Source organism: Oceanobacillus piezotolerans, from assembly GCF_003665065.1.
GTDB classification, from domain to species: domain Bacteria; phylum Bacillota; class Bacilli; order Bacillales; family Amphibacillaceae; genus Oceanobacillus; species Oceanobacillus piezotolerans.
Map to the genome: position 1 here is coordinate 173,014 of NZ_RCHR01000001.1, position 57,671 is coordinate 230,684.

The 57,671-nt window shown below is 37.0% G+C and carries 56 protein-coding genes and 2 other annotated features (2 of these 58 only partly in view); of the genes, 44 read left to right on the forward strand and 12 right to left on the reverse strand.

All coding sequences use genetic code 11. The features are described from left to right. From D8M04_RS00870 to D8M04_RS00920, 11 genes are all read left to right on the forward strand, one after another. Nucleotides 1–363, forward strand: the end of a protein-coding gene (locus D8M04_RS00870) for a type IV pilus twitching motility protein PilT (protein ID WP_121520466.1). The gene continues 681 nt to the left of window position 1, outside the view; 363 of the gene's 1,044 nt are visible here — the last part of the coding sequence; its start codon lies off the left edge, out of view; it ends in the stop codon at nucleotides 361–363. Continuing rightward, a complete protein-coding gene (locus D8M04_RS00875) occupies nucleotides 363–1,574 on the forward strand; it encodes a type II secretion system F family protein (protein ID WP_121520468.1) in 1,212 nt (403 codons plus the stop codon). Before D8M04_RS00870 ends, D8M04_RS00875 begins: the two co-directional genes overlap by 1 nt. 94 nt (nucleotides 1,575–1,668) lie before the next feature. Then, complete coding sequence (locus tag D8M04_RS00880; RefSeq protein WP_121520470.1) at nucleotides 1,669–2,124, forward strand: type II secretion system protein; 456 nt, start codon at nucleotides 1,669–1,671, stop codon at nucleotides 2,122–2,124. 128 nt (nucleotides 2,125–2,252) lie between these two features. Continuing rightward, complete coding sequence (gene pilM / locus D8M04_RS00885) at nucleotides 2,253–3,275, forward strand: type IV pilus biogenesis protein PilM (RefSeq protein ID WP_158595070.1); 1,023 nt, start codon at nucleotides 2,253–2,255, stop codon at nucleotides 3,273–3,275. Next, nucleotides 3,265–3,873, forward strand: coding sequence for a PilN domain-containing protein (locus D8M04_RS00890; RefSeq protein ID WP_121520475.1), 609 nt, complete (start codon nucleotides 3,265–3,267; stop codon nucleotides 3,871–3,873). Before pilM ends, D8M04_RS00890 begins: the two co-directional genes overlap by 11 nt. Beyond that, nucleotides 3,866–4,558, forward strand: coding sequence for a hypothetical protein (locus tag D8M04_RS00895; RefSeq protein ID WP_121520477.1), 693 nt, complete (start codon nucleotides 3,866–3,868; stop codon nucleotides 4,556–4,558). The genes D8M04_RS00890 and D8M04_RS00895 overlap by 8 nt, the downstream gene beginning before the upstream one ends. A gap of 35 nt (nucleotides 4,559–4,593) precedes the next feature. Then, complete coding sequence (locus D8M04_RS00900) at nucleotides 4,594–5,043, forward strand: type IV pilus modification PilV family protein (protein WP_121520479.1); 450 nt, start codon at nucleotides 4,594–4,596, stop codon at nucleotides 5,041–5,043. Beyond that, a complete protein-coding gene (locus D8M04_RS00905; protein ID WP_158595071.1) occupies nucleotides 5,033–5,554 on the forward strand; it encodes a PulJ/GspJ family protein in 522 nt (173 codons plus the stop codon). The genes D8M04_RS00900 and D8M04_RS00905 overlap by 11 nt, the downstream gene beginning before the upstream one ends. After that, nucleotides 5,535–7,373, forward strand: coding sequence for a hypothetical protein (locus tag D8M04_RS00910; protein WP_121520483.1), 1,839 nt, complete (start codon nucleotides 5,535–5,537; stop codon nucleotides 7,371–7,373). Before D8M04_RS00905 ends, D8M04_RS00910 begins: the two co-directional genes overlap by 20 nt. Before the next feature lie 170 nt (nucleotides 7,374–7,543). After that, the gene (locus D8M04_RS00915; protein ID WP_121520485.1) at nucleotides 7,544–7,771 is read left to right on the forward strand and encodes a hypothetical protein; all 228 of its coding nucleotides are present in this window, start codon (nucleotides 7,544–7,546) and stop codon (nucleotides 7,769–7,771) included. A gap of 70 nt (nucleotides 7,772–7,841) precedes the next feature. Beyond that, the gene (locus D8M04_RS00920; RefSeq protein ID WP_121520487.1) at nucleotides 7,842–9,146 is read left to right on the forward strand and encodes a DRTGG domain-containing protein; all 1,305 of its coding nucleotides are present in this window, start codon (nucleotides 7,842–7,844) and stop codon (nucleotides 9,144–9,146) included. A 36-nt stretch (nucleotides 9,147–9,182) separates the two neighbouring features. On the opposite strand, the gene D8M04_RS00925 is transcribed toward D8M04_RS00920, so the two are convergent. Beyond that, on the reverse strand, nucleotides 9,183–9,479 hold the full coding sequence (locus D8M04_RS00925) for a YtpI family protein (RefSeq protein ID WP_121520489.1): 297 nt from the start codon (nucleotides 9,477–9,479) through the stop codon (nucleotides 9,183–9,185). Nucleotides 9,480–9,637: 158 nt separating this feature from the next. Between D8M04_RS00925 and D8M04_RS00930 the strand changes: the two genes are divergently transcribed. Further along, the gene (locus D8M04_RS00930; RefSeq protein WP_121520491.1) at nucleotides 9,638–10,579 is read left to right on the forward strand and encodes a DHH family phosphoesterase; all 942 of its coding nucleotides are present in this window, start codon (nucleotides 9,638–9,640) and stop codon (nucleotides 10,577–10,579) included. A gap of 73 nt (nucleotides 10,580–10,652) precedes the next feature. Here D8M04_RS00930 and ytrI read toward each other — a convergent pair whose 3' ends face one another. Together ytrI and ytrH are read right to left on the reverse strand one after the other, a co-directional pair. Further along, nucleotides 10,653–11,162 (reverse strand): sporulation membrane protein YtrI, encoded by a 510-nt coding sequence (gene ytrI, locus D8M04_RS00935; protein ID WP_121520493.1) that lies wholly within the window; start codon nucleotides 11,160–11,162, stop codon nucleotides 10,653–10,655. Then, nucleotides 11,162–11,494 carry a sporulation membrane protein YtrH gene (gene ytrH / locus D8M04_RS00940; protein WP_121520495.1) on the reverse strand — a complete coding sequence of 111 codons (333 nt, stop codon included), beginning with the start codon at nucleotides 11,492–11,494 and terminating at the stop codon, nucleotides 11,162–11,164. The genes ytrI and ytrH overlap by 1 nt, the downstream gene beginning before the upstream one ends. A gap of 224 nt (nucleotides 11,495–11,718) precedes the next feature. On the opposite strand from ytrH, the gene dnaE reads away from it, so the two are divergent. The 8 genes from dnaE (at nucleotide 11,719) to D8M04_RS00980 (ending at nucleotide 22,609) form a co-directional block, all read left to right on the forward strand. After that, entirely contained in the window at nucleotides 11,719–15,066 is a 3,348-nt protein-coding gene (gene dnaE, locus D8M04_RS00945; RefSeq protein WP_121520497.1) for a DNA polymerase III subunit alpha, read from the forward strand. Nucleotides 15,067–15,243: 177 nt separating this feature from the next. After that, nucleotides 15,244–16,482, forward strand: coding sequence for an NADP-dependent malic enzyme (gene ystJ, locus D8M04_RS00950; RefSeq protein WP_121520499.1), 1,239 nt, complete (start codon nucleotides 15,244–15,246; stop codon nucleotides 16,480–16,482). Nucleotides 16,483–16,511: 29 nt separating this feature from the next. Further along, nucleotides 16,512–17,135, forward strand: a complete 624-nt coding sequence (locus tag D8M04_RS00955) for a FadR/GntR family transcriptional regulator (RefSeq protein WP_121520501.1) — start codon at nucleotides 16,512–16,514, stop codon at nucleotides 17,133–17,135. 92 nt (nucleotides 17,136–17,227) lie between these two features. Then, entirely contained in the window at nucleotides 17,228–18,091 is an 864-nt protein-coding gene (gene accD, locus D8M04_RS00960) for an acetyl-CoA carboxylase, carboxyltransferase subunit beta (RefSeq protein ID WP_121520503.1), read from the forward strand. After that, a complete protein-coding gene (gene accA, locus D8M04_RS00965) occupies nucleotides 18,088–19,044 on the forward strand; it encodes an acetyl-CoA carboxylase carboxyl transferase subunit alpha (protein WP_121520505.1) in 957 nt (318 codons plus the stop codon). Before accD ends, accA begins: the two co-directional genes overlap by 4 nt. Before the next feature lie 320 nt (nucleotides 19,045–19,364). Next, nucleotides 19,365–20,324: a 6-phosphofructokinase gene (pfkA, locus tag D8M04_RS00970; protein WP_121521673.1), complete on the forward strand. Its 960-nt coding sequence runs from the start codon at nucleotides 19,365–19,367 to the stop codon at nucleotides 20,322–20,324. 27 nt (nucleotides 20,325–20,351) lie between these two features. Further along, the gene (pyk, locus tag D8M04_RS00975; protein WP_121521674.1) at nucleotides 20,352–22,112 is read left to right on the forward strand and encodes a pyruvate kinase; all 1,761 of its coding nucleotides are present in this window, start codon (nucleotides 20,352–20,354) and stop codon (nucleotides 22,110–22,112) included. Between the two features lie 107 nt (nucleotides 22,113–22,219). Then, nucleotides 22,220–22,609 (forward strand): FxsA family protein, encoded by a 390-nt coding sequence (locus D8M04_RS00980; RefSeq protein ID WP_121520507.1) that lies wholly within the window; start codon nucleotides 22,220–22,222, stop codon nucleotides 22,607–22,609. Between the two features lie 4 nt (nucleotides 22,610–22,613). Here the strand turns inward: D8M04_RS00980 and ytvI are convergent, their stop codons facing one another. Next, nucleotides 22,614–23,717 (reverse strand): sporulation integral membrane protein YtvI, encoded by a 1,104-nt coding sequence (ytvI, locus tag D8M04_RS00985; protein WP_158595072.1) that lies wholly within the window; start codon nucleotides 23,715–23,717, stop codon nucleotides 22,614–22,616. A 570-nt stretch (nucleotides 23,718–24,287) separates the two neighbouring features. Between ytvI and citZ the strand changes: the two genes are divergently transcribed. The 15 genes from citZ to D8M04_RS01060 all read left to right on the forward strand — a co-directional run bounded on the left by citZ (nucleotide 24,288) and on the right by D8M04_RS01060 (nucleotide 42,302). Beyond that, nucleotides 24,288–25,409, forward strand: a complete 1,122-nt coding sequence (citZ, locus tag D8M04_RS00990; protein ID WP_121520511.1) for a citrate synthase — start codon at nucleotides 24,288–24,290, stop codon at nucleotides 25,407–25,409. A gap of 106 nt (nucleotides 25,410–25,515) precedes the next feature. Then, nucleotides 25,516–26,787 carry an NADP-dependent isocitrate dehydrogenase gene (icd, locus tag D8M04_RS00995; RefSeq protein ID WP_121520513.1) on the forward strand — a complete coding sequence of 424 codons (1,272 nt, stop codon included), beginning with the start codon at nucleotides 25,516–25,518 and terminating at the stop codon, nucleotides 26,785–26,787. Between the two features lie 35 nt (nucleotides 26,788–26,822). Further along, complete coding sequence (gene mdh / locus D8M04_RS01000) at nucleotides 26,823–27,761, forward strand: malate dehydrogenase (RefSeq protein WP_121520515.1); 939 nt, start codon at nucleotides 26,823–26,825, stop codon at nucleotides 27,759–27,761. A 257-nt stretch (nucleotides 27,762–28,018) separates the two neighbouring features. Continuing rightward, on the forward strand, nucleotides 28,019–28,711 hold the full coding sequence (locus D8M04_RS01005; RefSeq protein ID WP_121520517.1) for a response regulator transcription factor: 693 nt from the start codon (nucleotides 28,019–28,021) through the stop codon (nucleotides 28,709–28,711). Then, entirely contained in the window at nucleotides 28,711–30,075 is a 1,365-nt protein-coding gene (gene pnpS / locus D8M04_RS01010; RefSeq protein ID WP_121520519.1) for a two-component system histidine kinase PnpS, read from the forward strand. Before D8M04_RS01005 ends, pnpS begins: the two co-directional genes overlap by 1 nt. Before the next feature lie 627 nt (nucleotides 30,076–30,702). Next, on the forward strand, nucleotides 30,703–33,339 hold the full coding sequence (gene polA / locus D8M04_RS01015) for a DNA polymerase I (RefSeq protein ID WP_121520521.1): 2,637 nt from the start codon (nucleotides 30,703–30,705) through the stop codon (nucleotides 33,337–33,339). A 14-nt stretch (nucleotides 33,340–33,353) separates the two neighbouring features. Then, nucleotides 33,354–34,184, forward strand: coding sequence for a DNA-formamidopyrimidine glycosylase (mutM, locus tag D8M04_RS01020; RefSeq protein WP_121520523.1), 831 nt, complete (start codon nucleotides 33,354–33,356; stop codon nucleotides 34,182–34,184). 4 nt (nucleotides 34,185–34,188) lie between these two features. Further along, complete coding sequence (gene coaE / locus D8M04_RS01025; protein WP_121520525.1) at nucleotides 34,189–34,788, forward strand: dephospho-CoA kinase; 600 nt, start codon at nucleotides 34,189–34,191, stop codon at nucleotides 34,786–34,788. A 292-nt stretch (nucleotides 34,789–35,080) separates the two neighbouring features. Then, on the forward strand, nucleotides 35,081–36,106 hold the full coding sequence (locus tag D8M04_RS01030) for a glyceraldehyde-3-phosphate dehydrogenase (RefSeq protein WP_121520527.1): 1,026 nt from the start codon (nucleotides 35,081–35,083) through the stop codon (nucleotides 36,104–36,106). A 631-nt stretch (nucleotides 36,107–36,737) separates the two neighbouring features. Next, the gene (gene speD, locus D8M04_RS01035) at nucleotides 36,738–37,115 is read left to right on the forward strand and encodes an adenosylmethionine decarboxylase (RefSeq protein ID WP_121520529.1); all 378 of its coding nucleotides are present in this window, start codon (nucleotides 36,738–36,740) and stop codon (nucleotides 37,113–37,115) included. A 132-nt stretch (nucleotides 37,116–37,247) separates the two neighbouring features. Then, nucleotides 37,248–37,637: a cytosolic protein gene (locus D8M04_RS01040; RefSeq protein WP_121520531.1), complete on the forward strand. Its 390-nt coding sequence runs from the start codon at nucleotides 37,248–37,250 to the stop codon at nucleotides 37,635–37,637. A 33-nt stretch (nucleotides 37,638–37,670) separates the two neighbouring features. Then, complete coding sequence (gene nrdR / locus D8M04_RS01045; RefSeq protein ID WP_121520533.1) at nucleotides 37,671–38,141, forward strand: transcriptional regulator NrdR; 471 nt, start codon at nucleotides 37,671–37,673, stop codon at nucleotides 38,139–38,141. Between the two features lie 34 nt (nucleotides 38,142–38,175). Beyond that, on the forward strand, nucleotides 38,176–39,543 hold the full coding sequence (locus D8M04_RS01050; protein ID WP_121520535.1) for a replication initiation and membrane attachment family protein: 1,368 nt from the start codon (nucleotides 38,176–38,178) through the stop codon (nucleotides 39,541–39,543). Nucleotides 39,544–39,554: 11 nt separating this feature from the next. Continuing rightward, the gene (gene dnaI, locus D8M04_RS01055; RefSeq protein WP_121520538.1) at nucleotides 39,555–40,484 is read left to right on the forward strand and encodes a primosomal protein DnaI; all 930 of its coding nucleotides are present in this window, start codon (nucleotides 39,555–39,557) and stop codon (nucleotides 40,482–40,484) included. 165 nt (nucleotides 40,485–40,649) lie between these two features. Beyond that, entirely contained in the window at nucleotides 40,650–42,302 is a 1,653-nt protein-coding gene (locus D8M04_RS01060) for a glutathione ABC transporter substrate-binding protein (RefSeq protein WP_121520540.1), read from the forward strand. A 640-nt stretch (nucleotides 42,303–42,942) separates the two neighbouring features. On the opposite strand, the gene D8M04_RS01065 is transcribed toward D8M04_RS01060, so the two are convergent. Genes D8M04_RS01065 through nikC form a run of 4 tightly spaced genes read right to left on the reverse strand, consistent with a single transcriptional unit; the run spans nucleotide 42,943 to nucleotide 46,896 of the window. Next, the gene (locus tag D8M04_RS01065; protein WP_121520542.1) at nucleotides 42,943–43,971 is read right to left on the reverse strand and encodes an ABC transporter ATP-binding protein; all 1,029 of its coding nucleotides are present in this window, start codon (nucleotides 43,969–43,971) and stop codon (nucleotides 42,943–42,945) included. Further along, on the reverse strand, nucleotides 43,946–44,983 hold the full coding sequence (locus D8M04_RS01070; RefSeq protein ID WP_121520544.1) for an ABC transporter ATP-binding protein: 1,038 nt from the start codon (nucleotides 44,981–44,983) through the stop codon (nucleotides 43,946–43,948). Before D8M04_RS01070 ends, D8M04_RS01065 begins: the two co-directional genes overlap by 26 nt. Nucleotides 44,984–45,015: 32 nt before the next feature. Then, nucleotides 45,016–45,972 carry an ABC transporter permease gene (locus D8M04_RS01075; RefSeq protein WP_121520547.1) on the reverse strand — a complete coding sequence of 319 codons (957 nt, stop codon included), beginning with the start codon at nucleotides 45,970–45,972 and terminating at the stop codon, nucleotides 45,016–45,018. A 15-nt stretch (nucleotides 45,973–45,987) separates the two neighbouring features. Beyond that, nucleotides 45,988–46,896, reverse strand: a complete 909-nt coding sequence (gene nikC, locus D8M04_RS01080; RefSeq protein ID WP_121520549.1) for a nickel transporter permease — start codon at nucleotides 46,894–46,896, stop codon at nucleotides 45,988–45,990. Nucleotides 46,897–47,090: 194 nt separating this feature from the next. On the opposite strand from nikC, the gene ytxC reads away from it, so the two are divergent. From ytxC to D8M04_RS01115, 7 genes are all read left to right on the forward strand, one after another. Next, a complete protein-coding gene (ytxC, locus tag D8M04_RS01085; RefSeq protein WP_121520551.1) occupies nucleotides 47,091–47,951 on the forward strand; it encodes a sporulation protein YtxC in 861 nt (286 codons plus the stop codon). A gap of 63 nt (nucleotides 47,952–48,014) precedes the next feature. Next, nucleotides 48,015–48,235, forward strand: a binding site (T-box leader). Nucleotides 48,236–48,325: 90 nt separating this feature from the next. Further along, nucleotides 48,326–50,269 (forward strand): threonine--tRNA ligase, encoded by a 1,944-nt coding sequence (thrS, locus tag D8M04_RS01090; RefSeq protein ID WP_121520553.1) that lies wholly within the window; start codon nucleotides 48,326–48,328, stop codon nucleotides 50,267–50,269. A gap of 658 nt (nucleotides 50,270–50,927) precedes the next feature. Then, nucleotides 50,928–51,054, forward strand: a sequence feature (ribosomal protein L20 leader region). Between the two features lie 65 nt (nucleotides 51,055–51,119). Next, nucleotides 51,120–51,626 carry a translation initiation factor IF-3 gene (gene infC, locus D8M04_RS01095; RefSeq protein WP_121521675.1) on the forward strand — a complete coding sequence of 169 codons (507 nt, stop codon included), beginning with the start codon at nucleotides 51,120–51,122 and terminating at the stop codon, nucleotides 51,624–51,626. A gap of 34 nt (nucleotides 51,627–51,660) precedes the next feature. Then, nucleotides 51,661–51,855: a 50S ribosomal protein L35 gene (gene rpmI / locus D8M04_RS01100; protein WP_121520556.1), complete on the forward strand. Its 195-nt coding sequence runs from the start codon at nucleotides 51,661–51,663 to the stop codon at nucleotides 51,853–51,855. A gap of 50 nt (nucleotides 51,856–51,905) precedes the next feature. Next, nucleotides 51,906–52,262, forward strand: coding sequence for a 50S ribosomal protein L20 (gene rplT, locus D8M04_RS01105; protein WP_121520558.1), 357 nt, complete (start codon nucleotides 51,906–51,908; stop codon nucleotides 52,260–52,262). A 68-nt stretch (nucleotides 52,263–52,330) separates the two neighbouring features. Continuing rightward, nucleotides 52,331–52,609 carry a DUF1294 domain-containing protein gene (locus D8M04_RS01110; protein ID WP_121520560.1) on the forward strand — a complete coding sequence of 93 codons (279 nt, stop codon included), beginning with the start codon at nucleotides 52,331–52,333 and terminating at the stop codon, nucleotides 52,607–52,609. A gap of 71 nt (nucleotides 52,610–52,680) precedes the next feature. After that, nucleotides 52,681–53,253, forward strand: a complete 573-nt coding sequence (locus D8M04_RS01115; RefSeq protein ID WP_121520562.1) for a TVP38/TMEM64 family protein — start codon at nucleotides 52,681–52,683, stop codon at nucleotides 53,251–53,253. Nucleotides 53,254–53,415: 162 nt separating this feature from the next. Here D8M04_RS01115 and D8M04_RS01120 read toward each other — a convergent pair whose 3' ends face one another. Next, a complete protein-coding gene (locus tag D8M04_RS01120) occupies nucleotides 53,416–53,808 on the reverse strand; it encodes a sigma-w pathway protein ysdB (protein ID WP_121520564.1) in 393 nt (130 codons plus the stop codon). A 211-nt stretch (nucleotides 53,809–54,019) separates the two neighbouring features. Between D8M04_RS01120 and D8M04_RS01125 the strand changes: the two genes are divergently transcribed. Continuing rightward, nucleotides 54,020–54,505 carry a dUTP diphosphatase gene (locus D8M04_RS01125; protein WP_121521676.1) on the forward strand — a complete coding sequence of 162 codons (486 nt, stop codon included), beginning with the start codon at nucleotides 54,020–54,022 and terminating at the stop codon, nucleotides 54,503–54,505. A 49-nt stretch (nucleotides 54,506–54,554) separates the two neighbouring features. Then, entirely contained in the window at nucleotides 54,555–55,640 is a 1,086-nt protein-coding gene (locus D8M04_RS01130; protein ID WP_121520566.1) for a M42 family metallopeptidase, read from the forward strand. Nucleotides 55,641–55,682: 42 nt separating this feature from the next. On the opposite strand, the gene D8M04_RS01135 is transcribed toward D8M04_RS01130, so the two are convergent. The 3 genes in view from D8M04_RS01135 to D8M04_RS01145 are tightly spaced (at most 58 nt apart) and all read right to left on the reverse strand, a layout consistent with a single transcriptional unit that may run on beyond the window. Further along, the gene (locus D8M04_RS01135; protein WP_246001084.1) at nucleotides 55,683–56,297 is read right to left on the reverse strand and encodes a lytic transglycosylase domain-containing protein; all 615 of its coding nucleotides are present in this window, start codon (nucleotides 56,295–56,297) and stop codon (nucleotides 55,683–55,685) included. A 58-nt stretch (nucleotides 56,298–56,355) separates the two neighbouring features. Then, nucleotides 56,356–57,027: an ABC transporter ATP-binding protein gene (locus D8M04_RS01140; RefSeq protein ID WP_121520568.1), complete on the reverse strand. Its 672-nt coding sequence runs from the start codon at nucleotides 57,025–57,027 to the stop codon at nucleotides 56,356–56,358. Next, nucleotides 57,020–57,671, reverse strand: the 3' portion of a protein-coding gene (locus D8M04_RS01145) for an ABC transporter permease (RefSeq protein ID WP_121520570.1). Its footprint extends 449 nt past the window's final position; the window shows 652 of its 1,101 coding nt (coding positions 450–1,101); the start codon falls outside the window, past its right edge — the gene reads right to left on this strand; its stop codon occupies nucleotides 57,020–57,022. The genes D8M04_RS01140 and D8M04_RS01145 overlap by 8 nt, the downstream gene beginning before the upstream one ends.

Sequence of the window (57,671 nt, forward strand, 5' to 3'; positions counted from 1 at the left end):
GCGACATTACATACCAATAGTGCTGCCCAAACAATAAATCGGATAATTGATGTGTTTCCGCCACACCAGCAGGCGCAAATTCGGATTCAGTTGGCTTCGGTGTTAGAAGGAATTATTTCACAACGTCTTATACCAACAGCCGACCGAACAGGAAGAGTCGCAGCAACAGAAATACTGATTAATCTTCCTTCCGTTGCAAATTTGATTCGAAATGAGAAGGTGGATCAGATTAATAATATTTTACAGACGAGCCGTGCCTCTGGTATGCATACGCTGGAAATGTCTGTTCGGGAGCTATTAACAAGAGGAGTCTTAGATGGTGAAGCTGCCAGTCATTTTCTTTCTAGCGCAGGTGATTATTAATGCCAGTTTATAAGTATGCAGGGAGAACGAGAAAAGGAACGATGAAGAAGGGAACAATTGAGAGTGTTTCCAGATCACAGGCGATTATGACGCTTCGGGAAAAAGGAATTAGCCCTCGAGAAGTAACAGAAACAAAGGCAACGATCTTTAATAAGGACCTTGCAATTGGAACGAATTCGGTTAAATCAGAGGATTTTGTAATTTATTGCAGACAATTTGCCACACTTGTCCGTGCGGGGATTTCCATAGTAGAAGCAACCAATATTTTAGCAGCACAAACAGAAAGTAAAGGATTAAAAAAAGCTCTATTTCAGGTTGAATCGGATATTAAAGAAGGACATTCATTCTCTGATTCTGCCGAGAAGCACCCAAAGGTCTTCCCGCCTTTATTTATTAATATGATTCGTGCCGGGGAGTTGACAGGGAATATTGATAGTACACTGGACAGAATAGCTAGTTATCTGGAAAAACAAAACAATATGAAGAAGAAAGTACAATCTACAATGGCTTACCCTCTAGTTTTGTCTGTTGTCATTATTGCTGTAGTTATCTTTCTGATGGTTACGATTGTTCCACAGCTCACTTCGACATTTGAAGGGATGGGCAGTGAACTACCAGCGGTTACTCAACTCGTTGTTTCTATGAGTGACTTTATTCAAGAACTCTGGTGGGTAGGGCTTATTGGCTTGGCAATTATACTTGTTATTTTTCTATTTTTCTATAAAAATAACAATCAGTTTAACTACTATACACACATTGTTTTATTTAAAACCCCAGTCTTTGGGAAGTTATTGCAAAAGTCAGCAATCGCAAGAATGACGAGAACACTCGCTTCATTATTTGCCAGCTCTGTACCCATTCTGCAAGCATTAGCGATTGTAGAAAAAGTCGTTGGAAACCCAGTAGTTGGGAAAGTCATCCTAGAAGCAAGGGATAGCTTAGAACAAGGACGCCCATTATCAGAGCCACTTGAAAAAAGCTGGATTTTTCCACCTCTTGTTTCATCGATGACAGCAATCGGAGAGCAAACAGGGCAACTCGATTTCATGCTTTCCAAGATTGCTGATTTCTACGAGGAAGACGTGGATCGTACGGTCGATACATTAAAATCATTGATTGAACCTATTATGATACTTCTTTTAGCGGGAGTAGTCGGTTTTGTAGTTATTGCCATTATGGTACCAATGTTCTCGGTTTACACCCAAATGTAATCATTAGAGACAATTTAAGGAGGTGAATGGAAGGAAATTTACATATTTGGATTTATTAATAATTTATTTTATTACATTAGTGGAGGGTTAAGAAATGAAAAAATGGTTGGACAGATTAAAAAAAGATGAACGTGGCTTGACACTAGTTGAATTGCTTGCTGTTATTGTTATTTTGGCTATTGTTGGGGCGATTGCTTTTGTGGCTGTAGGTAATGTAATTGAAAATTCTAAGAAGGATGCTCATGTCGCAAATGCTCAACAATTAATTTCAGCTGCTAAGTTATACGAAGCTAGTAATGGAGAAATTCCTGTAGGTGGAATTTCTACTGATGATGTTTCTTTTGATACAGTTGGGGAATTAACAAATCCGTGGAAAGCTGATGATAGTACTTATAAAGGTACAGTGAAAAAAGAAGATGGTGTATATTATGTAACTATTACTGGTGTTGATATAAAACTAACTATAACTGACGTATCTGAAGATAAAATTCTTCAAGGTAGAGAAGCAATAGAGAATAACACTGAGACTACTTCTCCCGCTGATGAATGATAAATAACAAAATCATTCTTCTCAGTATTAAGCTGAGAAGAATGTCCTTTTACGATTCCGCCATAAATCATGGCGAAATGGTTAAAGGAATTACTACTAATCCTATTAAAAACAGGTTGGTGAAAACAATGTTACGAAAGTCAAAAAAAATAATAAACATTGTCATAGAAGATTACATCATTCGAATTACTGAAAACACAGGTAAAGGATTAACTTCTCTAAGATTACTAAGAGAAAAACCTCTCCCTCTTGGATTTTTAGAAAACGGAAAAATAATCGATGAAATCGGATTTTTTGACTTTATGAAAGAGCTAGTAAAGGAATTTGGAATAAAAAATCGTCAAGTTCGGTTTTATGTTCCTAATTCACTAGTAATTATGCGAGAAGTCGATTTTCCTGCTGGGTTAAAAGAAAAGGAAATTACTGAATATTTTCGTGATGAAATAGGGAAGAGTATCCATCTTCCCTTTAAAGATTCTGTTTTTGATATTTCTTATTTGCCAGCTGAAAACAGCAACTCTAGTGAAGAGTTTGGAATCCAATCAGAAATAAGAAAAGGAACCCTTTTTGCTGCTCCTGAAGATGAAATGAAAAAGTATACGGAAATTTTAGCAGACGTTTCCCTTAAGCCTGTCGCGGCAGATGTGGAGGCTTTGGGAGTTTATCGATACTATCATCATATTTATAAGATGAATAAAGAACACGTTTATCTTTTTGTTCAGTTGAATGTTACTTCTATAAATATAAGTATTTTTCATAATCATAACTTAGAGTTTTTAAGATATCAGAATCTGGATGTACAACTAAAAGGCTGGCATATCGATAATGAAATTAACGAAATTAATTGGGAATATGTCGAGGATGAGAATCAATTATTGGGAATTGTGGAAGATCAGCTTATTGAATTGGAACGAATTATGAATTTTTATCGTTTTTCATTGAAAAAAGGAGAATCCATGGTAAATGAAATGGTGATCTTAGGTGATCATCCTTTAGTGAATATATTCAATCAGAAAGTAAAGAACCAAGTTGAAATACCAGTAAATTATTTAAAAGGATATGTAACAAAGCATATGGACAGGGAAGTGGGCAGTCAATTTATCCCAGCTTTAGGGTTGGCTTTAAAAGGGGGAGCAAAAGATGCTTCCTGATATTAATTTATTGCCAAAATATGAGCGGCAGAATTCTCTTGCCTTTACTCTATTTATTACTGGATTAGTTACTTGCTTGTTATTATTTGCTGTTCTTATCTATTTTTTTATTACATTAAAAGATAATTTAGCAGAAACAGAAGAATCTATTAGCCAATTAACGGAAGAAAAAAGCTTATTAGAAGCAAGAATGAATGCTTTAATGACGGAGGATGAAAGTGGCGGCTCCTTTGAGAGTGCTGTAACTTACGCAGAAAGTTATATTATTCCAACCTCTGATTTTATACATGAATTAATTACACTTCTTCCAGAGAATAGCTATCTTAATAACTATAATTATGACTATCAATCTGTAACAGTAGAGACACAGTTTGAAACAATGAATGATGCAGCAGGATATATAGCGGTACTTCAAAATTCAAATTACATAGATGATGTAGTAATAAACGACATTACTACACTGGACCCGGTTGCGGAACAAACTGCAGAAGAGGGAATGGGTAGTAAATTTTTTGATGTGATACCTCGATATATAGTGAATTATTCGATTGATGTAAACCAAGCGTTTTTGACAAGGGAGGAAGGAACAGATGAATAATCTATTTCAAGAGAATAAAAAACCTTTCCTGTTGCTTTTAGGTTTGTTGTTTCTTCTAATAATCGTATTTTATTTTTTATTTTTCCAACCACTCATGAAAGATTTAAAGTCAAAAGAGAATTCATTAACACAGTTGGACAATGAAGTCGCTGTACTAGGGATAGCAGTCAAAAAGGCAGAAGCTAAAGTTTCTCAGGATGAAAGTAATATAGAACAATTAAGATTAGCAGATAAGATGCCCGCAAATCCAGAGTTGGAAAAATTAATCCTAACCCTGGAAGAAATAGCAATGGTTAGTGGAAGCAGATTTGATAGTATTAGTTTTTCATATGATGGTACTGTACCAGAACGTGCATCCGAAGAAGAAACAGACGAGACTTCCAATCAAGAAAGTATCGAGGAAACAGCTGAACCTAGTGAATCAGAGGAAATCGAAGAACAAACAGAAGTCATTAATATGGAAGAAAAACCTGAGGGCCTTCAAGTGGTTAATATTAGCATGAGTGTGATATCGCCGGATTATGAACAATTTCTAACTTTTATGAAGGAAATTGAGAATCAGGAGCGGATGATGACGGTAAGCAGTATGGACTTCCAGCAACCATCAGAAAGTGAATTACTAGCAGATGAAGCGATAGAGTCAGTTGTTTCGAATGTTAATATTACAACTTTTTATTATGAGTAAGGCATTATTCCGTGGAGCTTACCGAGGTGATTGTGATGAAATCGATGAAAAATGAACAGGGTTTTACGCTTGTTGAAGTGCTAGCATCACTCACCATACTTTCTATTATTCTAGTTGGTTCCTATAATCTAATTATCTTTACGAATGAAGTAGCTGTTTCCAATAACGACCGGCTGGTTGCTGTGAATTTAGGAAAAGCTACGCTAGAAAGAGTAAAGCTGGATCCCTTTTCATTTTTTGCCAGACCTTCTGATAATGAAAATCTCAGTACAGAAGACTTTAATTACACTAGTGATAACTGTGAACCAGAAGGCTGTGCTGACCTATATAAGGTAATGGTAAATGATAAAGTATACTTGATCACTCTAACTGTCAATCAAAATAATGATGAAGAAAGAATGAATTTAATAGAAGTAATCGTAAACGTTGAACTTCCAGGAAAAGCGAATCACCAAGTAGAAGGGTATGTCAATTATGCATTTTAAGAATGAGCGTGGTTTGACATTAGTTGAACTATTGGCAGCAATCGTGCTAACTTCCATTATTGGTGTAATAGGTTATTCAGTTTTATTTAACGGAATCGCAACTTATGACCGTGTAAAAGCAGAGACTGAACTACGAGATGAAGCAGATTTAATAATGGCTTCCATGATTAATGAGCTTTATACATTAAAACTAAGTGAAATAAAAGTAAAAAATCTCCCTGAAGCAGGGACAGATAATCATTATTTAGTCATAAAAGCTGATGAAGAAGAAAATAAAGAGATTGGCTTTATTGATGGAATGGTTATTATCAATGATAATGAAGTCTCGCTACATAATGAAATTCAAATTGCTAATGGTACAAAAATAGAGGAAATAGAGGAAGGTCATTATCGAATTACCCTTGTTCTAGAAAAGAAAGACAGTAATCAAAAAATAGAAACGATAAGTGAAATTGGGATAATTAATGATAAAAAACCTGGGGGTGAAGGCAATGAACTTCCAGAAGAATAACGAAAAAGGCTACACATTATTTTTGGCTGTACTTATTGGTGTTTTGTTTAGTGTGATGGCCACCGTACTCATTACATTTACTACGTCAGGTATATTAAAAAATGATACAGCAGAAGATTTACAGCAGGCAACAGAGTTATCGGAAAAAGGTTTAACACACATTATGAGTGATATCCATTCAAAGCTACAAGCTAAAATTAATGAAGGTGAGGATGGAATTATTCAAGATGATTTTGTTGCAGCCTTGGAGACTATCCTTGAGAATTTGAGTTGTAAAAATGGAGCTTACCTGAAAAATTTAGATGAGCCAGTCACAGGGGGATATAAAGTCTGTATCGAAAACTATGCACCGGATGAAGATGCAAATGGTCAGAAAATACAGACCCGCCAAGTCGTCACCTTTAAAAGTACCGGTAAGGATAAAGATGGAAAGCAGAAAGTGAATTATTCTACAGCAGTAGTGGGTGCAGATGCTGTACCAGATGCTTTGAACTATGCCATTGGATCACATAAGGTTTGTGATGGAACAGAGACAGGTAAAGAAAAGAAAAACTGTGTAGATGGGGAAGGAAATTTATTTCTTCATGGCGGTATTCAGATTGAAGGGGATTTAAAGGTAGACGGAAATATTATTACTACGGATCAAGGCTATGCATATCTTGGTAAAGATCAGTGGATAGATTCATTGTATCCTTCTATTTTGCCGAGAAAAGATAGTGAAGAAGAAGCGGCAAAATTAGTATTAGGTGAGAAAGTTTATATATTCAGGACAAACCCATCTTATAACAGTCATATTAAGCGAAATAAATTTAATTCAGCAAACTATACTGAGGTTACCAATTTAAATTCTGCATTTACTGCTGCACCAAAAATTATTGATAGTGAGCCAATTCGGGATATTATTATCGTTTCAGATTACAAAGAAGAGTATGAATTTAATGAAAGGGAAGCGGACCTTAGAGTTGACGCAAATATAGCTGATGTTTCGGATCTCTGGTGGTGGTTCGGTCGGGGAAGAACAGCAACACTGTCAAATATAGATTTGGGCACCAAAAATGTATTTGGACCAAATCAAATTAGGGCATGCGACAATCTTTGGGGTTGTCGTGATAGTATTGATTATTATGCACTTGAAAACATAAATATATTTAATAAGTTTTCCACAAATAAGAGTGTAAAAATACAAGAAGGTTCAACAACCATTAATAGTGGTATGTATGTTGGTGGTAACTTATCTATTGGAAATGGCAGTGAAAGTTATAATCCAAATCTCTATGATAAAGTAGAATTAAATGGGACCATCTATGTTGAAGGAGATTTAACTATAAAGGGGGCCGCGGCAGATTTAAACGCATTGATCTACGTTGATGGTTCTGTCACTATCGAAAATACCGTCATAAATGGACTTGAACTGGATAACGGTGAAGAGGGATCATTAATTGTATTTGCTGAAGAAGAGATTCACATTGCTAATAATAGCGTGAATCAAGATGATCCTAGTAATATTCGTGGTTTCTTTTATTCCAATGATACTTTCGAAATGTTTGGAGTAGGATCAAATATCAGAATTGAAGGGGGGATATCTGCTCGACGTATCGTTTTGAATGCCATTAGAGGTCGTGCTGAAAGTTATTATTTTGATGGAGCGCAGAAAATCACTAATAATGATTATTTTGAGGGAGTAAATGGGCAAAAAGTTCGCGATTCTCGTTTACAGGTAATATACAACCCTGGCATTATTGGAACATTCTCCGATTTAAAACTAGAGGAACCAATTATTCATAGTATTAATCCACCATATTTAATAGACCGACAATAATGTCGGTAAATTGAAAATAAACGAACAGTACTTTTGGACTGTTCGTTATATTGCTTGATGAATGGAAGAAGTGCTAATTAACTTTTCTTACTTTGAATTTACTCCACTATCTGCCCCTGTTCTAATCACTCAGCTTAAACATAAAATAAATAAAAAAGGGGGAATTATTTATGCGCCACTACACCATCCTACGCATCCTGCTCGCAGGCTTTTTCCTATACTTCGCTTGGCCTTACATCCCAGAGGCATCATCCAATCTAGAATTAACCTTCTGGGGAGCCTGGCTAACTTTCTTCCTGGTCGTGATGGGAGCAAACTTTGCAACACTCTTGCAAATATCAAGGCCGCCAGTAATGGAACAGGAAGAATTAAAGGCCAGAAATACTGATAATTATTGAGTTTCACTTCATTCAACTGTATAATAACTATTAATTATAGATATAGTACAGTTGAAGGCTGGTGAACAGAATGGTAACTAAGCACGAACAAATTATTCAACACATCATCTCACTAGAGGTAGGACATAAAATCTCTGTTAGACAGATTGCCAAAGATTTAAATGTTAGTGATGGGACAGCATATAGAGCGATAAAAGAAGCTGAAAACCAAGGTTTAGTCAGCACAATAGAGCGTGTGGGCACCATTCGAATAGAAAAAAAGAAAAAAGAGAACATTGAACGGCTAACCTTTGCTGAAATAGTTAATATTATTGATGGACAAGTACTTGGCGGTAAAGCTGGTTTATACAAAACGCTAAGTAAATTTGTAATTGGAGCAATGCAGCTTGATGCCATGATGCGATATACGGAAGCGGGCTCCTTATTAATTGTAGGAAATCGTTTAAAGGCCCATGAATTGGCATTAAAAGAAGGTGCAGCCGTATTAATAACTGGTGGTTTTGACACTGAAGAGCAAATAAAGCAATTAGCTGATGAAAAAGAGCTGCCGATTATTTCAACAAGCTACGATACATTTACGGTAGCTGCGATGATTAACCGAGCTATTTATGACCAATTAATTAAAAAGGAGATTGTCTTTGTCGGTGATATTGCTACACCAATAGAAGAAACCTCTTACTTAAGGTCAAAAGAAACCATCAGTAAATGGTATGAATTGAATGAGAATTCTACGCATACGAGGTTCCCTGTAGTCGATGAAAAAATGCGTGTTATTGGAATGGTTTCTTCTAAGGATATCGTAGGAAAAGACAAGAATGTCTTGATTGATAAAGTGATGAGCAAGAAACCACAGGTAGTTCAATCGAAAACATCGCTTGCATCCGTGTCTCATACGATGGTATGGCAGGGGATAGAGGTGATTCCAGTTGTCAATGGTTCCCATCAGCTTCAAGGTGTGGTTTCCCGTCAGGATGTATTAAAGGCATTGCAGCAAATCCAACGACAACCTCAAGTAGGGGAGACTATTGAGGATATTGTTTCGAGAAACCTAGTGACTTCGGAAGAGGAAGGTATATTTGAATCGGAAGTTACCCCACAGATGACGAATCAGTTAGGTACATTATCCAATGGTGTCTTCACAACCCTTATCACTGAAGCCAGCTCAAGATTAATGCAGCAAATGAAGCGGGCAGACATAACTATTGAAAACCTTACAGTCTATTTTAATAAACCAGTACAAATCGAGAGTAAGCTGTTTATCAAACCGGAGCTGTTAGATGTAGGTCGGCTGTATGCAAAGATCGATGTGGAAGTATACAATGAAAATACAATTGTGGGTAAAGGTCTAATTATGGCCCAATTAATTAATCGATAGAAAAAAGCTGACAAAAGTTGTCAGCTTTTTATGTTTTTATTCGCTTGGATTTAGACGTTTCCATTCATTTCGATAGTGTTTGGATTCTTTTAGACCATAATACATTTGATAGCCACCAAGAAGTATAAAAATGATACCAATTATCAAGGAAACCCTTGTTAGATAAAATAAATATTGATTAATCGCAAAGAAGAAAACGAAACTGCCAAGACAGATGCGCGATTTTGCGTTAAAATAGTGTTGAGTTAAACCATCATCACTTTTCACAATGGCTACCTTATAGTATACATACAGTACAATAGAAATAACAATGAGAATAGGGAAGATAATCATACAACCGCTCCTGTTAAAAAATCTGGTGCTGCCTTTATGTACAGTTACTGATGAACTGATAAAATGTAAGCAAATATCTACTGAGTAAAGTCTCCCTTTATTGTACCTTTTATTTTGAATTTTTGCTAGACATACTGAATAAGAAATGGAGAATAAACATGGTAAAAGACATCATACAAGCAATCAAAGAATATGAAACGATTATTATCCATCGGCATGTAAGACCAGATCCTGATGCATTAGGGTCTCAGGGAGGTTTAATGGAAATAATTAAAGCGTCCTTCCCATCTAAAAAGGTTTATGCAGTTGGTGAAGAAACACCAGATCTTACTTTCCTCTTACGGATGGATAAGATTGAAGACAGTATATATAATGGCGCATTAGTCATTGTTTGTGATACAGCCAACTCCCCGCGAATTGACGACGATAGATATACATTAGGTGCTAAATTAATTAAGATTGATCATCACCCGGTAGTAGACAAATATGGAGATATCCGCTGGGAGAATACAGAAGCCAGCTCTGTTAGTGAGATGATATTTGAATTGTACCTTGAAGGAAAAGAAGATGGTTTACAAATGAACGAAAAGGCGGCGCGCTTATTGTATGCGGGAATAGTTGGGGACACTGGGCGCTTTCTATTTCCTAGCTCCACAAAGAAAACCTTCCAATATGCAGCAGAATTGGTTACATATTCATTTGACCGTACGCAATTATATCAGCAACTGTATAGCGAAAAAGATAACATTGCCAGATTGAAAGGTTATATCCTGCAGCAATTCTCGCTATTCCCTTCTGGAGTATGCATTATTAAGCTAACAAAGGAAATCCTTAACAAATACGGAGTTTCAGCACAAGAAACAGGTCAGCTCGTCCATGTGATTAGTGAAATTGAAGGAATTAAAGCTTGGGCATTCTTTATTGAAGAAGAAGATCAAATTCGCGTTCGGATTCGCTCAAAGGGACCGATTATTAATGGAATAGCAGAGAAGTATAATGGTGGCGGACATCCACTTGCTTCCGGTGCTACTATTTACGATTGGAATGAAGTGGAAAAGGTACAAGCTGACCTTGAGGAAGTTTGTCGTAATAATGGTTAGATATATAAAGGATGATTTCATTATGAAATCATCCTTTTATTATTTACAGCATTTTTCGAAAAAAGGTAGTTCTTCATATTTTATTTGATAATTTTGCACGCAGCTTAATTTTTAAAGATTTTGAGATAGTGAGTTCGGTGATATCAAAGTAATAGGTTATATCCTCTATTGTAAACCCTTTATTCTCTATCGTGCGATAAAGGAGAAGGTCGCTCTCGCTTATGGAATCGACACGTCTTCCAATCAGATAATTAATCTCATCTTTAATCAAATCTTCTAATTCATGCATAATTAGCCGATCTAATTTTACCTCCTCTGGATTTATGATTTGCACCTCAATCAATTCAATGATAGGCTCCTGATTCGACTTTTCATTTAAATCTTCATTGGCTGCTAATAGTGCCTCATTCTGCCTTTTTAATTCGTTATATTGTGATTGCAGTTCTAGATTTTCCTCGATCAATTCTTCATACATGGAACCATACATGTAAATAAGGACAAAGTAAGAAACAATAGCTCCAAGTGTGCAACCTACTATTAATAACTGCCAGGCTGGTTTTTTATGATATGGAGGGATATGCATTAATTAATTTCCTCCTGAACCAACCAATGAATTAATAACATCGCAAGTTTGACACCGCCCATTGCAGACAAAATAAGAAGAGCCTGCTTCACTAAGTCAATGGTTGCACCATCATTTAAGCCTCTTTGAATATTCTCGATCGCATCAAAGGTACCGCCAATAGCGGCAACAATGGCCCAGATTTGCAAACTTCTTGCTATCCGAACAATAGAGGTTAGTGGCGGGTCGCCAACAGCAAAAGCGCCCATACTTCCGATTAAGGAACCACCTATCACAATTCCGAATGCAATAAAGAAGCACTGGATAAACGATTCAAAAAATCTTTCTTCCATTGTCTCTCCTCCTTAAGGAAGGGTCCATAAAGTTTATGAAGGAACCGGACAAGTTATGATTGACAAGCTTGCATTTCACAAACTTGGCTGTTTCTTGATGGATCTGAATCCATCTATTAATAAGGACAAACCGTATACACGTTCGGATGGATACTGTTATAATAGAAACATAAATAGCGGAATGCCCAGATTAGTCTGGAGAGTTTGAAAAGGCGGGATGATAAATGAGTTTTACTCATTTAAGAGTTCGAAGTGGCTATAGCTTAATGAATAGCACGATAACAATTGAGAAATTAATAGAACATGCAAAAGAATTACAATTCGATGCACTTGCACTTACAGATGAAAAGGTACTATATGGAGCGATTCCTTTTTATAAGGCTTGTATGAAAGCCGGAATGAAACCGATTATCGGATTGACGGTAAAGGTAGAAAATGACGACGAGGCGGTAGAACTGGTTCTTTTAGCAAAAAATAAGATTGGATATCATAATCTCATTAGACTAACAACACACCTACAGGTTGAACGTCTGGAAACGATCTCTCTTTCTTCGCTTCAAACGTATACAGAGAGTCTAGTCGGGATTTTCCCCTTACAAGAATCAAAGCTGGCTTCGATCCTTCTGCATGCACCACACGATAAAGCTATCGAATATCTTACAGATTGGCAGAAGGTATTTAACCTAAAGGATTTTTATCTTGGTCTTGAAAATAATGGCAATCAAGAAGAATTAAATCGTTCGGTAAAAGCTTTTTATGAAAAATATGGAATACCAGTTGTCCCAATTGGTGACGTTCGTTACTTAGAGGAAAAAGACGATATTGCCTTTGATGTCTTGCAGGCGATTAAAACTGGTCGACCGTGGGAAATGAAACGATCTACTCTTACGGTTAAAGGGAAGCATTTAAAATCCAAACAAGAATTAGAAAAGTCTTTTGCCTTCTGGACCGAATTAGAATTCTGGACAAGAGAGGTTGTAGATAAGTGTAATGTCAACATTGATTTCTCTCAACGCTTGCTTCCATCTTTTCCGGTTCCAGAAGCCATGTCAGCACATGAATATCTCGAGAAGCAATGTTTGAGCCTTGTAAAGAAAAGATATAATGATATAACAGAGGATATCACGAAGCGGTTGAGGTATGAGCTTGAAGTTATACGCACGATGGGATTTAGTGATTATTTTCTTATTGTTGCTGACTTTATTCAGTTTGCGAGAGATAAGAATATCTTAGTAGGACCTGGCAGGGGATCTTCAGCGGGATCGCTTGTAGCCTATGTGCTTGGTATAACTAATGTTGACCCACTAAAGTACCATCTTTTATTTGAAAGGTTTTTAAATCCTGAACGTCAAACCATGCCAGACATTGATGTTGATTTTTCAGATGAACGAAGAGATGAAGTAATTGCTTATGTGAGAGAAAAGTACGGGGAAGAACATGTTGCACAAATTATCACCTTTGGTACGTTTGCTGCACGCTCGCTCATCCGGGAGCTAATCAAGGTATTGGAAATAGATGATCAAGAGGCAAGGTTTATTTTGAAAGAGATACCGCTGCAATCGAAGCAGTCGATTAGTCAGATTGTGCTGGAGAGAAAAGAGCTTCAGGATTATATTAAGCAGTCCAATAAACTGAAGGTATTATTTACAGTTGCTATTAAGTTAGAAGGAATTCCAAGGCATACATCTACACATGCAGCAGGTGTAGTGATAAGTGAGCAACCATTAGTGGAGCATGTTCCACTATCTTTGGGGGCAAACGATACGCTGCTGACACAATTTACAATGAATGATTTAGAGTCGTTAGGTCTTTTGAAAATGGATTTCCTCGGTTTAAGGAATTTATCTATGATTGAAAAAATCATTCAATCCATCCAGTATTCGCATCATAAGCAGATAGACCTGGATAAGATTCCAGAAGTAGATAAAAACGCCTTTGAACTTTTGCGAACGGGAAAGACAAATGGGGTCTTCCAGTTGGAGTCGCAAGGGATGAAAAACGTCCTAACTCAGTTAAAACCAACTTCCTTTGAAGACATTGTTGCAGTGAATGCCTTGTTCCGTCCAGGTCCAATGGATTTTATTCCACGCTATATTGCCAGAAAGCATAAAAAGGAAGAAGTCACCTACCTGCACCCAGATTTAGAACCAATCTTAGGGCAGACATATGGAGTGCTGGTTTATCAAGAGCAAATTATGCAAATTGCCCATGTAATCGCTGGATTTTCTATGGGTGAAGCAGATATTTTGCGAAGAGCGGTTAGCAAGAAGAATAAAGAGGTCATGGACGAACAGAGGAATGCGTTTATCAATGGATGTAAAAAGAATGGTTATGATGAGAAAATCGCAAATGAAATATTTAGTTGGATTGTAAAATTCTCGAATTATGGTTTTCCTAGAAGCCATGCCGTTGCCTATAGTAAAATCTCTTATCAGCTTAGTTATTTAAAAGCAAACTATCCAGCTGATTTTTTCGCAGTTCTGCTAAGTTCCGTCCGTAATCAATCAGATAAGCGTGAACAATATTATAAAGAAATGAGAGATTTTCAAATAAGTCTTCTTCCTCCATCGATTAATCACAGTTTCGGGAAGTATACAGTTGAAAACAAACAAATTCGAATTGGCCTATCGCAAATAAAGGGAGTAGGTAACCCTGCAATACAGGAAATTAATAGAGTTAGAAAATCTGGTCGAATTAAGAATATTTTTGACCTCTGCTTGCGGGCGGATACGAAGATTATAAACAGAACAACTCTCGAGAATCTCATAATGGCTGGAGCTTTCGATGAAACGTATTCCAACCGTGCAAGTTTACTTGCCTCTATTGATCAGGCCATGGAACAAGGAGAATTATTTAGAGAATTTACGGATCAGCCAAGCCTTTTTCAAGATCAGCTTGAATTGGAAGCTAGCTATGTAGAAATAGAAGACTTTTCGATTGTAAAGAAATTAGCCGATGAAAAAGAGTTAATCGGAACCTATGTTTCAAGCCATCCTTTAAAAGAGTATCGAGAGTCCTTACGAGGGGCAGGCTATATTCCTCTCCAAAATGTGCAGCATTTAGTTGGAAAGAAAGATGTTAAGTCTGTTGTCATCATTGAAGCAATCAAGACCATTCGTACAAAACGGGGAGAATCGATGGCGTTTCTAACTATTTCCGATGAAACAAATGATATTGATGCAGTCCTTTTTCCCGAGCAATATCGTAATACAAATCGATGGCTGAAGGAAGAAGCAATCATCATTATAAAAGGGAAAATAGAAACTAGAAACAGTCAAATACAGTGGGTTATCAATGAATTAGAACCTTTTCAGCCAGAAATGCTTCATCGTGAATCAAAACAGCGACTATTTATAAAGGTAACGAATGATAAATCTGAAAATGCTTTAGGTGTGATTAAGAGATTAGCGAACGAACATCCTGGCAATGTTCCGGTTATAATCTATCAAGAAAGAACAAAACAGACTTATCGACTTTCTGTGGAGTATAATGTAACTCCGAATAGGGAGTGTTTGCAAGCTTTAAGAAATTACTTTCTCTATGATAATGTTGTCCTTCAAAAGATAGATTGATTGGACAAGATGAGACGTTTAAGAATTCGATTTCTATAAAAAACTAACAGGTTAGACTTTACAGACTGAGTTCATTTGATATAATGTAGGATTATAAGTGGTCAGACCACTGGGAGAAAGCTGTTTTAGAACTTATTTATATTATCTATAAATAAACAAAGGGGCGAATATGTAGAAATGGCTAGCTTTAAAGATGAAGCGCTGCACATCCATAAATCCAACCAAGGGAAACTGTCTATTAAGTCTAAAGTACCTGTAAGGAATGCGAGTGACTTAAGTTTAGCATACTCTCCTGGAGTTGCTGAGCCTTGTAAAGAGATTCACGACCGTAAAGAGATGGTTTATGATTATACCATGAAAGGAAACATGGTAGCGGTAGTTAGTGATGGTTCGGCAGTACTGGGACTAGGGAATATTGGTCCAGAAGCTGCATTGCCAGTTATGGAAGGGAAAGCTGTTTTATTTAAGACGTTTGCAGGCGTGGATTCTTTCCCTATTTGTCTTGCAACACAGGATGTAGATGAAATTGTGAATACTGTAAAATTATTAGAACCGACTTTTGGCGGGGTGAATTTAGAAGATATTGCAGCACCTAATTGCTTCATCATTGAAGAACGTTTAAAGCGAGAAACAAATATACCTATTTTCCATGATGATCAGCATGGAACAGCAATTGTAACTGTTGCTGGCCTGATCAATGCATTGAAATTGGTTAATAAGGCTTTTACTAATATTAAAGTGGTCATGAGCGGTGCAGGGGCGGCTGGAATTGCGATTATTAAATTACTGAAAAGTTTTGGCGTTCATAACATGATTATGTGTGATTCAAGAGGGGCTATCTTTGAGGGACGTCCATATGGAATGAATCCTGTTAAAGAAGAGGTAGCTAAGTTTACAAACCGTAATCGTATAGAGGGTCAATTAGAAGAAGTTTTGGAAGGTGCCGATGTATTTATTGGTGTATCAGTAGCAGGTGCGCTAACAAAGGAAATGGTTGCGAGGATGAATGAAGACCCGATTATTTTTGCGATGGCAAATCCTGATCCGGAAATTATGCCTGATGAAGCAAAATTAGCAGGGGCTAGAGTTATTGGAACTGGTCGTTCGGATTTTCCAAACCAAGTTAATAATGTACTGGCATTTCCTGGTATTTTCCGTGGTGCATTAGATGTTCGTGCAACGAGAATAAATGAGAAAATGAAAGTTGCGGCAGCAGAAGCAATAGCTTCCCTCATTTCTGAGGATGAATTACATGATGATTATGTAATCCCTGCCCCTTTTGATTCTCGGGTTGCTCCTATTGTTGCTAAAAGCGTAGCAAAAGCGGCAATGGAATCTGGGGTGGCACGTATAAACGTCGACGCTGAAGACGTAGCAGAGAAAACAAGAAGATTAACGATAACGGATAAAGATTAGATGTAATGCTAAAGGAGTGAACGTTCGTAGTGACCCTATCATCGAAGAAGAAGGTTTATCAAGGAGTACTTCAGGAGATAAGAAACTTCATAGAGCTAAACCAGTTAAATCCTGGAGATAAATTGCCCTCAGAAAGGGAGCTTGCTCAAACCTTACATGCAGGTAGGTCATCCGTACGTGAAGCATTGCGGGCTTTGGAATTGCTTGGCATTATTGAAACAAGAGCTGGTGAGGGAACGTTTCTTAGCAATTATCGCCCGCTTCAGACAATGGAAGTACTTGCATCCTTTATTTTGAGAGAAAAGGATATACGAAATGATATACTTCATTCAAAGTGTCTAATTGAAAAAGAAGCAGCGAAACTGGCTTGTACTAAAATAAATAAGGTCGATTTGATAAAACTAGAGGAAATCATCAACGATTCCTCTAGTTCTATTAAAGATAAGCATTTGAAATTATTTGATTATATTTTTGGTAAAACGGAAAACTTGTTATTAAAGAGAATATGGAATTTATTAGAAGACTTTTCAACTTCGATTAGCAAGAAAACTTATAAGGAAAACTTTTATCCTGCGCTTCTAAAACTCCTTACCAATAAAGATCTTCCTGGAATAGAAAGATTGTTTATGGAAAATACATTTGTTAATAACTGATTCTAATATAATCCTTTTACCCAACAGTTTGATAAGCTATGATTTCAAACCTGTAATTGTCTAGTTTTTTAGTAAGAGAAGGAGGAATTAACTTGCAGCTGAAAGGAATTTTTACAAAGCGCAAGAAATATGCAACCATTCCAAGCGAAAATAGTAAAATTGATGTGCCACAGGGCTTAATGAAAAAATGTGAGGGTTGCAATAAAATATATTATCGTAAAGAGTTGATCAAAGCTTTAAATGTATGTCCAAACTGTGGTCACCATCATCCGTTAACTGCATGGGAACGTATTGACAGCTTATTCGATGCAGATACCTTCGAGGAATGGGACAAAGAAATGACCTCCTCAAACCCACTCAAATTTCCTGATTATGAAGAAAAAGTTGATAAAGATAGGAAGAAAACTGGACTAAATGAAGGAATTGTTACCGGAAAAGGCTTGATAAATGGACAACCTACTGCCTTTGCCGTAATGGACTCGCACTTTCGAATGGGAAGTATGGGAAGTGTTGTAGGAGAGAAGATTGCAAATGCATTGGAAAATGCCCGGAAGAGCTCCTTGCCGTTTATTATATTTACCGCTTCTGGTGGTGCAAGAATGCAAGAAGGGGTGCTAAGTTTAATGCAAATGGCTAAAACTTCCATTGCTATTAAGCGATTTAGCGATGAGGGTGGTTTCATGATTTCTGTTATGACACATCCCACTACTGGTGGTGTTTCTGCTAGTTTTGCTTCTTTAGGTGATTACAACTTTGCTGAACCGAAAGCATTGATTGGATTTGCTGGGCGAAGAATCATTGAACAAACCATTCGTGAGAAACTACCTGATGATTTTCAAACGTCTGAATTTTTATTGAAGCACGGTCAACTCGATAAGATTGTACATCGCCATGAAATGAAAGACCTTCTATCGACGTTATTGGAGATGCATCAGAAGGGTGGAAGCAAATCATGAAGCAAATGTTAGATTTTGAAAAACCGATTGTTAATTTGAAAGAAAAGATTAGCGAATTAAAAAGGTTTACAGAAGACAGCGAAATAGATTTAAAAGAGGAAATAGAAACATTAGAAAAACGTTTGAAAGTATTAGAAGATGATATCTACGGTAATTTAAAGCCTTGGGATCGAGTTCAGATGGCGAGACACGCTGACAGACCAACAACCTTAGACTACATCAATGCTTTATTTACAAACTTTATCGAATTCCATGGAGATAGGGCTTTTGGAGATGATGAGGCAATTGTCTCTGGAATTGCTTATTATAAGGAGACCCCCGTTACAGTGATTGGGCATCAAAGAGGAAAGGATACGAAAGAAAATATCCGCAGAAACTTTGGTATGCCACATCCCGAAGGTTATCGGAAAGCATTAAGGCATATGAAGCAGGCTGAGAAATTTAAAAGACCAATCATTTGCTTTATTGATACGAAGGGTGCTTATCCAGGTAAAGCGGCAGAAGAAAGAGGACAGAGTGAAGCAATTGCTAGAAATTTAATGGAAATGGCAGGACTTACTGTTCCCATTGTTTGTATCGTTATTGGTGAAGGAGGAAGCGGTGGTGCTTTAGCGCTAGGAGTTGGTGACCATATTCATATGCTCGAAAATTCTACTTACTCTGTTATTTCTCCAGAAGGGGCAGCATCTATTTTATGGAAAGATGCAAATCAAGCGAAGAAAGCAGCAGAATCTTTAAAAATCACTAGTTATGATTTGAAAGAGTTAGGAGTCATTGATCAAGTAATACCTGAGCCAAAAGGTGGAGCACATCAAGATGTTGAGCAGCAAGCCGCTTACATTGATGAGGTGTTGCATCAGTCGTTGCAAACTTTATCTAAATATTCATCACATGAATTAATTGAGAAAAGATGGGAAAAATACAAGCAAATAGGGGATTATAAGCAATTGTAAAGACCAAGGGTTGATGATTTCCAGATTGTCAACCTTTCCTTATGGTGTTATAGTACTATAGGTTGAGTTTATCTTTCAGGAAAATAAGGGTATGTTTTTATCAAGGTTATTTGTTTTTTATCCAAATTCAATTAATAGCTATTTGTTCTGAAAATTACTTTTTTCTGTTTTATTGTGTTATTGATTGATATTTAAGCTGTTTTACTTTATCTTTAAATTGTCCGATATTATTGATGAAGAATACATAGTACAGGTTGATCAAATACTTTGATACAGTTTTATATCATACCGGAATTTAATAACTAGAGGTGAATGAAGTGATTAAACGAATCGGTGTACTTACGAGTGGTGGAGATTCCCCTGGAATGAACCCGGCTATTCGTGCAGTCGTAAGGAAAGCAATTTACCATAACGTAGAAGTTTTTGGTGTGAGATATGGTTACCAAGGTCTGATGGATGGGAATATCTTCCAAATGGATTTAGGTTCTGTTGGGGATATTATTCATAGAGGTGGTACGATGCTCTTTTCTGCCAGAAGTGAAGAATTTAAAACAGATGAGGGCCAAGAGAAAGCCATCGAACAAATGAAAAAACACGGAATAGACGGATTAATTGTTATTGGTGGAGACGGTAGCTTTAGAGGTGCCCAAAAGCTGACTGAAAAAGGATTCCCGTGCATAGGTGTGCCAGGCACCATTGATAATGATATTGCTGGAACTGATTTTACTATTGGATTCGACACAGCACTGAATACCGTTATTGAAGCTATTGACAGGGTAAGAGACACGGCTACTTCCCACGAACGTACATATATAATTGAAACGATGGGAAGAAATGCTGGAGACTTGGCTTTATGGGCTGGTCTCTCTGGAGGCGCAGAGAGTATTATCATCCCTGAAAAAGAAGAGCCTTTTACAGATATATGTGACCGTTTGGTACGTGGGCATCAAAGAGGTAAAAAACATAGTATTATTGTTCTTGCTGAAGGTGTTGGCTCCGCATTTGACTTTGGAGATCGTATTACCAAAGAAACGGGTCTAGAGACGCGTGTTACTGTTTTAGGTTATATTCAGCGAGGAGGGTCACCAACAGCTCAGGACCGTGTGCTTGCAAGCCGTTTAGGTGCCAAAGCCGTTGAACTGTTAATTGAAGGTAAAGAAGGCAGAATGGTTGGGATTCAAAATAATCATTTAGTTGACTACGACATCAATGAAATATTATCAGCAAAACATCACATCAATTTAGATATGTATAACTTGTCCAAACAACTATCGATATAATACAGCTTCAAGGAGGAAACAAAAATGATGAGAAACACAAAAATTGTATGTACAATTGGTCCTGCTTCAGAATCGATTGAAACACTAGAAAAATTAATTGACGCTGGGATGAATGTTGCTAGATTAAACTTCTCCCATGGAGATTACGAAGAGCATGGTGCGCGTATCATAAATATTCGCCAAGCTGCCAAAAACAAAGGGAAAACAGTTGCAATTCTATTAGATACAAAAGGCCCTGAAATTCGTACCGGTAACTTTGTTAATGGACAAGATGAAATTTCAGAAGGAAGTACAGTTTATTTAAGTATGAAGGAAGTAGAAGGAACTGCTGAACGTTTTTCTGTCACTTATGATGGATTAATCAATGATGTTCAAGAAGGTTCTAAAATTTTACTTGATGATGGTCTAATAGAACTTGTAGTCGTTTCTGTTGATAAGACAGCTGATGAAATTAAAACAGTCGCACTCAATGGTGGAACTATTAAAAACAAAAAAGGTGTCAATGTTCCTAATGTATCTGTGAACTTACCTGGTATTACAGAAAAAGACCGCAATGATATCAAATTTGGTATAGAACAAGACGTTGATTTCATCGCAGCTTCTTTTGTGCGCAGATCATCTGATGTACTTGAAATTCGTGAAGTGCTGGAAGCGAACAATGGAACTCATATTAAGATTATCCCTAAGATTGAAAACCAAGAAGGCGTCGACAATATCGATAGCATTTTACAAGTTAGTGATGGTCTAATGGTAGCGCGTGGTGACCTTGGTGTAGAAATTCCGGCTGAGGATGTACCGCTAGTTCAAAAACAATTAATCAAGAAATGTAATAATGCAGGTAAACCTGTTATTACTGCAACTCAAATGCTTGACTCTATGCAACGTAATCCGCGACCTACAAGAGCAGAAGCTTCAGACGTTGCCAATGCAATCTTGGATGGAACAGATGCGATTATGCTGTCTGGAGAAACTGCTGCAGGTAATTATCCAGTAGAGTCTGTTCAAACGATGAATAACATTGCCTTAAAAGTAGAATCTGCATTAAATCATAAGGTGATTCTAGATGAGCGTTCTAAAAATGTAGAAATGACGATTACAGAGGCAATCACACAATCTGTTTCTCATACTGCTATGAACTTAGACATTGATATGATTATTGCTCCTACAGAGAGTGGACATACTGCGAGAATGATCTCTAAATATCGTCCAAAGGCATCTATTTTGGCTGTTACTTTCTCTGAACAAGTGAATCGTCAATTATCACTTGTATGGGGTGTCCATGCTGTTATGGGCAGAAAAGCGAAATCAACCGATGAAATGCTGGATGTTGCTGTTGATGCTGGTCTAAATTCTAATCTTTGTCATAGAGGAAGCCGCGTCATTATTACAGCAGGTGTACCAGTAGGAGAAAGTGGAACAACCAACTTACTTAAAGTGCACATTATTGGGGATGTATTAGTAAAGGGTCAAGGAATTGGAAAAAGCTCTGCCTATGGTAGAATAGTTCATGCGAAAAATGGAGAAGAGGCTATTAATAAGGTAAGAGAAGGCGATATCCTTGTAACTTATGGAACAGACAAAGACATGATGCCAGCGATCGAAAAAGCTAGTGGTCTTATTACCCAAGAAGGTGGATTAACTTCTCATGCAGCGGTTGTTGGGCTTAGCCTGGGTATTCCGGTAATTGTTGGTGTAAATGATGTGTTTGAGCTGCTAGAAGAAGGACAAGATATTACAATTGATGGAACAAGTGGACACATTTACAAAGGACATGCGAAAGTACTTTAATGCGAATAGATAATAGACTAAATAGAGAAAATCGGCAAATTTGCCGGTTTTTTCTTTTCAATTTGATTGTTTGAATGTTATTATAATATTGTGGAAGGATGTAGGGCATGAAAGGCTTACTATTGTTGTTACTTGTATTGCCGGCAACGGAGATTGGGGTCTTTATCTGGGTTGGAGATATAATTGGTCCTTGGTGGGTTATTTTCCTTATCCTGCTTACTGGTATTATTGGAATCTCTATTGCTAGATATCAAGGTATGGAAACATGGAATCGAGCAAGAAGAGAGATGAATAAGGGAGTAGCACCAAAAGAGCAGATAATGGATGGCGTTTGTATCTTTATTGGTGGTATATTTTTATTGTCACCGGGTTTTATTACCGATACAATAGGACTTTTTTTTGTCCTTCCGTTTACGAGAAAACCAGTTAAGAGAATGGTTGCAAAATATATTAAGCGGAAAATGGAAAAGGGAACCATTATATATCGGAAATGGTAACCCATTAACCTTTAATAAATTTCCAAATATATATGAAGACATTTGATTGGTATAATGTATAAATGAAAATAAGAATAGCCGGAGCTATAATTAGACCCATTACCCCCCATACTTGAATACCAACAAAGTAGCCAATTAATGCGGCTAGAGGATGTATACCTATACTAGAAGAGATAATTTTTGGCTCTATAATCTGACGTATGATAATGATTAGCATGTATAATATAGTAATTCCAATGGTTAAACCATAATTGCCTGCCATGAATAAGTAAATAATCCAGGGAACAAATATTAATCCAACACCAACTAATGGAATTAAATCAGCAACGCCAGAGAGAAAGGCAATAGCCAGTGCATGCTCTACTTTTAATAGACATAAGCCAGTAAAAATAATACAACCTGTGATTAAAATTAACAGAAGTTGTGCTTTGGCGAATCCCCAGATTGCTTCTTTAAATGTACTGAGAACTGAATCACATGATTTCGCTACACTAGGAAAACGTGTTTCGGCATGTTTTTTTAATGTATTCCAATCTGCAGATATGAAAAAGGTTGCAAGCGTAATAAATCCTATGACTGTGAAAGATTGTGGTAATATGGCAAGCATATTGGGAATGTTTGTTAACGTATCTTGTAGTAAGTTAGAACCGCTGGCGGAAAGTCTGACCATTAATTGGTCCAAGCTCTCCTTTACTGTTGCTTGTTGATTGACATCAAGTGACAAGAAGAGCGAAAAAATTTTTTCATAAAGTGGCAGAATCTTCGTTTTAAATATGATTTCTATAAAGTGAAAGAATTCATTATAATAAGCTGGGAGATTGGCTGCTAAGAATAAAATTCCTTGGTAAATTTCTAAAATTATTACATATAGGATGAAACCTATAAAGACAAATACGAAAAAAAGAATGATAACCGTAGAAACTCCTCTTGAAAAATGAAAATGTCCTTCCAAAAAAGAAACCATTGGATTTATGATTACTGCAAGCAGAATCGCAATAATAAAGGGATAAACGTATGGAAAGGTAATTTGGAGCAACCAATATCCACTGATTAACGCACACAGTACTACAATAAAACGACAGATTTGAATGATAACTCCTTTATACAATCTTATTTCCCCCTAAGCCTGTACCATTTTGCTGTATTAATTACATATGATGTACAGAGCCGAAATAGAAGTAGAATAAACAAACTTAAGGGGGAAAAATAACAAAGAATCATAAGTGTTTAACCGCTCTCAACTGAATCTATTTGTTACTCTATTTTTTCTGCTATATATTATAAAGAATAAAAATTAGAGGAAGAAACAGCAGCATTTCATGTACAGTATGAAACAAATTTTTTTAAAGCCTTGTTGTATAATAGAAAACTATTTCTTTACCGACACTGTTGATAGACCAAACAAAAGAGTAATTGCGGATGAATACTACATTATCCGGTATTACGACGCTTTAATATTTGATTCAGTTTTGTGGTAATTTTATAAAATTAAACGTTTTCAATTCACATTACATTCATAATACTTTATAATCAAATTAGGGGAGACAATATTTATTAACTGTTACTTAACGACAATGCTTCGACAAATGGGGTTAGCGAAGTGTCAATTTTTTTCAGGTAATATTGTCAGAAAGTTGTTTATTAAAGCAACAATATAAAGATAAAGGAGAGGTTTCTTATGGCAACAACTACTCGAGGGCTAGAAGGGGTAGTAGCATCTAAAACATCTATTAGTTCTATTATTGATGATCAACTAACATATGTGGGTTATACGATTGATGACTTAGCTGAGAATGCTAGTTTTGAAGAAGTTGTTTATTTATTATGGAATCTAAAACTTCCCACACAGGAAGAATTAGATGAGATAAAGAAAGAACTTGCTGATAATATGGAAGTGCCACAAGCAATTTATGATCATTTGAAATCCTATGATTTAAAAGCAGTACATCCAATGGCTGCGCTAAGAACTGCAGTTTCTCTTCTTGGGGTATACGATGAGGAAGCAGATGTCATGGAGACAGAGGCAAACAGAAGAAAAGCGATCCGAATTCAAGCTAAGATTGCTTCTATTGTGACTGCCTTTGCTAGAATTAGAAAAGGTCTAGAGCCTGTTAAGCCAAAGAAAGATTTAGGTTATGCTGAAAACTTCTTATACATGTTAAATGGTAAAGAAGCTAATGAAATAGAAATAGAGGCTATTAACAAAGCATTAGTGCTTCACGCCGATCATGAGTTAAATGCATCCACGTTTACTGCTAGAGTATGTGTTGCAACGTTATCAGATATTTATTCTGGTATTACTGCAGCTATCGGTGCATTAAAAGGCCCATTACACGGTGGTGCTAATGAAAACGTTATGAAAATGCTCTTGGAGATTGGTGAGGAAGATAATGCTATTCCTTACATTGAGAAGAAATTTGCTAATAAAGAAAAAATTATGGGCATGGGACACCGTGTATATCAAAATGGCGATCCTCGTGCAAAACATTTGAGAGAAATGTCAAGACAGTTAACAAAACTTACTGGTCAAGAAAAATGGTATAACATGTCTATTAAGATAGAAGACTATGTTAAAGAAAAGAAAGGCCTACCTGCAAACGTAGATTTCTATAGTGCCTCTGTATATCATAGTTTAGGAATTGACTATGATTTGTTTACACCAATTTTTGCAGTAAGCAGAACTTCCGGCTGGTTAGCCCATATCCTGGAGCAGTATGCAGACAACCGACTTATCCGCCCACGTGCAGAATATATCGGTCCTGATACACAGCAATTTGTACCAATTTCTCAACGGGGTTAACCACTAACTGATGAGTTTATATTATTTAATATAAATCTAGTAGTCTTGCAAATAGCTGGGAAAACCTAGCTATTTGCTGGCAGTACAACAATAGGAGGTATTTGTGATGACACAAGGAGAAAAAATAGTAGTAGAAAATGGGAAAATGAATGTACCTAACAATCCAGTTATTCCATTTATTGAAGGGGACGGGACAGGACCAGATATTTGGGCAGCTGCTAGTAGAGTAATAGAGGCATCAGTAGAAAAAGCATATAATGGTGAGAAGAAGATTGAATGGTTAGAGGTATACGCTGGAGAGAAAGCATATAATAAGTTTGGCGAATGGTTGCCAAAAGAAACTTTAGAAAAAATTGATGAATATAAGATTGCAATAAAAGGACCTTTAACTACTCCAATTGGTGGCGGATTCCGATCTCTTAACGTTGCTTTGCGTCAGGAACTTGATCTATATACTTGCCTGCGTCCAGTTCGTTATTTTAATGGTGTACCATCTCCTGTAAAACGTCCAGAGGAAGTAGATATGGTTATCTTCCGTGAAAACACTGAGGATATTTATGCAGGAATCGAATGGCAAAAGGGTTCAGATGAAGTGAAAAAAGTGATTAACTTCTTAAAAGAAGAGATGGGTGTCGATAAAATTCGTTTCCCTGAAACATCAGGTATCGGTGTAAAACCAGTTTCTGAGGAAGGTACGAAACGTCTTGTTCGCTCGGCAATTCAATATGCTCTAGATGAAAATCGTAAGAGTGTTACGCTTGTACATAAAGGTAACATCATGAAGTTTACAGAAGGTGCTTTTAAGAATTGGGGATATGAAGTAGCTGAACAAGAATTCGGTGATAAAGTATTCACATGGGCAGAATATGATCGCATTGTTGAAAAAGACGGAAAAGATGCTGCAAATAAAGCGCAGGATGAAGCTTTAGCTGCTGGAAAAATCCTAATTAAAGATGCGATTGCTGATATCTTCTTACAACAAATTCTTACACGTCCGAAAGAATTTGACGTGGTAGCCACTATGAACTTAAATGGAGATTATATTTCTGATGCACTTGCGGCTCAAGTTGGTGGAATTGGAATTGCTCCTGGAGCTAATATCAACTACGATACAGGACATGCTATTTTTGAAGCAACACATGGAACAGCACCTAAATATGCTGGTCTTGATAAAGTAAATCCATCATCTGTCATTCTTTCTGCAGTATTAATGCTTGAACATTTAGGCTGGAGGGAAGCAGCAGATTTAATTACTGCATCAATGGATAAGACAATTGCTTCTAAAGTCGTAACGTATGACTTTGCTCGATTAATGGATAATGCAACAGAAGTGAAGTGTTCTGAGTTCGCTGACGAGTTAATTAAAAATATGGACTGAGAGCAAACCGTTATTGTAGAAAAGGGGATTCTATAATGGGATTAAAAAGAACTAAAATATCAGTAATTGGCTCTGGCTTTACTGGTGCTACAACTGCTCTTATGCTAGCGCAGAAGGAACTGGGTGATGTGGTACTAGTAGATATTCCAGATATGAAAAATCCAACAAAGGGAAAAGCATTGGATATGGCTGAAGCGGCTCCAGTTCAGGGATTTGATGCACGTGTAATAGGTACCGATGATTATAAGGATACAAAGGATTCAGATTTAGTAATTATAACAGCTGGTATTGCACGCAAGCCGGGTATGAGTCGAGATGATCTCGTTAATACTAATGCTAAAATTATGAAATCTGTTACCCAAGAAGTTGTCCATTTTTCACCGAATACAACGATTATCGTTCTAACTAATCCAGTAGATGCAATGACATATACTGTTTTTAAAGAATCCGGATTTCCAAAAGAACGTGTCATAGGGCAATCTGGCGTACTGGATACAGCACGATTCTGTACATTTGTCGCAGAGGAACTGAATGTATCTGTGAAAGATGTTAAAGGCTTTGTATTAGGTGGACATGGAGATGATATGGTTCCACTTATCCGTTATTCTAATGCAGGCGGAGTTCCATTAGAGAAATTAATTGCAAAAGAAAGATTAGCCGAAATAGTAGCACGTACACGTACTGGTGGGGGAGAAATTGTAAACTTACTAGGAAACGGCAGTGCCTATTATGCACCAGCAGCATCTTTAACAGTAATGGCTGAGGCTATTATAAAGGATCAGCGCCGCATTATTCCTGCCATAGCTTATCTTGAAGGGGAATATGGCTATCAAGATATCTATTTGGGAGTACCGACCATCTTGGGTGGAAATGGAATAGAGGAAATTATAGAATTAGATTTAACTGAAGAGGAATCAGCAGCATTGGATAAATCTGCTAACTCAGTTAAAAACGTATTAAAAGTATTATCATAATGGATCAAAAAAATCAGTGGGGAGTAATCCCCGCTGATTACTAATGAGAATAGCTTTAAAAAGCAGATGTTACAGGCTGTTAAATACATATTGTTAGATATTATAATTGCCTCATATAGGCTAAAGAAGGATTCTGCTTTGTTAAGGCAGTATTTTTTATTTGTAAAATTTTATTTACATTCGTTATTTATATTCGTTTCCATCATATTCAATGTTAAGATAAGATGTATAATTACTTTTTAAGCGGGGGTACATACATGAGTCAGAGGATTTTAATTGTAGACGATGAAAGATCTATAGTAACACTTTTAAATTATAATATTGAGAGAGCAGGATTTACGACAGATGTTGCCTATGACGGATTGGAAGCCGTGAAAAAATGTGAGAATAATGATTATGACTTGATTGTCCTAGATTTAATGCTCCCGGGAATGGATGGAATGGAAGTATGTAAGCATCTACGTTCTTCTAAAATTGATACACCGATTTTAATGCTTACAGCAAAAGATGACGAATTTGATAAAGTATTAGGATTAGAATTAGGAGCAGATGATTACTTAACTAAACCATTTAGCCCTAAAGAAGTAATTGCAAGGATAAAAGCCATTTTGAGAAGAGTACAAAAGGCTGCTCCAACCGATTTTCAATCTATTAAGGTTGGCGATATCACCATTTATCCAGAAAGATATGAAGCAGAATTTAATTCAAAAGTAATTACTTTTACTAGAAAAGAATTCGAACTTTTATACTTCTTAGCTACCAATAAGGGAAAAGTAATTTCGCGAGACCAATTACTAAGCGGTGTTTGGGATTACGATTTTGTAGGGGACACTCGTATTGTTGATGTACATATAAGTCATTTAAGAGAGAAAATCGAACCCAATTCTAAGAAGCCAATCTACATAAAAACGGTCCGGGGTCTCGGATATAAATTGGAGGAGCCTTCCTAATGAAGGAGCTTTTCAAGAAACCGATAAACCGTTATACCGTTCTCTTTTTTGTTCTCACCGTATTTACAGGTGCGATTATTGCAACGGTTAATAATAATATTATTATTCTATTTGCTATGTTAGCAATAGATTATATTATCTTACTTGTTGTTTTGCGGTTTATCTATTCGGGTTATATTAAACCGATTAAAAAGGCTACAGAAACGATTAAAGAAATTGGGAATGGAAATTATCGTGCTAAATTCCATCACCCATCCAGTAACATTATTGGAGAACTGAGCTATAATATCAATGCATTATCGAGAAACTTATGGGAAATAGCCATAAGAGAGGAAATAAAGTCAGAGCAATTGTCAACGATTATCGAAAATACAGAAAATGGTCTAGTTCTAATCGATGAAAAAGGCTATATTCATCTAGTAAACCGCAAATTTATAAACATGTTTGGTAATTCTGCAAAGGACTATAAAGGGTTCCTATATTATAATGTTATGGAGAATAAAGTTTTTCACAAAACAGTTCAAAATACCTTTTTATATGAAAGAAACATGAAAGGTGAATTTTCTCATTATATAGGTCTTGATAAATACTATTATGAAATTATAGGCGTTCCGATTTTTAATGAGAAAAACCGATTAAAAGGTGCAGTTGTTGTTATTCATGATATTACTGAGCTGAAAAAGCATGAAATTATGCGGAAGGACTTTGTTGCGAATGTCTCACATGAATTAAGAACCCCTATCACTTCTATTAAAGGCTTTGCTGAAACACTTTTAGAAGGTGGATTAGGTGATAAAGAAACTACACATGAATTTTTAAAGATTATATATAATGAAAGTGACCGAATGCAGCTCCTAATAGAAGATCTGCTAACTCTTTCCAGACTGGAAAATGAAAACTTCCAAATTGTATTAAATAAGTTCAATGTAAAAGAACTAGTAGATGGTATCATTCCGACGTTAAAGATCAAAGCGGAAAAGAAACAGTTACACTTAACAAGAGATATTGAAGAGAATTTAGAAATGAAGGCCGATCAGGAAAAAGTGAAGCAAATCTTTGTAAATCTGATAGATAATGCTATCAATTATACTCCTGAAGACGGTAAAGTCTCCCTAACAGTAAATTCTACTTCCGACTATGTTCATATTAAGGTGTCGGATACGGGAATAGGCATTGAAAAACAGAACCTCCCACGTATTTTTGAACGGTTCTATCGTGTGGATAAAGCAAGAAGCAGGAATACAGGGGGTACTGGATTAGGACTGGCAATTGTAAAGCATATTGTTGAAGTTCACGAAGGTAAAATGGAATTAGAAAGTGAAGTTAATAAAGGCACAACCGTACATGTTTATCTGCCACGCTAAAAACATTCTCTTTACAGAGGATGTTTTTTTATGGGCAAAATTTATAGAGTAATGAAAGGTAAAAACTGCAGTTGAATGAAAATGCTGATTAACTTAATTCAGAATAGTGGATATAACCGCTCCGGAAATACACTACGCTTTCCGCGGGCGCTGTTGAGCCTCCTCGAGACTGTTGTCTCTGCGGGGTCTCAACTAGGCTTCTCATCCCGCAGGAGTCACCGTGTATTTCCTCCGCTAAGATGTGCTATTTAACTTTAAACAATGCATAGAGGAAACACCTCCTAACTATATGAAGTGATTGGAGCGGAGGGCAGTCGACTCCTGCGGGAAAAGCAACAAGCGAAGACCCCGCAGGAAGCGTTCTTCTTCCGAGGAGGCTGAGACGTTGCCCGCGGAAAGCGTACTGGCCGCAGCGGAAATCACAAGCGCATGTTTCCATTGTGTTTCCGGATGTCTTGCACAATATACTGAATTAAACTAGTCTGCAGTTTATCTATTCTTCTCCGTAAGATCCTATAAACATTTCAATTAAGCCCCATAGAATGCTCGCTCAATGTATCATTTTCATTTCAATCTAGACAATGCTAAAATGATACTAGGTGTATTATTAAATTGGAGGACGGAAGAATGGCTAAGAAAATGGTTTTAATTGATGGAAATAGTATTATTTATCGTGCGTTTTTTGCATTGCCTTTATTGAACAACGATAAGGGAGTATATACAAATGCGGTTTATGGTTTTACTACCATGCTTTTAAGAATTCTGAAAGAGGAAAATCCAACCCATCTTTTAGTAGCGTTTGATGCAGGGAAAACCACTTTTCGTCATCAAACATTCAAGGAATACAAAGGCGGACGTCAAAAAACTCCTTCCGAGTTATCGGAACAATTTCCAATTTTAAAGGAGCTTCTCGACGCATTTGGAATTAAACATTATCAATTAGATCAATATGAAGCTGATGATATTATTGGTACACTTTCTAACCAAGCTAGTCAGGAAGGGTATGAAGTAACAGTCATTTCAGGAGATAAGGACATGCTTCAATTGGTGTCTGATCATGTAACTGTTAGTGTAACGAAAAAAGGCATTAGTGAGGTAGAAAAGTATACACCATCATACTTAAAGGAAAAAATGGAAATTACTCCAGAACAGGTTATTGAACTTAAAGCCTTAATGGGAGATAAATCAGATAATATCCCAGGTGTTCCGGGTGTTGGTGAAAAAACTGCTACTAAATTACTTAAAGCTTATCAAACAGTTGAAAACATTTATGACCATGTGGAAGAAATTTCTGGTAAGAAAATGAAAGAGAAGCTCATTGAACACAAAGAGGACGCCTTTATGAGCAAAGAATTGGCTACGATTAATCGCCAATCTCCAATCGAAGTCGAAATTCCTGATATTATTTTTGAAGGATATCAGGAAGATAAAGTCATATCCGTATTTAAAGACCTTGGTTTTCAGTCCCTTTTGGATAAGGTAGCTGGAGAGGAATCTCAAGAAGCAGAGAACATTGAGATGAATCATATCGATTATGAGATTGTAGAAAAAGTAACAGCTGATATGTTTACTGGCAGGGAAGCATTTATTGTCGAAATGCTAGGTGAAAATTATCATACCGAGGAAATTTTAGGATTTGGTCTAGTAAATGAAAACCGTTGCTTATTTATCCCAACGGAAGTTGCTGCCGACTCCAATGATTTTAAAGAATGGGCTGAGAATAGTAAAAATAAGAAAGTCGTATTTGATGCTAAGAAAACTTTAGTTTCACTCTTACGCCAAGATATTCATATTAAAGGAATTTCCTTCGATATGCTTCTGGCATCTTATTTAATCAATCCTTCTGAAAATAATCACGATATACCAGCTATTGCCAATCGATTAGGGAATAGAAATGTACTGATGGATGAAGAGGTATACGGAAAAGGTGCAAAACAAAAGGTTCCTGAAAAAGAGCAATTAGCAGAGCATATTGCAAGAAAAACGAAGGTTCTTTATGATATGAAAGACGAGATGGAGGACGAGCTAAGAGAGAATCAGCAGTACGAGCTACTAAAAGAATTGGAAATGCCGCTTGCTATCATTTTAGGGGAAATGGAACATCAGGGTGTGTTGGTGGATAAAGGGCGTATTGAGGAAATGGGAATGGAGCTTAAAGAGCGCCTTCATGAATTAGAGGCCGAAATTTATGAGCTGGCGGGTGAAAAGTTTAATATAAATTCACCGAAACAACTAGGACCAATTCTTTTTGAAAAGTTAGAGCTGCCTGTTATCAAGAAAACCAAAACAGGTTATTCTACGGCTGCAGATGTATTAGAGCAGCTTCAGAATGAGCATGATATCATTCCAAAGCTATTATTATACCGCCAATTAGGAAAGCTGCAATCCACATATATTGAAGGACTACTGAAAGTTATTCATAAGGATTCTAGCAAGGTACACACTAGGTTTAACCAAGCTTTAACGAAAACAGGAAGATTAAGTTCCATTGATCCAAATTTACAAAACATACCAATTCGTCTAGAAGAAGGCAGAAAAATTCGCAGAGCATTCGTCCCTTCAGAGAAGGGTTGGGTAATGTTTGCTGCGGATTATTCACAAATTGAATTGCGAGTGCTTGCTCATATTTCAAAGGATGAAAAGTTAATTGAAGCTTTTGAGAAGGATGAAGACATTCATACACAAACGGCAATGAATGTATTCCATGTGGAAAAAGATGAGGTAACCGATAATATGAGACGCCAAGCAAAAGCGGTTAACTTCGGAATAGTATATGGAATCAGTGATTATGGCTTATCCCAAAACCTGGGTATCTCAAGAAAAGAAGCAAAGGAATTTATTGAACGATATTTTTCTATCTATACTGGAGTAAAAGCATACATGGATGAAATTGTTCAAGAAGCCAAACAGCTTGGTTTTGTAACAACGTTAATGAATCGCAGAAGGTATTTACCGGAAATTACCAGCAGAAACTTTAATTTAAGAAGCTTCGCAGAAAGAACAGCTATGAATACTCCGATACAAGGCAGTGCGGCAGATATTATTAAAAAAGCGATGATTGACTTAGATGGGAAAATTAAGGAAGAAAAGCTTAAGGCGCGCATTCTTCTTCAGGTTCATGATGAATTAATACTTGAAGCGCCAAAAGATGAAATAGAAAAGCTAAAAGAAATTGTTCCAGAAATGATGGAGAACACTGTGGAACTAGGTGTTCCTTTAAAAGTGGAATACAATTACGGAGATAGCTGGTTTGATGCGAAATAAGGAGAAACGAGAAGATGCCAGAGTTACCAGAAGTAGAAACAATTAGGAAGACATTAGAGAATTTTGTGATTGGAAAAACAATTGAAGAAGTTCAAGTATTTTGGCCTAAAATAATTAAACATCCAGATGATATAAACCATTTCAAGCAAATTCTGATCGGACAAACCATACAAAAAATGGGAAGAAGAGGAAAGTTCCTGCTTTTCTATTTGAATGACTATGTCCTAATTTCTCATTTGAGAATGGAAGGGAAATATCGGGTGGTGCATCAAGATGACCCTATAAATAAACATACACATGTTATATTTCGCTTTAATAATGGAGAAGAGCTCCGCTATAATGACGTTCGCAAATTTGGGACAATGCATGTTTATCCAAGAGGAGAAGAGTTAAATCATCCGCCACTCGATAAATTAGGCCCTGAACCGTTTGATGATGCCTTTACCTTCGATTATTTTTATTCAAAGTTAAAAAGAACGGAGCGATCAATCAAAGCAGTATTACTGGATCAGACAGTGGTGACTGGTTTGGGCAATATTTATGTAGATGAGACACTTTTCCGAGCTGGTGTTTATCCTACTAAAATAGCGAATAAGCTTACGAAACAGGAAATCGAAAGAATCCGTATGGAAGCTATTGAAACCTTAAAGGAAGCAGTTCTCCAAGGAGGGACGACGATTCGTTCCTATGTTAATGGTCAAGGGGAAATGGGAATGTTTCAGCAAGATCTATTTGTCTATGGTCAGGAGAATAAGGCATGTAGAAATTGTGGACAGCCCATTGTAAAAATAAGAGTTGCCGGAAGGGGTACTCACGTATGTAATCAATGTCAAAGGGAAGGGTGATGGGATGGCGTTAATCATTGGATTAACAGGCAGTATTGCTAGTGGTAAAAGCACGGTATCCTTAATGTTCGACGACTTAAATATTCCTGTAGTAGATGCGGATAAAGTTGCAAGAGAAGTAGTTTACCCAGGAGAACCGGCATACGAAGCAGTCGTTAAGGAATTTGGGGAAGGCATTCTGAGGAAAGATGGCACCCTAGATAGAAAACACTTAGGATCTATTGTATTCAGTAATAAAAGAAAGTTAGAGACATTGAATGGGATTGTTCATCCTGCTGTGCGCAAGCGAATGATGGAGAAACAAGAAGAAATACTCCAACAGGGTGCTAACTGTGTGGTACTTGATATTCCACTTTTATACGAAAGTGAATTGACTCATTTAGTTGATAAGATCCTTGTTGTATATGTAGATGAAGATGTTCAATTGCAGCGTCTGATGAAACGGGACGGATTTACTGAAGAGGAAGCAATGCAGAGGATAAATGCTCAATTTCCTGTTAAAAAGAAAGCTGAATTAGCAGATGCAATTATCAATAATAATGGAGATAAATACAAATCATTCGAACAATTAGAGGAAATTTTAAAAGACTGGAAGATTATATAATCATTGTCTGAACCCGCAATAGCAGGTTCAGGCTTTTTTTATTGTCACTGTAAAAACCACAGTACATCATGCTGAAAAGCATTAGTGAGTCATTATAGCATTCCCAGCGTTGACGCTCATCCCTATACATTATATCTCAACAATTTGGTTTTCTTTAAATGACGAGTGACTCTCATCAAAAATAGTCAATAATGTATAAAAAAAGAATCACATTTTTAAGTGAATGTGTTATACTATTTAATATAAAGGGAATTTGAGTATAACATATATGTATAGGAGGAGTGGGAAGAGTATGGTTAAAACACGAATTGCAATTAATGGGTTTGGAAGAATAGGTCGGATGGTATTTCGTCAAGCAATCGTAAATGAGGAGCTTGAAGTCGTTGCCATTAATGCTAGATATCCGTCTGAAACCCTTGCACATTTAATTAAATATGATAGTATTCACGGTGCTTTTAACGGAGATGTGGAACCGCTTCATGGAGCAATCAAAGTCAATGATAAAATAGTGCAGATTGTAGACTCGCGTGACCCAGAGCACCTACCTTGGAAAGAGTTGGAGATAGATGTGGTTATTGAAGCAACTGGGAAATTTAAAACCAAAGAGAGTGCTGGATTACATATTACAGCAGGAGCTCGAAAAGTTGTAATTACAGCACCGGGAAATCAGGTTGATCGCACCATTGTTATGGGAGTTAACCATCATGAGTACCAACCAGATACAGATAACATTGTTTCCAATGCATCTTGTACTACGAACTGTTTAGCGCCAGTTGTAAAAGTGTTGGATGAGAATTTTTCTGTAGTGAATGGTTTAATGACGACCGTGCATTCCTTTACAAATGATCAGAAGAATTTAGATAACCCCCATAAGGATTTGCGTCGTGCACGTTCATGCACACAATCGATTATTCCGACCTCTACCGGAGCGGCGAAAGCTTTAGGTGAAGTTTTACCTCACTTAAAAGGCAAGTTACATGGAATGGCATTACGTGTACCAACACCGAATGTTTCATTGGTTGATTTGGTGGTTGATGTACAGAAAACGGTTACCGTGGATGAGGTAAATGAAGCATTTGAAAGAGCTGCAGAGCAAGAGTTAAATGGGATTATAAAATATAGTGAAGAGCCCCTTGTTTCTATAGATTATACAACAACAGAATACTCTTCTATCATTGATGGTTTATCGACAATGGTAATGGATGGAAACAAAATTAAAATACTAGCATGGTATGACAATGAGTGGGGTTATTCCAAACGCGTTGTTGATTTAACGAATTTAATCGGCAGTTATTTAAAAGAATCAGTTGAAGTATAGAGTGAAGTAATTTAATGAGGCTGGAATACAACGATACTGCATAAGTAAAAAAACGAACGAAGTGCTAATTTAGCGAAGATATTTTCCGTAGCGGTTGTCTTCGTTATTTCGTTCGTTTTTTTCTTTTAAGCAAATATATTTGTTCCAGCCTTTATTTTTAATCGCTGGTTATCTGACTGTATGCTCACGAGAAGTAGAATAGAAACGGCAGGTGGGTTGATTTTTGTTAAAACGCCCTATTTGTTCAGAGACCTTAAATTCATACATTTGTGGTGATAATACTCAGTGGAAGATGAGAGTGAAGTTTCACATTTCTCTTTCTCATTATTTCAGGGGTAACTTCGTGAAATAAGCTCATTAATAATGCAAAATTCACTGAAGTTAACATTGCAATTCACTATAAAAAATTATATACTTCTCATGAACTTATTTTTTGTTATATTGTTAGTGATAAACTGGCTGACAGGCTAAAAATGGTGCTTTCGTTTTTAGAAGACTCTAGGTAACCAAAACTGATTGAAGCTTTACTTAACTTCTACTTAAAGGGTTAGGACCTCAGCCGTACTAACTTTCCCCCGTGGTAGAAAAATGATAAGAATTTTACTTATACTAGTCATTAGGGGGAGTTTTTATGGATACAATGGGAAGACATGTAATTGCTGAACTTTGGAATTGCAATGTAGAAATCTTAAATGATATGCCCTTGATAGAGCGAATCTTTGTTAATGCTGCACTAAAAGCTGGAGCAGAAATTCGGGAAGTGGCTTTTCATAAATTTGCACCACATGGTGTTAGTGGAGTGGTTATCATCTCTGAATCACACCTAACCATCCATAGTTTCCCTGAGCATGGTTATGCTAGTATCGATGTTTATACTTGTGGGGATATGATTGATCCAAATGTTGCTGCTGATTATATTCGAGTTGCATTAGAATGTAAGAAGTATGATAGAGTTGAGATGCCCCGTGGAATGGGGCCGATTAAGACAGAAAATATACATCGAGTATAATGAATTATTAGGAGACAGGTTGGTCTTATCTGATTAAGGTGAGAGTCAACCTTTTATATTTGGTGATTTTCTTTCTTCTGATGCTTAAATCATGGTACAATATAAGATAATTATATTTGCTGAGGTGTGAAAATGTCCCTTACTGATACAATAGCAAGGTATTTTAGTAATCATGCAGAAACAAGAGAAAATCATAAACTAGATACGTTAAAAACGAATTATTATAAAACGAATCAAGAAAAAGCTATCAACGCTTTAGAACAAATTTTTAACCAACCAGATAAATTTGAAATAACTTCTATTTCAAGAGAACGTGGAGAAATGAGTATTATTTCTAAACATGGGAAGAAGGTATTCATCGTTGCTACTGCTATAATGGTTCGACCATACCGAACAGCGGTTGACTTTTCTGTTACAACAGAATCCATTATTCCTTTTGATTTTGGTTATAGCAGTAATCTAATCAAGCAATTATACAACGAGCTTCAAAATGTATTGCCTTTAATAGAAGATGCACACTAACGATGGATTTTAACTGAATGGGGGTTGAATACGGTGAAATGTCCCAACTGCCAAAATAAAAATACAAAAGTTTTTGATTCACGTCCTACAGAAGAAGGGAAATCGATCCGCAGACGTAGAGAGTGCGAACAATGTGGATATCGGTTTACTACATTTGAAAGGATGGAGCAACAGCCATTAATTGTAGTAAAAAAAGATGGAACAAGACAAGAATTCTCTCGAGAGAAGCTGATTCGAGGATTGATTAGATCTTGTGAAAAGCGACCAGTACCGTTGGAGACAATAGAATCCATTGCCTCGGAAGTGGAAAGGGATCTACGAAATTCAGGTTCACCTGAAGTTGCTAGTAAAGAAGTAGGAGAAAAAGTGATGGATCTACTAGCAGATGTTGACGAAGTAGCCTATGTCCGCTTTGCTTCTGTTTATCGACAATTCAAAGACATCAGCGTATTTTTAAACGAATTAAAAGAATTAATCAATACAGATAAAAACAAAGCAGAATAAAATTTACTTTATCTTGATTTAAGGGTGAGCTATATTGAAATTTATTGGACAAATACTGCCTGTTGATGGATATTGTGTTCTATTAAAACAGGAATTACCAATTGATTATGCTAAATCATTAACACATTTATATCAACCGCTTATTGGTATTTCATCTGTGATGTTATATCAGACGCTGTTACATGAAACAGATTTTGATCAGGTGGACAATCCGCAAACACACCATACCCTAATGAACTACTTGAATATTCCCTTAGATGAAATTTATAAAGCAAGACGGAAACTAGAAGCAATCGGTCTATTAAACACGTATCGTAATAAGGAAGATAATGTTACTATCTTTACCTATGAATTAAATAGTCCTTTTTCCCCAAGTGATTTTTTCGAGGATGCGATGCTTTCGCAACTACTATATCATCAAATTGGTGACCAAAAGTTTAATATGCTAAAACAGCAGTTTGAACGCAAATCGGTGAATGGCTCAGGCGAAAAGATTACCGCTGCGTTTCATGATGTGTTTCAAACATTTACTCCAACTTTAGAAGTGGTGAAAACTTCAAATAATAAAGATGATCATTTAATGGAAGATAAAATAGATTTTTCTTGGATTTCTCAAATGCTAAAGCAGAGAATGATTCCTGTAGGCAAAGTGCTTACATCTGATAATAGAAAATTAATCTCGCAAATGATGACACTATATGATTTAGATCATTTTGAAATAGAGAAATCGGTGTTATGGGCATTAAATGAAGATAACATTTTAGATGATGAGGAATTTAAAACGGCTTGTCATGACTTATTTAAATCGAAGCATAATCAGAGTAAGATCCAATTAACAGAAAAACAGGTGCAACCTTCTATTAAGGAAGAAATAAAACCTGCTACAAAAGAAGAAAAACTTATCAATGAGCTAGAGACCATATCTCCAAAGCAATTATTAGAAGATTTATCAAGTGGTAATCAAGCATCTGAACAAGATATGAAGATTATCCGTGAAGTAATGACACAGCAAGGTTTACCTGCCCCGGTGATGAATGTATTAATACATTATGTATTATTGCAATCAAATATGAAACTATCAAAGGCTTACATGGAAAAAATAGCTAGTCACTGGTCACGTGCTCACTTACGTACAGCAAAAGAGGCAATGGAGTTTGCTAAGAAAGAAACCGATAAATTTCAACAAAAACAAAAAGCGCCTGCGTATAAGTCGTATAAGTCAGCTTATAAAAGAAAAGAATCGAAAGAAGTTGTCCCAGATTGGTTTAAAGAACGAAAGACAAGTAAAGCCCCAACACCTTCAACTACTGTTGAGCAAACTAAACCAATTTTTGACTTAGAAAAGGAAAAGGCTGAATTAGAAAGACTGCTTAGTCAAAAGGCGCAAAATAATCGATTTTAAGGATGATTAGTATGGAACCGATACAACAATCCTTATCCAAGTGGATGAAGGAAAATAAGAATTTTAAAGAAAACTACACTAAAATAAGAGACGAGGTACTAAATGACCTAGAGATAAAAGAATTCTTATCTCTTCATCCTGAATTAACTGATCGTGCTATCAATAAAGGTCTGGTCAAATTATACGAATATAAATCACAATCTAAACAATGTAATCAATGTAAGTCACTTGATTGCTGTAAAAATATGATAAAGGGATATTCTCCGATTTTATACGTTGATAATGGCGAGATTCATCTCACATATGAAAAATGTCATACACGTATCATGTATGATAGGGAACAGGTACAGCAAAAACTTGTTCAAAGTGTTCATATGCCGAAAGAAATACTGCAAGCTTCTATACAAAGCTTAGATAACAATGAAGATAGAGGAGAAGGTTTGAGTGCGTTATTTGACTTTATTAAGGAGACAGGCAGTCGTAAGCTTCCGCAAAAAGGAATTTACTTCTATGGACCGTTTGGTGTTGGGAAAACATATTTTCTTGGTGCGCTCGCAAACGAACTAAAGAAGTTTAATATTTCTTCTATGATGATATACATGCCTGAATTCGTAAGAGAAATTAAATCTTCCTTTAAAGATGATACGACAAACGACAAAATTGAATTGTTTAAAAAAGCAGATGTACTTATGTTAGATGATATTGGTGCTGAAATGCAATCTGCATGGTTCCGAGATGAAATCTTAGGCACGGTTCTGCAATATCGGATGATGGAGCAACTACCCGTTTTCTTTACTTCAAACTACAGTTTAGACCAACTAGAATCTGTCTTAGCTTCAACAAGGGATGGTGTAGAAGAAGTAAAAGCTGGAAGGATTATTGAACGTATTAAACAGGTAAGTAATGAAGTAGCTTTATTTGGCAAAAATAGAAGAAGATAGTAGAACTGGCTTTACAATAGCTAGTTCTTTTTTTTTTGTCATTTTTTATTTGGTTTAATTAATTATCTGATTATATCTTTAAATTGAATTTTTTATAATTATAAGACATAACCTTATTAGTGTACCATGTTTTTACATATTGAAATAACAAGAGGGGGTAGAAAAATGAAACGAAAGAAAGCACTATTACTGCTAGTACTAGCATTATTGCTTAGTATATTTCTAGCAGCATGTGCCGAGGAACCGGAAGATACGGCTTCACCGACGGATGATAGTACAGAAAAAGAGACAGATACAGAAAGTGGAAAATCAACCCAGGGAGCAGGTGAAAAGAATTCGGGAACAGGAGGGGGAGACCTAGTGATTGCTACGCTTTCTGATGCTGTTTCCATGGATCCTGCAGGGTCTAATGACAATCCATCAAGTAATGTCCAGGCAAATATTTTTGAATCCTTAACAAAGCAAGATCAAAATATGGAAGTACAACCAAGCCTTGCAGAAAGCTGGGAGGAAATTGATGAGGTAACATGGGAGTTTAAGCTACGTGAAGGAGTTACATTCCATGATGGGTCTGAATTTAATGCAGAAGTGGTGAAAGCAAATATTGAGCGCCTGCTTGACCCTGAAGTTGCTTCACCCCGTGTATTTCTGTATGAAATGATTAGTAAGATCGAAGTAGTGGATGATTATACGGTACGTTTCGTTACAGAATATCCATTTTCTCCATTACCTGCACACTTAGCACATAGTGGCGGGGGAATGGTTTCTTTAGAGCAGATTGAAGCAGATTATGCTGCGATGGAAGAAGGCGAAGAGCCTGGTAGCGTTATTAACGGAAATCCGATTGGTACTGGCTTCTTTAAATTTGATGAATGGAGACCAGGTGAATTGCTTCGTCTCGTTCGAAATGATGATTATTGGGGTGAGCCTGCTAAATTAGATTCCGTTACGTTTAAAGTGGTTGATGAAACCCTGACTCGAGTAGCAGAGTTAGAAACTGGGGAAGCTCATATTGCTGATCCGATTAGTCCGAATAATATTGCTCAAATTGAAGCTACTGATGGAATTCATGTTTCTCAACAAGGAAGTGTAAGCTTATCTTATGTTGGGTTTAATATGGAAAAAGAACCATTCAATGATCCACTAGTTCGCCAAGCGATTAATATGGCAATTGATAAAGAGCAGATTATTAATGGTATATATGAAGGGGTAGGAACGCCTGCAATTGGTCCATTGGCACCTGACGTATTAGGATATGATCCAGATGCACCTGGGTTAGAGTATGATCCTGACAAGGCCCGCGAATTATTAGCAGAAGCTGGCTATGAAAATGGGTTTTCTACAACTTTATGGACAAATGATAATCAAGAGCGTATGGATGCTGCAACCAATATTCAAGCACAGTTAGCTGAATTTGGTATAGAAGTAGAAATTGAAGTAGTTGAGTGGGGAGCATATCTAGAGCAAACAGCAAACGGAGAACATGATATGTTTATCCTTGGATGGTCTACTGTAACAGGGGATGCCGATTATGGACTTTACCCTTTATTCCATTCAAATAATGTAGGAGAGCCAGGTAACCGTACATTTACAAAAGACCCTGAATTAGACGAATTGTTAGATCATGCAAGACAAGAAGGAGATCCAGAAACCCGTCAACAATTATATAGTGAAATTCAAGTGTTATTAACGGATATAGCTCCTATGCTATATATTCATCACCAAGACTTCTTGTTAGGGGTAAGTGATAAGGTGGAAGGCTTAACACAATCTCCAACTCAAATCTTACAATTACATGAAGTAACCATAACAGAATAAGCGCTCTAAAGCCCGACATGGATAATGAATATCCAGTCGGGCTTATATATTGTTAGGCTAACCGCAAAGTCGATAGAAAATGTTGATTAACTTAATTCAAAATATGTCTGACAAAGAAATCTAAACACACACTGGAAATATGCGCTCGTGATTTCCGCTGCGGGCAGTACGCTTTCCGCGGGCAACGCCTCAGCCTCGGGCCAACAGGATGTTGGTCATAAAGGCGTTGCCACAGGACGTGGCGTTCTTAGCCTTTGTTCCTTTACGCTTCCTGCGAGTCTTCGGCTGTTGCTTTTCCCGCAGGAGTCGACTGCCCTTCGCTCCAATCGCTTCATGTTTAATAGTTTCTTCTTATACATTGTTTAAAAGCACAAACCAGCGGAGGAAATACACGGAGACTCCTGCGGGAGGAAAAGCCTAGGTGAGACCCCGCAGTGCGTAAGCACGAGGAGGCTCAGCAGCGCCCGCGGAAAGCGTAGTGTATTTCCGGAGCGGTTTCCATGCACTAACTTGAATTAAATAAGTTCACAGTCTATCATAACTACAACGTACCCAATAACAATGAAACCAAAAACCTAGCAAAGGTATTCTCAAAAATAAAACTCCCTTACGCATTATAGAATAAGGGAGATTTACTTACCTAAGATACTGTGAGTGGACTGGGCTGGTGTGTTCCAGCTTCTATTTCTTCAATATGATGGCATGCTGCTTTATGGCCATCAAGCATTAGATTGGTCTGACGCAAGCTAGGTTCTTCCTGCCTGCATAGTTCGGTAGCGAAAGGACACCTTGTATGAAATCGGCATCCTTTTGGTGGATCAATAGGAGAAGGGACGTCTCCTTTTAAGATGATTCTCTGCGGTCTATTGTCAATATCGGTACTTGGAATAGCCGAAAGCAGCGCTCTCGTGTATGGATGCTTTGGATTTTCAAAAAGAGACTTTTTGTCAGCAATTTCGACTATCTTGCCGACATACATCACGATAATTCGGTCAGATATATGACGTACAACTCCTAAATCATGAGAAATAAAGATATAAGTTAGCTTAAATTCCCGCTGTAATTTGGTTAATAAGTTAATGACTTGAGCTTGAATAGATACGTCTAATGCTGAAACAGCTTCATCTGCAACAATTAGTTTTGGATTAACCGATAGAGCGCGTGCAATGCCAATCCTTTGCCTTTGCCCCCCACTAAATACATGAGGCATCCGGTCTGCTTGATGCGTCCCCAGTCCTACTGTTTCCAATAATTCAATCACTCTATTGCCTCGTTCCTTTTTAGGTACTACATTTTGGATTTCCAATGCTTCTGTAAGAATTTGTCTAACTGTTTGACGTGGATTAATAGAAGCATAAGGATCCTGAAATATAATCTGCATTTCCTTACGAATAGCGTTCATCTTTTTTTTACTGAAAGATAGTAAATCCTCCCCTCGAAACTCTACTTGACCACCAGACGGCTCATCTAGTCTTAGTATTGCTCGTCCGGTAGTAGATTTGCCACAACCGGATTCCCCAACAATACTAAGGGTTTCTCCCTCATAAACTTTAAATGATATATCATCTACAGCTTTCACGTGGTTAACTGTTCTTCCTAGAATACCTCCTTTAATTGGAAAGTATTGCTTTAAATTGGTAACTTTAAGTAGTACTTTCTGATTCTGCATGAAGATTCACCTCCGAATCACCATCCCATTCATCTGAGTAGATCCAGCATCGAATTTGATTTACATCGTTATATGTTTGTAGATCAGGCAGTTTAGATTTACAAAGCTCTGTTGCATATGAACATCGAGGAGCAAATCTGCATCCAGAAGGAATTTCATCTGGACTGGGTACAGTTCCTTTAATGACAGCCAGATCACCTTCCAAATCCCTGTCGTGTGTAGGGATGGATCGCATTAAACCAACAGTATAGGGATGTTTCGGATCTTTAAATAGTGATCGTTTATCTGCATATTCAACCACTTGACCACAATACATAACTGCTACATAATCACAGGTTTCTGCTACTACTCCAAGGTCATGTGTGATTAATAGGACACCCATGCCAAGTCTGCTCTGAAGGTCCTTAATAAGCTCTAAGATCTGAGCTTGAATCGTTACATCAAGTGCGGTAGTTGGTTCATCTGCTATCAGTAAATCTGGATTACATGCTAATGCCATTGCTATCATTACTCGTTGTCTCATCCCGCCAGAAAGTTCAAATGGGTACTGTTTAACGCGTTTTTCAGGTGATGGGATACCGACAAGCTTTAACATTTCAATTGCATGCTTTGTTGCTGCTTTTTTCTGTAAACCTTGGTGGATTTTATATGCTTCACTTATTTGCTGTCCTATCGTCATGGTAGGGTTTAGAGAGGTCATAGGTTCTTGGAAAATCATGGATATTTCATTCCCGCGAATTTTTCGCATGGCCGCCTCACTTTTACCTAAGAGATTCTTTCCTTTAAAAAGGATTTCGCCACCGATTATTTTTCCAGGACTTTCAATTAATCGTAGTATCGATAGGGAGGTGATACTTTTCCCTGATCCTGATTCTCCCACAATACCAAGGGTTTTTTGCCTTGGGATAGAAAAAGTTACGTCATCCACAGCCTTGACTTCGAAATCTCTCGTATAAAAGGAAGTCTGTAAGTTTTTAATTTCTAATATATTTTCTTCCGTGACTGCACGCATAGTTAATCTCCTTTCTGGATGATTAGTAGATACTAATCTAGATCAATTCGTTTATTTAGAAAGCGATAGGTGATGTCTACAAATAAATTAACGAATACAAATAATAACGCAATAACTAAAATCGTTCCTTGGACAATGGGAAAATCCCTAGCTGCAATGGCATCGATAACGAGCTTGCCCATGCCATTAATAGCGAAAACAGATTCAGTAATAGCTGCTCCTCCGAGGAGGCCGCCAAATTGTAATCCTACAACCGTTACAACAGGAATTAATGCGTTTTTTAGTGCATGACGATAAATGACAATCCGTTCCTTTACTCCTTTTGCTCTTGCTGTTCGGATATAATCTTGATTAATAACATCTAACATGCTCGAACGAGTCATTCTTGCAATAATAGCGGCACTTCCTGTCCCTAAAGTAATAACTGGTAATACTACTTGCTGGAAGCTTCCCCACCCAGAAGGTTTGAACCAGCTTGTTTTCTCTATGAAAGGTATCCAGCCAGGTAAGTCAAAGCCAATTGCAAACCACTGGATTAACATGAGACCTAACCAAAAGTTGGGCATCGATAGACCAAATAAAGCAATGAGCATAATGAATGTGTCTGATATTGTATACTTTTTAGTTGCAGAAATAACTCCAGCAATAAGCCCTATAAATACTGCCAAAATAGTACTATATATTGCCAGTTCTACGGTTACCCAGAACCTGGCTCCGACTTCTGCTGAAACATCGCGACCACTGCGAACAGAATTCCCTAAATCTCCTTGAACAGCATTTGTGACATATTTTAAATACTGTACATGCAATGGTTCATTTAAGCCTAATCGTTCTCTGATATTTTCTACTTGCTGTTCCGGCGCACTTTCACCGGCCATAATTTGAGCGGGGTCTCCAGGGACAAGATGCATCATACTAAAAACAAAGAGAGAAACACCAATAAGAACTGGGATGGTTTGGATTAATCTTCTAATAATATATTTAAACACACTTCATCTCCCTTTCTATTCCTTTGTCTTAGGATCGAAGGCATCTCTCAAACCATCTCCAAGCATGTTGAAGGCTAACACCACTACGACTATAGCTAACCCAGGAAATAACGCTACGTGAGGTGCGTTATAAAGATAGGATCGTCCATCACTTAGCATCGCACCCCATTCTGGATCTGGTGGTTGAGCTCCGAGTCCGAGAAAGGATAGCCCGCTTGCTGATAGAATTGCTGTGGCAATGTAGAGAGTGGCTTGAACAATAAGAGGTGATGTAATGTTCGGGAAAATATGTTTAAAAATTATTCTTATGTCTGATGCTCCTAGAGCTTTCATTGCATCTATGTATTCTAGTTTTTTGACGGATAGTGTGGAACCGCGTACAACTCTTGCGAATACCGGAATGGATGAAATAGCTACGGCGTAAACCACATTCATCGTGCTACCGCCAAGAATGGTTACGATGGCAAGTGCTAATAGAATGCCAGGGAAGGCAAGCAGAACATCCATTAGGCGCATAATGATACTGTCTATTCTTCCTCCATAATAGCCCGAGATTATCCCCAGTAATACTCCAACTGTTGCACCTAAAATTACAGAAGAGAATCCTATAAATAATGTGATACTTGTTCCGTGAATCACCCTGCTGAAAATATCGCGACCAAAGTTATCCGTTCCAAACCAATGATCACTAGAAGGTCCTTGTAGTTTATTAATAATATCCTGAGTATAAGGATCATAAGGAGCTATAATTGAACCGAAAATAGTAATGAAAATAAAAAGTATAATTAATATTCCACCTATCAATGCTGTTTTATTCCTCATAAATTTATAGAATAATACTCTACGATATTTTGCTTTTGGATTTAAGTCAGGGGGCATGGGAGAAAGGTTTGACCCATCCATTAGTTGTGATGTTTGCTTCATTGTTAAAACACCCTTTCTTGTTTTTTTCTATAAATAAACATATTAGGAGATACAAATGTTAATATTCTAAAACTTCTGTTGATTTATTATATGTAAATGATTTCTCGTTATTAATAGTTTCCAGTGATTTATCATTTTTCACTACATTTGTCCATATAATGTAACAGTTCGGTTGTGGATGAGGGTGATAGGTATTGCTGGAGGCTTATTTTGGGTCAGATAAAGAAGTACTTCGTTTTTGTGAGTATTTATTCGGAAAGTCAAATCAAATACAATTGCATTGGAAGTTGCATGAAGAATGGGGGAATCATATACAGATAGAAGAAAATATTCCTAGTAAACAATTAAAAGAGTTAATGGCAAATGCAATGGCACATGTTTTTATGGAAAATCGTTTAGGTAATATGATTCGCAGTACAATTAAAAAATATTATTATTATAGAGATACAGATGAGATTGAGCGAATATATGAAATCGCCAATTGGATAATTACTGGGGAGGATGATAGTAGTATTCAGATTAGAAAAACGAAAAAGGATGAGCCCTCTCAGTTGTTAGTTTCCTTGTTTATAGCTAATATGAAGAGTACTCGCATCTTCCATTATGATTCAATCATTAAATTTGGATTAGGTGTTTTCAAGGATTATTTGATTCATTATATTGGACTTGCTATCGATGAATTTAAGCGAGAAGAAGATCATCAGGAATTTGTTAATATGCTAAGGAATTATATATCTAAAAAGCAGCCGAAGATTCCTATGATCCATATTCTCCAGGGGAGTCATTTTACCTTTTATAAGGAAAGCGGAAAGATGTTCTCTGCTTTAGAGTTACGCACCATTATGCAAAATGAGCCGTTATATATTGTAGGTCTTGATGAGGACGAAATGAACTTGGCTCCATTGATTGCAATGTCACCTCAGCAAATAAAAATATACGGTGATGACCCATCAGAAGCAAAAACCCTGACAGTGATCAATGTATTTCAAGAAAGGGTTACATTTGAATCTGCCAATCATTTTCCGTTTCAATATTATTATAAAAATGAGCAGTAATAAGCTTGCGTATTGAATTCTAAACAGCTATAATACAAATTATAATATTAATCCGTAAAATAATTACAAGTTATGAGAAGGACATGATTATTTGGATAAGGATGACAAGAGATAGGAGTCATTGGCTGAGAGCTCCTACATCACTGCTGAATAATTACCACCTTTGAACTCTACTATGGAATTTATAGTATGTAGTAGCGTAAATCTGCGTTAAAGATTTAATGAAGCCGCATTAATGCGGGAATTAGGGTGGAACCACGGACGTTTAGACGCTCGTCCCTTTGCTGATTAGCAAAGGGATGGGCGTTTTTAATTTTTCTAACGAAATCCTTTTGCTAGGATAATTATTATAGTAACAGAAAGGAGCCACAAGCATGGCAGAGATTATGATTAAATTTCCAGATGGTAATGAGAAAGGGTTTCCTGTCGGTACTACAGGAGAAGATATTGCGGCATCGATTTCTTCAGGTCTGAAAAAACAAGCTATCGCAATTAAGCTTGACGGTGAGGAATATGATCTGAGAAGGCCATTAGAGAGAGGTGGCGCTATTGAGATTCTTACTTATAAGAATTCTGAAGCGATTGATATTATGCGTCACTCCACTGCTCATTTAATGGCACAAGCGATTAAGCGGCTATATAAAGATGCAAAGTTTGGTGTAGGGCCAGTTATTGAAGAAGGCTTCTATTATGATATAGATATGGAGCATAATATTACTCCTGAGGACCTTCCAAAGATTGAAAAAGAAATGAAACGTATTGTTGATGAAAACTTGGAAATTAAACGTATAGAAGTATCTCGTGAAGAAGCAAAAGCACGTTTTAAAGAAATAGGGGATGACCTAAAACTTGAATTGATTGATGATATTCCTGAAAATGAACAAGTTACTATTTATGAGCAAGGGGAATACTTTGACCTTTGCAGAGGTATACACGTTCCTTCAACAAGTAAAATCAAAGCATTTAAGCTTCTAAGCATCTCTGGAGCTTACTGGCGTGGTGACAGCAACAATAAACAGCTGCAACGTATATATGGGACAGCATTTGAGAAGCAAAGCCAGCTAGAAGAATATCTCCGTATTCTTGAAGAGCGTAAAGAACGTGATCATCGTAAACTTGGAAAAGAATTAGACATCTTTACTGTTTCACAAAAAGTAGGGCAAGGACTGCCATTATGGTTGCCAAAGGGTGCTACCATTCGCCGCACAATCGAACGTTATATTGTTGATTTAGAAGAACGCTTAGGTTATGACCATGTATATACTCCAGTACTTGGGAGTAAAGAATTATATGAAACAAGTGGCCACTGGGATCATTATCAGGAGGATATGTTCCCGCCTATGGAAATGGATAACGAGACACTAGTCTTGCGTCCAATGAACTGTCCGCACCATATGATGGTATTTAAGAATAAGTTATGGAGCTACCGTCAATTACCAGTCCGCATAGCTGAGCTCGGCACTATGCACCGTTATGAAATGAGTGGAGCTTTAGCAGGACTTCAGCGTGTTCGTGGTATGACACTAAATGATGCCCATATTTTTGTACGTCCTGACCAAATTAAAGATGAGTTTGTTCGTGTTGTTAACTTGATTCAGCAAGTGTACAAAGATTTTGGTATTGAAGATTATCACTTCCGTCTTTCTTATCGTGATCCAGAGGATAAAGAGAAGTACATTGATGACGATGCAATGTGGGAAATGACACAAAGCAAATTGAAAGAAACAATGGAAGAAATGAACTTGGAATATGTAGAAGCAGAAGGAGAAGCGGCATTCTATGGACCAAAGCTTGACGTTCAAGTGAAAACAGCGTTGGGCAAAGATGAAACTCTATCTACTGTTCAATTAGACGTGTTGCTGCCAGAGCGCTTCGATTTAACATATATTGGCGAAGATGGTAAAGAACATCGTCCAGTTGTTATTCACCGTGGGGTTGTATCCACAATGGAACGATTTGTTGCCTTCTTAATTGAAGAGTATAAAGGCGCGTTCCCAACTTGGCTTGCACCAGTACAAGTAAAAGTAATCCCGGTTTCACCAAATGTACACCTTGATTATGCGAAAAGTGTTGCAGAAAAACTACGTTTACAAGGTGTGCGTGTGGAATTGGATGAGCGGGACGAGAAGATTGGTTATAAGATCCGTGAAGCACAAACACAGAAAGTACCATTCGCGCTTGTCCTTGGAGATAAAGAAATTGAAGAAGGTGCTGTAAACTATCGCCGTTATGGTGAAAAAGATACAGAAACACTTTCTTATCAAGACTTTGAATCGTTAATAATGGATGAGATTAATAATAGAAAGCTTAGAAAGTAATATCCAAAAAGGTGTCCACAGCGACACCTTTTTTATTTCCCTGTATGGATAGACTTCCGATTAGTTTAATTCAAGATAATGCGTAAAATCCGCTCCGGAAATACACTACGCTTTCCGCGGGCGCTGCTGAGCCTCCTCGTGCTAGTGCACTGCGGAGTCTCAACTAGGCTTTTCATCCCGCAGGAGTCTCCGTGTATTTCCTCCGCTAAGTTTGAGCTTCTTGACTTTCATATTTATTACTGTATTAAGACATTCAAATATAGATTTATGAAACGTAATTTATTGTACTTCCACAACACATAAAGCAGAAAATCTCCATTAGCGTAGGCAGAATACGTAGACTCCTACGGGAATAGCACGTGTCCGAAGACCCCGCAGCGGTGGTCTTTCCGCGAGGAGGCTGAGGCCGTGCCCGTGGAAAGCGGAGTATTCTGCCGGAGCGAATTCTAGCACTCACAATCATTAGAACAGCGAGAGTATATCGGGGGATTTTTCACTACGTCGGAGTTTCTATCCACTGTGTCCAAGCATAAACTCTTAGCTTGTTCTTTACTATTTATTGTGTTAGAATCTTTTCAGTAAGCAAAAATGTTCAAGAGGGTTTGACAATACTTAACATAGATGCTATACTGAATAAGTTGAAAAAATTAAATGATCTTTAGACAAGTAGAAGCACCCGCTTCTCACCTGTTCGACACCTAAGAGGTAGTTGACTGGTTCCAAACTTTTTATGACTGTTAATGGAGACGTGTGGGTGCATGATGTACCGACACTTTTTATTTTGTGCAAAAGAGCTTGTCAGATAGATCAGACGAAAATTATTTGGAGGTGGCTGGCTATTAGCAAAGATATGAATGTCAATGAGAAGATTCGTGCTAGAGAAGTACGTCTTATCGATTCAAACGGGGACCAACTAGGGGTTAAATCTCGTCAAGAGGCATTGGAAATTGCCCAGACAAGAAACTTGGATTTAGTGATGGTTGCTCCGAACGCGAAACCGCCCGTTTGTCGTATCATGGACTTTGGAAAATACCGCTATGAACAGCAGAAGAAAGATAAAGAAGCTCGAAAAAACCAAAAAGTAATTAACATCAAAGAAGTTCGTTTTACTCCAGGTATTGGCGATCATGACTTCGAAACGAAATTAAAGAATGCTAGAAAATTCCTTGAAAAGGGAGATAAGTTGAAAGCTTCTGTTCGTTTCCGTGGCCGTGCAATTACACACAAGGAGCTTGGTCATCAAGTGCTAACTCGCTTAGCTGAAGAGTTGAAGGACATTGCAACGATTGAATCCAGACCGAAAATGGAAGGTCGTAATATGTTCATGATGCTTGCTCCAATGAATGAAAACAAATAACAATTAGGATTTAACATGACGAGGAGGAAATATTATGCCTAAAATGAAAACTCATAGAGGAACCGCAAAACGTTTCAAAAGAACTGGAAGCGGAAAGCTAAAGAGATCTCATGCATATACAAGTCACATGTTTGCACATAAATCTCAAAAACAAAAACGTAAACTTCGTAAAGGTGCAGTGGTATCTCCGGGAGATTACAAACGCATCAAAGCAATGTTACCTAGATAATAAATAAAAATTGGAACGATTATTCGTAAATGTATTAGGAGGGAATTATTATGCCACGTGTAAAAGGTGGAACAGTAACACGCAGACGTCGTAAACGCGTCTTAAAATTAGCAAAAGGTTATTACGGCTCTAAAAGAGCGTTATTTAAAGTAGCAAAACAACAAGTAATCAAATCAGGACAATATGCTTATCGTGACCGTCGTCAAAGAAAACGTGATTTCCGTAAATTATGGATTGCACGTATCAATGCGGCAGCACGTTTAAACGATATTACTTACAGCAAATTAATGCACGGTCTTAAAGTAGCTGGAATTGATATTAATCGTAAAATGCTATCTGACTTAGCAATCAACGACGAAAAAGCATTTGCTCAATTAGTAGATAAAGCAAAAGCTGCAGTAAAATAATAAAGTTAATGGACCAAATTCGGGTAAACTGGATTTGGTCTTTTTTCTAACTTAAAAGGTGGAGAAAAATGGAAGATGTAACAATGCTTTTACCATACATAATTACAGTAAATATCATCGGCTTCATCATGATGAGAATCGATAAACAAAAAGCAATAAAAGGGAAATTCCGTATCCCAGAGCGAACATTTTGGTTACTGGCAATACTAGGTGGTGCAATAGGTATTTATATGGGAATGAAAGCCTTTCGTCATAAAACGAAGCATACTTCCTTTATAATAGGGGTGCCAGTTTTAATAGTAATCAACCTGGTGCTCTTCGCATACATCACGTTTTTCCTGTCATAAAGGCTCGTCTTATGTCATATACATGTAGTATGAAAGGTAGACATCATGAATATACATGAGGGAGGATAGACATGGAATTCTTCGGAAGCTATCTTATGGCAGTCATTCAAACGGGGGGAGTTTATGGACCCCTTCTGTTTATCGGATTTCACTTACTAAGGCCATTTTTGTTTCTTCCGGTTGTGTTTATTTGTATATCTGGTGGCATTGTATTTGGCGCAGTAGCAGGAACCATTTATTCAATTATTGGTATTACGTTATCAAGCATTCTTTTTTACTGGATTATACATTGTTACCCAAAGCAATTCGAACGATTAGCTAAACTCAAGCAAAAGTTACTTGGTAAGTATGCTTATCTTTCTAAGGGACAAATTACAATACTTAAGCTCATACCTTTTATTCATTTTCATTTATTATCGCTATGTTTAATGGAAATCACTTCAGGCTTTAAAGATTATACAAAATCCTCTTTATTATCTAGTATACCAATAGCTTTTATTTATACATTTGTTGGTGGGTGGATTTCTAATTTATCTCCTATTTATATTTTCACCTTCTTAGTGGCATTATTACCTCTTATCTACTTATTAAGAACGAAGGAAATAATCATAAAATGGCGGGATTTTTTTCAAGTAACTACTTAAAGAAGATGCGCGGTTATCCGCGCATCTTCTTTATCAATAGTAAACTGACTTTAAAACCCTTATCAAAAATGGTAAGTGAGGAGGGGCAGCCAGTAACGTCTGATTTGTCCACTAACAATCAGCGGGAGAAGAAATGAATGTCCGGCTGATTAAAGCTTCTGTTTATTCCATATGGGTAAGTAATAATTCACTGATTGGATGTTGCCACTTTATTTTAGCGTGTGGGTACCTAAGTAAAATCTGACTTTCTAAAAAGTATAGATCCTCTCTAGTAAATCCAGCTAACTCTAATACGTCATGGGCTGTAATATGAATATCCAATACTTCAAAGCGGTCCTCAGTTGCGCCAAGATACTTCTCTCCTTCAAATAGGCATCCTTTATAGACGAATTGAAGGTTCTTCTTGCTATTGTCTGGTTCATCCAAAAAGAAGAATTCATTTTTCTCTTTTGCAATTTTTAGCTGCCTCTGTGGGTTACGAAGGTATTGAACTAAGGTATAGACGAGAAGAGCTATTGCAACCAGTATTAGTATCCGAAATAAAATGACAATCATATTTGAATCGTCTCCCTATCCATGCCAGTTTAATTATTTATCATACGAATAAGAACGGTAGAAGGTTTCACTTTTTTTCTACTTTAAGAAAAATTAACTTTACGGAGAGAATTATAGTAAAACAAATGCTCTCGTTATAGATTTGATGTCAAGCCAGTTTTTCTTACAAAAACATGGTACAATCGTAAAAAAGAGAAATGAGGTTTGTATGTTGAACTGGGAAGAATTATACGATATGCAAGCACAGCTTGACAACTATATTGAAAAGAATCATGGATTACTCGGAGCAGATTTATTTCAAGAGAAAATATTAGCACTGCTCGTTGAACTTGGAGAGTTAGCAAACGAAACGAGATGTTTTAAGTTTTGGAGTAAAAAGCCAAGAAGTGAACGAGCTGTTATTCTAGAAGAATATGTGGATGGTATTCATTTTATATTATCATTAGGATTAGAAAAAGGGTATCGATATACATATAGTGAATTAGAACGAACTAGGATGAGTGAGACAGAGCAATTTAATGCTGTGTTTACAGCATGCATTGCTTTTCAAATGCAAGCAACAGAAGATAATTACATACGTTTATTTAAAGAGTATCTACAGCTGGGTCAGTTATTAGATTTCCAGGAATCTGATATTCAAAGAGCATACGATAAAAAGAATGAAATTAATTACAATAGACAAAATAAAGGATATTAATAACTATACGCGTTATAATTGGAAACAGTAAAAAGGAGGATATAGTTTTATGACGAAGCTAGATGAAACGTTACAAATGTTAAAGGACTTAACAGACGCTAGGGGAATTCCTGGCAATGAAAAAGAAGTTAGAGTCGTTTATGAAAGATACATAGAACCTTTCGCTGATGAAATGCTATCCGACCATTTAGGGAGCTCCATCGCTAAAAAAATTGGAGATGCAAATGGTCCTAAAATAATGATTGCCGGACACTTGGATGAAGTAGGGTTTATGGTAACTCGAATCGACGATAAGGGATACATCTACTTTCAAACCGTTGGAGGCTGGTGGAATCAAGTGATGCTAGCCCAGCGAGTTACGATTTTGGGTGATGAAGGCGATGTCACAGGGGTAATTGGCTCGAAGCCGCCGCATGTGTTATCGGCAGAAGCTCGTAAGAAACCATACGATATCAAAGACATGTTTATTGATATTGGTGCTTCTAGTAAAGAAGAGGCAGAATCTTTTGGTATAAAACCAGGACAATCGATTGTTCCTTATTTCGAGTTTACTCCTTTGAAGAATGAGAAGATGCTGTTAGCAAAAGCTTGGGACAATCGTATAGGGTTAGCAATTGCTATTGAAGTATTAAAACAGTTGAAGAAGGAAAACCATCCTAATATAGTGTATGGTGTTGGCGATGTTCAAGAGGAAGTCGGACTTCGTGGTGCGAAGACGGCTACCCATACGATTATGCCTGACATTGGATTTGCAGTTGATGTCGGTATAGCAGGGGACACACCTGGTATCTCACCTCATGAGGCAGATAGCAAGTTAGGTGAAGGGCCACAGATTGTTCTATATGATGCATCAATGGTTTCCCATAAGGGATTGCGTGACTTTGTAGTAAAAACAGCAGAAGAAAACAATATACCATTCCAATATACTTCTATTGCAGGTGGAGGAACGGATTCTGGTTCTATCCATGTAACTGGCAGTGGGGTACCGTCACTGTCTATCACTGTTGCTACAAGATATATTCATTCTCATGCGGGAATCCTGCATCGTGATGATTTTGAGAATGCAGTAAAATTATTAGTAGAAGTGATCAAGAAATTAGACGGAGATACATTAAAAGAAATCAAGAATAAATAATTCTATCCAAAAAGAGCTCAAGCATTATGTTGAGCTCTTTTGCTATGCTAAGTAAGTATTCATTACTTTGCTTACATAGTTCTTTGTTTCTTTAAAAGGTGGAATGCCTTGATGTTTATCTACATTTCCAGGACCGGCATTATAAGCAGCAAGCGCTAATTCTACATTATTATTATAGCGATCCAGCATCTGGCGAAGATATTTTGTACCTGCCTCAATATTTTGTTCTGCGTTATAAGCATCTGTTACGCCAAGTGACCTTGCTGTCGCTGGCATTAACTGCATTAGACCCTGTGCTCCAGCAGAGCTTCTCGCTAGAGGATTATAATTTGATTCTGCTTTAATGACAGCGTGAATGAGTCTTTCTGCTACATTATGTTTCTCAGCAGCAGCAGTTATAGAAGCGTTAAAGGAAGTACTGGGAACATTCACTTCAGAATTAGCTGTATGATAAGAATACGCATTGGAAATAAACGGATCTTTTACTCTTGTTGAATTCCCTGCTGAAGATAGCAGTGTGGCTTGATTAATTTTATCAAGCAAGAGCTGTTTAAACGTTAAATCTACCAATGGGGATTCCGATTTATTGGAAGAAGATGCATGCATTGTCTGCATCATTTGTAATTGAACCAATTGTTGCAAGTCTTTAATTTCCAAAATTATTCCCCCTTACTCTCTAGTTCTATTTTAAATGTGAAGGTTGGAAATAGCAATATCAAAATGAAAGAACAGGTTTCCCTGATTTTAGCAAAATCTCTTTGTAAAAAGTATCCTTTCCTATAACAATAACATAATCACATAATTGCCTGATCTCTTCCATATCATGGGAAGTATAGATAATCATCTTCTGTTGCTTTTTAGCTAGTGTATGTAGGTAGTTGCCTATTTCCGTCTTAGACTTAAGATCGATACCAACGGTTGGCTCGTCTAGTAGAAGTAAGTTAGGCTGATGAATAAGGCTAATTGCCAAGTTTAACTTACGCTTCATCCCTCCAGATAATGAATGTACTGGCTCCTTCCATTTCTCAAGCTTCATGTCCACACATAGCTGTCTAAGTTCGTCTTTATTTCTATTCACCCATGATAGCTGTTCAAAGAAAATCATGTTTTCCTCTACCGTAAATTCTTCCCATAAGGCAAGATCCTGTGGTACATATCCAATCTCTCTTCGAATAGCTTTCTTACTATGGTCAAAGGATTTATCTTCTAAAAAGATGTTACCTTTTGTTGGTTTTTTTAGGGTAGCCAGGATAGAGAGGAGAGTAGATTTACCAGCTCCGTTTTCTCCTACCAATCCGACGATATCTCCTTTATTAATTGTAAAGCTTATGTCATCAATGATTACTTTATTACGATAGGATTTTGCTAATGATTCTACTTTAAGCATTTCTTTTCTCTCCTTTCATCAGCCAGATAATAAGCAGCACAGTAAAGAGCATTAAATATCCACTAATTACTTCTTGATTAATGAAAGCATTTAGTGGGTTTATGACATCCCAGCTACTGTTCATTGGAATAATAACTCCGCTAATCAAAATAACAAATAAGGTCAGTACAAATGAAAGAATATAGTAAAAATAAAGGTTTCTAAAACAGTAGGCGAATAAGAATGTCCCCATTTGTAACATCATTCGAAAGCTTAGCATAGATAGCAATAGCTTGCTTGTGATTGTTTCAGATAATAATAAATTAAAAAGCATGACTGCTGTTAAATCTATTAATAAAAAAAGGACAGTGTATGGAACTAAATTGCCCATATAGTACCATTTATACGTGAATCGAATAAATGGAAAACGTGGTTTAATAGAAGATCTTTTTTCCTTAATTACCCAATCAGCAAGCATCAAAGCAGAGAGTACACTGAATATTGCCCAAACTCCCCAGGAATTCCAGAGACGGATCTGATTTTCTTTTTTCTCTTCACTAGAGGCATATGAGAAAGTAGTATGGAGAAGGTTTTCCTCTTTTTGAATTTCATTTGCCGTTTGAATGATTTCTTCCCAAGTCCAGCTTCTCTCATTATCCAGATTT

Excerpts from the sequence above, each read along its gene's own strand:
- D8M04_RS00875 (WP_121520468.1), top strand. The coding sequence starts at position 363 with ATGCCAGTTTATAAGTATGCAGGGAGAACGAGAAAAGGAACGATGAAG.
- D8M04_RS00880 (WP_121520470.1), top strand. The coding sequence starts at position 1,669 with ATGAAAAAATGGTTGGACAGATTAAAAAAAGATGAACGTGGCTTGACA.
- pilM (WP_158595070.1), top strand. The coding sequence starts at position 2,253 with ATGTTACGAAAGTCAAAAAAAATAATAAACATTGTCATAGAAGATTAC.
- D8M04_RS00890 (WP_121520475.1), top strand. The coding sequence starts at position 3,265 with ATGCTTCCTGATATTAATTTATTGCCAAAATATGAGCGGCAGAATTCT.
- D8M04_RS00895 (WP_121520477.1), top strand. The coding sequence starts at position 3,866 with ATGAATAATCTATTTCAAGAGAATAAAAAACCTTTCCTGTTGCTTTTA.
- D8M04_RS00900 (WP_121520479.1), top strand. The coding sequence starts at position 4,594 with ATGAAATCGATGAAAAATGAACAGGGTTTTACGCTTGTTGAAGTGCTA.
- D8M04_RS00905 (WP_158595071.1), top strand. The coding sequence starts at position 5,033 with ATGCATTTTAAGAATGAGCGTGGTTTGACATTAGTTGAACTATTGGCA.
- D8M04_RS00910 (WP_121520483.1), top strand. The coding sequence starts at position 5,535 with ATGAACTTCCAGAAGAATAACGAAAAAGGCTACACATTATTTTTGGCT.
- D8M04_RS00915 (WP_121520485.1), top strand. The coding sequence starts at position 7,544 with ATGCGCCACTACACCATCCTACGCATCCTGCTCGCAGGCTTTTTCCTA.
- D8M04_RS00920 (WP_121520487.1), top strand. The coding sequence starts at position 7,842 with ATGGTAACTAAGCACGAACAAATTATTCAACACATCATCTCACTAGAG.
- D8M04_RS00925 (WP_121520489.1), bottom strand. The coding sequence starts at position 9,479 with ATGATTATCTTCCCTATTCTCATTGTTATTTCTATTGTACTGTATGTA.
- D8M04_RS00930 (WP_121520491.1), top strand. The coding sequence starts at position 9,638 with ATGGTAAAAGACATCATACAAGCAATCAAAGAATATGAAACGATTATT.
- ytrI (WP_121520493.1), bottom strand. The coding sequence starts at position 11,162 with ATGCATATCCCTCCATATCATAAAAAACCAGCCTGGCAGTTATTAATA.
- ytrH (WP_121520495.1), bottom strand. The coding sequence starts at position 11,494 with ATGGAAGAAAGATTTTTTGAATCGTTTATCCAGTGCTTCTTTATTGCA.
- dnaE (WP_121520497.1), top strand. The coding sequence starts at position 11,719 with ATGAGTTTTACTCATTTAAGAGTTCGAAGTGGCTATAGCTTAATGAAT.
- ystJ (WP_121520499.1), top strand. The coding sequence starts at position 15,244 with ATGGCTAGCTTTAAAGATGAAGCGCTGCACATCCATAAATCCAACCAA.
- accA (WP_121520505.1), top strand. The coding sequence starts at position 18,088 with ATGAAGCAAATGTTAGATTTTGAAAAACCGATTGTTAATTTGAAAGAA.
- pyk (WP_121521674.1), top strand. The coding sequence starts at position 20,352 with ATGAGAAACACAAAAATTGTATGTACAATTGGTCCTGCTTCAGAATCG.
- D8M04_RS00980 (WP_121520507.1), top strand. The coding sequence starts at position 22,220 with ATGAAAGGCTTACTATTGTTGTTACTTGTATTGCCGGCAACGGAGATT.
- citZ (WP_121520511.1), top strand. The coding sequence starts at position 24,288 with ATGGCAACAACTACTCGAGGGCTAGAAGGGGTAGTAGCATCTAAAACA.
- icd (WP_121520513.1), top strand. The coding sequence starts at position 25,516 with ATGACACAAGGAGAAAAAATAGTAGTAGAAAATGGGAAAATGAATGTA.
- mdh (WP_121520515.1), top strand. The coding sequence starts at position 26,823 with ATGGGATTAAAAAGAACTAAAATATCAGTAATTGGCTCTGGCTTTACT.
- D8M04_RS01005 (WP_121520517.1), top strand. The coding sequence starts at position 28,019 with ATGAGTCAGAGGATTTTAATTGTAGACGATGAAAGATCTATAGTAACA.
- pnpS (WP_121520519.1), top strand. The coding sequence starts at position 28,711 with ATGAAGGAGCTTTTCAAGAAACCGATAAACCGTTATACCGTTCTCTTT.
- polA (WP_121520521.1), top strand. The coding sequence starts at position 30,703 with ATGGCTAAGAAAATGGTTTTAATTGATGGAAATAGTATTATTTATCGT.
- mutM (WP_121520523.1), top strand. The coding sequence starts at position 33,354 with ATGCCAGAGTTACCAGAAGTAGAAACAATTAGGAAGACATTAGAGAAT.
- coaE (WP_121520525.1), top strand. The coding sequence starts at position 34,189 with ATGGCGTTAATCATTGGATTAACAGGCAGTATTGCTAGTGGTAAAAGC.
- D8M04_RS01030 (WP_121520527.1), top strand. The coding sequence starts at position 35,081 with ATGGTTAAAACACGAATTGCAATTAATGGGTTTGGAAGAATAGGTCGG.
- speD (WP_121520529.1), top strand. The coding sequence starts at position 36,738 with ATGGATACAATGGGAAGACATGTAATTGCTGAACTTTGGAATTGCAAT.
- D8M04_RS01040 (WP_121520531.1), top strand. The coding sequence starts at position 37,248 with ATGTCCCTTACTGATACAATAGCAAGGTATTTTAGTAATCATGCAGAA.
- dnaI (WP_121520538.1), top strand. The coding sequence starts at position 39,555 with ATGGAACCGATACAACAATCCTTATCCAAGTGGATGAAGGAAAATAAG.
- D8M04_RS01060 (WP_121520540.1), top strand. The coding sequence starts at position 40,650 with ATGAAACGAAAGAAAGCACTATTACTGCTAGTACTAGCATTATTGCTT.
- D8M04_RS01065 (WP_121520542.1), bottom strand. The coding sequence starts at position 43,971 with ATGCAGAATCAGAAAGTACTACTTAAAGTTACCAATTTAAAGCAATAC.
- D8M04_RS01070 (WP_121520544.1), bottom strand. The coding sequence starts at position 44,983 with ATGCGTGCAGTCACGGAAGAAAATATATTAGAAATTAAAAACTTACAG.
- nikC (WP_121520549.1), bottom strand. The coding sequence starts at position 46,896 with ATGAAGCAAACATCACAACTAATGGATGGGTCAAACCTTTCTCCCATG.
- thrS (WP_121520553.1), top strand. The coding sequence starts at position 48,326 with ATGGCAGAGATTATGATTAAATTTCCAGATGGTAATGAGAAAGGGTTT.
- infC (WP_121521675.1), top strand. The coding sequence starts at position 51,120 with ATGAATGTCAATGAGAAGATTCGTGCTAGAGAAGTACGTCTTATCGAT.
- rpmI (WP_121520556.1), top strand. The coding sequence starts at position 51,661 with ATGCCTAAAATGAAAACTCATAGAGGAACCGCAAAACGTTTCAAAAGA.
- rplT (WP_121520558.1), top strand. The coding sequence starts at position 51,906 with ATGCCACGTGTAAAAGGTGGAACAGTAACACGCAGACGTCGTAAACGC.
- D8M04_RS01110 (WP_121520560.1), top strand. The coding sequence starts at position 52,331 with ATGGAAGATGTAACAATGCTTTTACCATACATAATTACAGTAAATATC.
- D8M04_RS01115 (WP_121520562.1), top strand. The coding sequence starts at position 52,681 with ATGGAATTCTTCGGAAGCTATCTTATGGCAGTCATTCAAACGGGGGGA.
- D8M04_RS01120 (WP_121520564.1), bottom strand. The coding sequence starts at position 53,808 with ATGATTGTCATTTTATTTCGGATACTAATACTGGTTGCAATAGCTCTT.
- D8M04_RS01130 (WP_121520566.1), top strand. The coding sequence starts at position 54,555 with ATGACGAAGCTAGATGAAACGTTACAAATGTTAAAGGACTTAACAGAC.
- D8M04_RS01140 (WP_121520568.1), bottom strand. The coding sequence starts at position 57,027 with ATGCTTAAAGTAGAATCATTAGCAAAATCCTATCGTAATAAAGTAATC.